The organism is Neobacillus sp. NRS-1170 (assembly GCF_050468025.1).
Genome location: NZ_JBITPF010000075.1, coordinates 1 through 57,218, shown reverse-complemented (window position 1 = coordinate 57,218; position 57,218 = coordinate 1). Strand labels below are relative to the sequence as shown.

53 protein-coding genes, 3 pseudogenes and 1 riboswitch are annotated in these 57,218 nt (G+C 42.9%); of the genes and pseudogenes, 18 read left to right on the top strand and 38 right to left on the bottom strand.

Annotation, left to right across the window (positions count from 1 at the left end; genetic code table 11):
• Window positions 1-366 precede the first annotated feature (366 nt).
• From ACIFOT_RS27205 to ACIFOT_RS27185, 5 genes and pseudogenes are all read right to left on the bottom strand, one after another.
• Window positions 367-967 (bottom strand): annotated as a pseudogene (locus ACIFOT_RS27205) (response regulator transcription factor).
• A pseudogene (locus ACIFOT_RS27200) lies at window positions 964-1,692 on the bottom strand (sensor histidine kinase); the annotation flags it as partial. The pseudogenes ACIFOT_RS27205 and ACIFOT_RS27200, both read right to left, overlap by 4 nt.
• 94 nt (window positions 1,693-1,786) lie before the next feature.
• Complete coding sequence (locus ACIFOT_RS27195; protein ID WP_430070501.1) at window positions 1,787-2,524, bottom strand: ABC transporter permease; 738 nt, start codon at window positions 2,522-2,524, stop codon at window positions 1,787-1,789.
• Window positions 2,499-3,428, bottom strand: a pseudogene (locus tag ACIFOT_RS27190) (ABC transporter ATP-binding protein). Before ACIFOT_RS27190 ends, ACIFOT_RS27195 begins: the two are co-directional and overlap by 26 nt.
• Before the next feature lie 449 nt (window positions 3,429-3,877).
• Window positions 3,878-4,024, bottom strand: coding sequence for a hypothetical protein (locus ACIFOT_RS27185; RefSeq protein ID WP_430070498.1), 147 nt, complete (start codon window positions 4,022-4,024; stop codon window positions 3,878-3,880).
• A gap of 251 nt (window positions 4,025-4,275) precedes the next feature.
• Here ACIFOT_RS27185 and ACIFOT_RS27180 point away from each other — a divergent pair, with 251 nt between their 5' ends.
• Both ACIFOT_RS27180 and ACIFOT_RS27175 read left to right on the top strand, forming a co-directional pair.
• Entirely contained in the window at window positions 4,276-5,283 is a 1,008-nt protein-coding gene (locus ACIFOT_RS27180; protein WP_430070507.1) for a multicopper oxidase domain-containing protein, read from the top strand.
• A 135-nt stretch (window positions 5,284-5,418) separates the two neighbouring features.
• Window positions 5,419-5,586, top strand: coding sequence for an acyltransferase (locus ACIFOT_RS27175; protein WP_430070496.1), 168 nt, complete (start codon window positions 5,419-5,421; stop codon window positions 5,584-5,586).
• A 48-nt stretch (window positions 5,587-5,634) separates the two neighbouring features.
• Here the strand turns inward: ACIFOT_RS27175 and ACIFOT_RS27170 are convergent, their stop codons facing one another.
• Window positions 5,635-5,799 carry a hypothetical protein gene (locus ACIFOT_RS27170; protein ID WP_335441842.1) on the bottom strand — a complete coding sequence of 55 codons (165 nt, stop codon included), beginning with the start codon at window positions 5,797-5,799 and terminating at the stop codon, window positions 5,635-5,637.
• A 49-nt stretch (window positions 5,800-5,848) separates the two neighbouring features.
• Window positions 5,849-5,933, bottom strand: a riboswitch (cyclic di-GMP riboswitch).
• A 188-nt stretch (window positions 5,934-6,121) separates the two neighbouring features.
• Here ACIFOT_RS27170 and ACIFOT_RS27165 point away from each other — a divergent pair.
• Entirely contained in the window at window positions 6,122-6,877 is a 756-nt protein-coding gene (locus ACIFOT_RS27165; protein ID WP_430070493.1) for a M15 family metallopeptidase, read from the top strand.
• Window positions 6,878-6,907: 30 nt separating this feature from the next.
• On the opposite strand, the gene ACIFOT_RS27160 is transcribed toward ACIFOT_RS27165, so the two are convergent.
• Both ACIFOT_RS27160 and ACIFOT_RS27155 read right to left on the bottom strand, forming a co-directional pair.
• On the bottom strand, window positions 6,908-8,086 hold the full coding sequence (locus ACIFOT_RS27160; protein ID WP_430070490.1) for a toxic anion resistance protein: 1,179 nt from the start codon (window positions 8,084-8,086) through the stop codon (window positions 6,908-6,910).
• Entirely contained in the window at window positions 8,083-8,739 is a 657-nt protein-coding gene (locus tag ACIFOT_RS27155) for a 5-bromo-4-chloroindolyl phosphate hydrolysis family protein (protein WP_430070487.1), read from the bottom strand. Before ACIFOT_RS27155 ends, ACIFOT_RS27160 begins: the two co-directional genes overlap by 4 nt.
• A gap of 297 nt (window positions 8,740-9,036) precedes the next feature.
• Here ACIFOT_RS27155 and ACIFOT_RS27150 point away from each other — a divergent pair, with 297 nt between their 5' ends.
• Entirely contained in the window at window positions 9,037-9,207 is a 171-nt protein-coding gene (locus ACIFOT_RS27150; protein ID WP_430070485.1) for a hypothetical protein, read from the top strand.
• Between the two features lie 341 nt (window positions 9,208-9,548).
• Here the strand turns inward: ACIFOT_RS27150 and gloA2 are convergent, their stop codons facing one another.
• Together gloA2 and wecB are read right to left on the bottom strand one after the other, a co-directional pair.
• Window positions 9,549-9,935, bottom strand: a complete 387-nt coding sequence (gene gloA2, locus ACIFOT_RS27145; protein WP_430070482.1) for an SMU1112c/YaeR family gloxylase I-like metalloprotein — start codon at window positions 9,933-9,935, stop codon at window positions 9,549-9,551.
• 107 nt (window positions 9,936-10,042) lie between these two features.
• Window positions 10,043-11,185, bottom strand: a complete 1,143-nt coding sequence (wecB, locus tag ACIFOT_RS27140) for a non-hydrolyzing UDP-N-acetylglucosamine 2-epimerase (protein WP_430070479.1) — start codon at window positions 11,183-11,185, stop codon at window positions 10,043-10,045.
• Window positions 11,186-11,416: 231 nt separating this feature from the next.
• Here wecB and ACIFOT_RS27135 point away from each other — a divergent pair, with 231 nt between their 5' ends.
• Both ACIFOT_RS27135 and ACIFOT_RS27130 read left to right on the top strand, forming a co-directional pair.
• Window positions 11,417-12,460 (top strand): N-acetylmuramoyl-L-alanine amidase, encoded by a 1,044-nt coding sequence (locus tag ACIFOT_RS27135; RefSeq protein ID WP_430070476.1) that lies wholly within the window; start codon window positions 11,417-11,419, stop codon window positions 12,458-12,460.
• Between the two features lie 363 nt (window positions 12,461-12,823).
• The gene (locus tag ACIFOT_RS27130; RefSeq protein ID WP_430070473.1) at window positions 12,824-13,756 is read left to right on the top strand and encodes a LytR family transcriptional regulator; all 933 of its coding nucleotides are present in this window, start codon (window positions 12,824-12,826) and stop codon (window positions 13,754-13,756) included.
• A gap of 74 nt (window positions 13,757-13,830) precedes the next feature.
• Here the strand turns inward: ACIFOT_RS27130 and rbsK are convergent, their stop codons facing one another.
• The gene (gene rbsK / locus ACIFOT_RS27125) at window positions 13,831-14,763 is read right to left on the bottom strand and encodes a ribokinase (protein ID WP_430070471.1); all 933 of its coding nucleotides are present in this window, start codon (window positions 14,761-14,763) and stop codon (window positions 13,831-13,833) included.
• A gap of 185 nt (window positions 14,764-14,948) precedes the next feature.
• Between rbsK and ACIFOT_RS27120 the strand changes: the two genes are divergently transcribed.
• Window positions 14,949-15,509, top strand: a complete 561-nt coding sequence (locus tag ACIFOT_RS27120; protein ID WP_430070469.1) for a glycerol-3-phosphate acyltransferase — start codon at window positions 14,949-14,951, stop codon at window positions 15,507-15,509.
• Window positions 15,510-15,516: 7 nt separating this feature from the next.
• Here the strand turns inward: ACIFOT_RS27120 and ACIFOT_RS27115 are convergent, their stop codons facing one another.
• Together ACIFOT_RS27115 and ACIFOT_RS27110 are read right to left on the bottom strand one after the other, a co-directional pair.
• Complete coding sequence (locus tag ACIFOT_RS27115) at window positions 15,517-15,705, bottom strand: hypothetical protein (protein WP_430070468.1); 189 nt, start codon at window positions 15,703-15,705, stop codon at window positions 15,517-15,519.
• Between the two features lies 1 nt (window position 15,706).
• A complete protein-coding gene (locus tag ACIFOT_RS27110; protein WP_430070466.1) occupies window positions 15,707-16,300 on the bottom strand; it encodes a transposase in 594 nt (197 codons plus the stop codon).
• A 177-nt stretch (window positions 16,301-16,477) separates the two neighbouring features.
• On the opposite strand from ACIFOT_RS27110, the gene ACIFOT_RS27105 reads away from it, so the two are divergent.
• On the top strand, window positions 16,478-16,732 hold the full coding sequence (locus ACIFOT_RS27105; RefSeq protein WP_430070465.1) for a hypothetical protein: 255 nt from the start codon (window positions 16,478-16,480) through the stop codon (window positions 16,730-16,732).
• A 43-nt stretch (window positions 16,733-16,775) separates the two neighbouring features.
• Here ACIFOT_RS27105 and ACIFOT_RS27100 read toward each other — a convergent pair whose 3' ends face one another.
• Window positions 16,776-17,213 (bottom strand): ferritin-like domain-containing protein, encoded by a 438-nt coding sequence (locus tag ACIFOT_RS27100; RefSeq protein WP_430070462.1) that lies wholly within the window; start codon window positions 17,211-17,213, stop codon window positions 16,776-16,778.
• A 353-nt stretch (window positions 17,214-17,566) separates the two neighbouring features.
• Between ACIFOT_RS27100 and ACIFOT_RS27095 the strand changes: the two genes are divergently transcribed.
• Together ACIFOT_RS27095 and ACIFOT_RS27090 are read left to right on the top strand one after the other, a co-directional pair.
• Entirely contained in the window at window positions 17,567-19,366 is a 1,800-nt protein-coding gene (locus tag ACIFOT_RS27095) for an N-acetylmuramoyl-L-alanine amidase (RefSeq protein WP_430070459.1), read from the top strand.
• Between the two features lie 254 nt (window positions 19,367-19,620).
• Window positions 19,621-20,067, top strand: coding sequence for a DUF6376 family protein (locus ACIFOT_RS27090; protein ID WP_430070455.1), 447 nt, complete (start codon window positions 19,621-19,623; stop codon window positions 20,065-20,067).
• A 91-nt stretch (window positions 20,068-20,158) separates the two neighbouring features.
• Here the strand turns inward: ACIFOT_RS27090 and ACIFOT_RS27085 are convergent, their stop codons facing one another.
• The 5 genes from ACIFOT_RS27085 to ACIFOT_RS27065 form a co-directional block, all read right to left on the bottom strand.
• Window positions 20,159-21,337: a sensor histidine kinase gene (locus ACIFOT_RS27085; RefSeq protein WP_430070452.1), complete on the bottom strand. Its 1,179-nt coding sequence runs from the start codon at window positions 21,335-21,337 to the stop codon at window positions 20,159-20,161.
• A 145-nt stretch (window positions 21,338-21,482) separates the two neighbouring features.
• Window positions 21,483-22,160 carry a response regulator transcription factor gene (locus tag ACIFOT_RS27080; protein ID WP_430070449.1) on the bottom strand — a complete coding sequence of 226 codons (678 nt, stop codon included), beginning with the start codon at window positions 22,158-22,160 and terminating at the stop codon, window positions 21,483-21,485.
• A gap of 69 nt (window positions 22,161-22,229) precedes the next feature.
• Window positions 22,230-22,742, bottom strand: a complete 513-nt coding sequence (locus tag ACIFOT_RS27075; RefSeq protein WP_430070446.1) for a hypothetical protein — start codon at window positions 22,740-22,742, stop codon at window positions 22,230-22,232.
• A 152-nt stretch (window positions 22,743-22,894) separates the two neighbouring features.
• The gene (locus ACIFOT_RS27070; protein ID WP_430070443.1) at window positions 22,895-24,379 is read right to left on the bottom strand and encodes a S8 family peptidase; all 1,485 of its coding nucleotides are present in this window, start codon (window positions 24,377-24,379) and stop codon (window positions 22,895-22,897) included.
• A 229-nt stretch (window positions 24,380-24,608) separates the two neighbouring features.
• Window positions 24,609-24,887 (bottom strand): SemiSWEET transporter, encoded by a 279-nt coding sequence (locus ACIFOT_RS27065; protein WP_430070440.1) that lies wholly within the window; start codon window positions 24,885-24,887, stop codon window positions 24,609-24,611.
• A 130-nt stretch (window positions 24,888-25,017) separates the two neighbouring features.
• Between ACIFOT_RS27065 and ACIFOT_RS27060 the strand changes: the two genes are divergently transcribed.
• Window positions 25,018-27,048, top strand: a complete 2,031-nt coding sequence (locus ACIFOT_RS27060) for a molybdopterin-containing oxidoreductase family protein (protein ID WP_430070437.1) — start codon at window positions 25,018-25,020, stop codon at window positions 27,046-27,048.
• 285 nt (window positions 27,049-27,333) lie between these two features.
• Here ACIFOT_RS27060 and ACIFOT_RS27055 read toward each other — a convergent pair whose 3' ends face one another.
• Both ACIFOT_RS27055 and galE read right to left on the bottom strand, forming a co-directional pair.
• Window positions 27,334-28,167, bottom strand: coding sequence for a YitT family protein (locus ACIFOT_RS27055; protein ID WP_430070434.1), 834 nt, complete (start codon window positions 28,165-28,167; stop codon window positions 27,334-27,336).
• Window positions 28,168-28,394: 227 nt separating this feature from the next.
• A complete protein-coding gene (galE, locus tag ACIFOT_RS27050; RefSeq protein WP_430070431.1) occupies window positions 28,395-29,366 on the bottom strand; it encodes a UDP-glucose 4-epimerase GalE in 972 nt (323 codons plus the stop codon).
• A gap of 191 nt (window positions 29,367-29,557) precedes the next feature.
• Here galE and ACIFOT_RS27045 point away from each other — a divergent pair, with 191 nt between their 5' ends.
• Window positions 29,558-30,061 carry an Lrp/AsnC family transcriptional regulator gene (locus tag ACIFOT_RS27045; protein ID WP_430070428.1) on the top strand — a complete coding sequence of 168 codons (504 nt, stop codon included), beginning with the start codon at window positions 29,558-29,560 and terminating at the stop codon, window positions 30,059-30,061.
• On the top strand, window positions 30,058-31,263 hold the full coding sequence (locus ACIFOT_RS27040; protein WP_430070425.1) for an aminotransferase: 1,206 nt from the start codon (window positions 30,058-30,060) through the stop codon (window positions 31,261-31,263). The genes ACIFOT_RS27045 and ACIFOT_RS27040 overlap by 4 nt, the downstream gene beginning before the upstream one ends.
• A gap of 101 nt (window positions 31,264-31,364) precedes the next feature.
• Here ACIFOT_RS27040 and ACIFOT_RS27035 read toward each other — a convergent pair whose 3' ends face one another.
• Window positions 31,365-31,673, bottom strand: a complete 309-nt coding sequence (locus tag ACIFOT_RS27035; RefSeq protein WP_430070422.1) for a hypothetical protein — start codon at window positions 31,671-31,673, stop codon at window positions 31,365-31,367.
• A gap of 286 nt (window positions 31,674-31,959) precedes the next feature.
• On the opposite strand from ACIFOT_RS27035, the gene ACIFOT_RS27030 reads away from it, so the two are divergent.
• A complete protein-coding gene (locus tag ACIFOT_RS27030; RefSeq protein ID WP_430070419.1) occupies window positions 31,960-33,261 on the top strand; it encodes an NCS2 family permease in 1,302 nt (433 codons plus the stop codon).
• 298 nt (window positions 33,262-33,559) lie between these two features.
• Complete coding sequence (locus ACIFOT_RS27025; RefSeq protein WP_430070416.1) at window positions 33,560-34,912, top strand: N-acetylmuramoyl-L-alanine amidase; 1,353 nt, start codon at window positions 33,560-33,562, stop codon at window positions 34,910-34,912.
• 181 nt (window positions 34,913-35,093) lie between these two features.
• Here the strand turns inward: ACIFOT_RS27025 and ACIFOT_RS27020 are convergent, their stop codons facing one another.
• The 10 genes from ACIFOT_RS27020 to ACIFOT_RS26975 form a co-directional block, all read right to left on the bottom strand.
• Complete coding sequence (locus tag ACIFOT_RS27020; RefSeq protein WP_430070413.1) at window positions 35,094-37,373, bottom strand: M30 family zinc metallopeptidase; 2,280 nt, start codon at window positions 37,371-37,373, stop codon at window positions 35,094-35,096.
• 203 nt (window positions 37,374-37,576) lie between these two features.
• Complete coding sequence (locus ACIFOT_RS27015) at window positions 37,577-38,587, bottom strand: SIS domain-containing protein (RefSeq protein ID WP_430070410.1); 1,011 nt, start codon at window positions 38,585-38,587, stop codon at window positions 37,577-37,579.
• 9 nt (window positions 38,588-38,596) lie between these two features.
• A complete protein-coding gene (locus ACIFOT_RS27010; protein ID WP_430070504.1) occupies window positions 38,597-39,610 on the bottom strand; it encodes an SIS domain-containing protein in 1,014 nt (337 codons plus the stop codon).
• 166 nt (window positions 39,611-39,776) lie between these two features.
• On the bottom strand, window positions 39,777-40,742 hold the full coding sequence (locus ACIFOT_RS27005) for an SIS domain-containing protein (protein WP_430070407.1): 966 nt from the start codon (window positions 40,740-40,742) through the stop codon (window positions 39,777-39,779).
• A 41-nt stretch (window positions 40,743-40,783) separates the two neighbouring features.
• A complete protein-coding gene (locus ACIFOT_RS27000) occupies window positions 40,784-41,644 on the bottom strand; it encodes a TIM barrel protein (protein WP_430070404.1) in 861 nt (286 codons plus the stop codon).
• A 73-nt stretch (window positions 41,645-41,717) separates the two neighbouring features.
• On the bottom strand, window positions 41,718-42,605 hold the full coding sequence (locus ACIFOT_RS26995; protein ID WP_430070401.1) for a carbohydrate ABC transporter permease: 888 nt from the start codon (window positions 42,603-42,605) through the stop codon (window positions 41,718-41,720).
• 5 nt (window positions 42,606-42,610) lie between these two features.
• A complete protein-coding gene (locus tag ACIFOT_RS26990; protein WP_430070398.1) occupies window positions 42,611-43,498 on the bottom strand; it encodes a carbohydrate ABC transporter permease in 888 nt (295 codons plus the stop codon).
• A 59-nt stretch (window positions 43,499-43,557) separates the two neighbouring features.
• Entirely contained in the window at window positions 43,558-44,847 is a 1,290-nt protein-coding gene (locus tag ACIFOT_RS26985) for an ABC transporter substrate-binding protein (protein ID WP_430070396.1), read from the bottom strand.
• Window positions 44,848-44,877: 30 nt separating this feature from the next.
• Entirely contained in the window at window positions 44,878-45,690 is an 813-nt protein-coding gene (locus ACIFOT_RS26980; protein WP_430070393.1) for a fructoselysine 6-kinase, read from the bottom strand.
• Window positions 45,691-45,743: 53 nt separating this feature from the next.
• Window positions 45,744-46,484, bottom strand: a complete 741-nt coding sequence (locus ACIFOT_RS26975; protein ID WP_430070390.1) for a GntR family transcriptional regulator — start codon at window positions 46,482-46,484, stop codon at window positions 45,744-45,746.
• Between the two features lie 448 nt (window positions 46,485-46,932).
• On the opposite strand from ACIFOT_RS26975, the gene ACIFOT_RS26970 reads away from it, so the two are divergent.
• The 3 genes from ACIFOT_RS26970 (at window position 46,933) to ACIFOT_RS26960 (ending at window position 50,792) form a co-directional block, all read left to right on the top strand.
• Window positions 46,933-47,427 (top strand): sigma-70 family RNA polymerase sigma factor, encoded by a 495-nt coding sequence (locus ACIFOT_RS26970; protein ID WP_430070387.1) that lies wholly within the window; start codon window positions 46,933-46,935, stop codon window positions 47,425-47,427.
• Window positions 47,428-47,786: 359 nt separating this feature from the next.
• Window positions 47,787-49,208, top strand: coding sequence for a diguanylate cyclase domain-containing protein (locus ACIFOT_RS26965; protein ID WP_430070384.1), 1,422 nt, complete (start codon window positions 47,787-47,789; stop codon window positions 49,206-49,208).
• A 78-nt stretch (window positions 49,209-49,286) separates the two neighbouring features.
• Entirely contained in the window at window positions 49,287-50,792 is a 1,506-nt protein-coding gene (locus ACIFOT_RS26960) for a diguanylate cyclase domain-containing protein (protein ID WP_430070381.1), read from the top strand.
• Between the two features lie 345 nt (window positions 50,793-51,137).
• Here the strand turns inward: ACIFOT_RS26960 and ACIFOT_RS26955 are convergent, their stop codons facing one another.
• The 6 genes from ACIFOT_RS26955 to ACIFOT_RS26930 all read right to left on the bottom strand — a co-directional run bounded on the left by ACIFOT_RS26955 (window position 51,138) and on the right by ACIFOT_RS26930 (window position 57,037).
• Window positions 51,138-52,454 carry an ammonium transporter gene (locus ACIFOT_RS26955; RefSeq protein WP_430070378.1) on the bottom strand — a complete coding sequence of 439 codons (1,317 nt, stop codon included), beginning with the start codon at window positions 52,452-52,454 and terminating at the stop codon, window positions 51,138-51,140.
• A complete protein-coding gene (locus ACIFOT_RS26950; RefSeq protein ID WP_430070375.1) occupies window positions 52,454-52,819 on the bottom strand; it encodes a P-II family nitrogen regulator in 366 nt (121 codons plus the stop codon). Before ACIFOT_RS26950 ends, ACIFOT_RS26955 begins: the two co-directional genes overlap by 1 nt.
• 171 nt (window positions 52,820-52,990) lie before the next feature.
• A complete protein-coding gene (locus tag ACIFOT_RS26945; protein ID WP_430070372.1) occupies window positions 52,991-53,215 on the bottom strand; it encodes a hypothetical protein in 225 nt (74 codons plus the stop codon).
• The gene (locus ACIFOT_RS26940; RefSeq protein ID WP_430070369.1) at window positions 53,212-54,426 is read right to left on the bottom strand and encodes a Ger(x)C family spore germination protein; all 1,215 of its coding nucleotides are present in this window, start codon (window positions 54,424-54,426) and stop codon (window positions 53,212-53,214) included. The genes ACIFOT_RS26945 and ACIFOT_RS26940 overlap by 4 nt, the downstream gene beginning before the upstream one ends.
• Window positions 54,423-55,538, bottom strand: a complete 1,116-nt coding sequence (locus ACIFOT_RS26935) for a GerAB/ArcD/ProY family transporter (RefSeq protein WP_430070366.1) — start codon at window positions 55,536-55,538, stop codon at window positions 54,423-54,425. Before ACIFOT_RS26935 ends, ACIFOT_RS26940 begins: the two co-directional genes overlap by 4 nt.
• An 8-nt stretch (window positions 55,539-55,546) precedes the next feature.
• Window positions 55,547-57,037 (bottom strand): spore germination protein, encoded by a 1,491-nt coding sequence (locus ACIFOT_RS26930; RefSeq protein ID WP_430070364.1) that lies wholly within the window; start codon window positions 57,035-57,037, stop codon window positions 55,547-55,549.
• Window positions 57,038-57,218: the final 181 nt, after the last annotated feature.

The window sequence follows — 57,218 nt, the reverse complement described above, 5'->3', positions numbered from 1 at the left end:
TTTAGTTTTCAAAGAACAATTTCATCATCGCTCAAAAGCGACTTTATTATCATAACAAGTTATTAACTCGAAGTCAACAACTTTTTTGTTTTTCTTTCATCGTCTCGCTGACGACTTTTCCTATATTACAGGAGATTAATAGATTGGTCAATACCTTTTTTAAAATAATTTATGATAATATGAAAAAGCGTAGTGAATACAACAGTTTTCCTATATTCAAGCGCGGTATTTTTTTTGAATAAATTTTGAATTGCAAAACTGCCAAAAAATCCGCCCCCTATAACGGAACCGGACTATAACCATCTGTCCACCTAGAATGGATAAATGGAGCATATTGTCCACGAACGGTGCCTGACACCGTTCATACTATAGCCACCCTTTTTTCTCAGCGATGGCGGCGGCTTCGGTGCGGTTTTTGGCTTCGAGTTTGTGGATGATTTCGGAGATGTAGTTACGGACGGTGCCGGATGATAAATAGAGCTCGGATGTGATTTCTTTTGTTGTTTTCCCTATGGCTGCTAATCTTAAAATCTCTTGTTCTTTAGGAGTAAGTGGATTTTCCTCGCGGATAACGTTAAAGGTGAGCTCTGGGCTAAACACCCGTTTTCCCGCCATCACTTTGCGAATCGCATCCGCAAGCTCTTCGATCTCCCCATCCTTAAGCAAATAGCCGTGAACACCAATTTTGACGGCGCGCTCAAAATATCCGGGACGGGCGAAGGTGGTGAGGATGATTACCTTACTTGGTTCGCTCCTTCGTGCAAGTTCTTCCGCGACCTAGCCCATTCATAACAGGCATCTCAATATCCATTAAACAGACATCCGGCTTAAGCTCAAGGATGGAAGCAAGTGCTTCTTCCCCATTCATTGCCTGGCCAACCACCTTCATGTCTAGTTCTAAATCTAGTAACGAGCCGAGTGCCCCAAGGAGCATTCGTTGATCTTCAGCGATAAATAAGCGAATCAGACCGCTGCCCCCCCTGCTTTTTTAATAATTGGAACGTTTATTTCTAAAACAGCGCCATTATGGTTCGATAGGCTAATCGAGCCGTCGATTAGGGCCAGCCGCTCCACCATCCCGTTCAATCCATTTCCGAACTGCTTGGTCTTCTCTATGACCCCCATCCCATCGTCATGAATCACAACCCTCATTTTTTCAAATGATAGATTGATGGAAACAGAGCAAGGGGTCTCTCGGCTGTGTTTTACTACATTAGTCGCGGCTTCCCGCACACACATCCCGACGATATTTTGTGTGAATGGGGGAATTTTTGAAAAGTCATGATCTCCATCATATTGATAGGTAATGCCCGCTGCCCGTAAAATTTTGATTTGGATGAGTTCTTCGGCAATGGTTGCTGCCCGCAAGTCCGTAACAAGTTCGCGCACCTGCTTAAGCGCTGCCCTTGACGTCGTTTCCATTTCCTTTGCTTCAAGTCTTGCCCTTTCTGGATCAACTGCGGTCAGCCGCTGGACAAGCTGACTTTTCAGGGTAAGCAGGGACAACGTATGGCCGAGCGTATCATGAAGGTCGCGGGCAATCCGCACCCGCTCCTCATGCTTCACCAATTCTTCGATTTGCTTATTGGCTTTATCAAGCTCCTTTTCAAGCTCCATCCTCCGGTTCATCGAACGGATGCCAAACGGCGAAATCAGCATGATGATGAGAAATGGAACAAAATAAATAAGCTCAGCAGGCATGAAAAAGGTTTTTGTCCTCATTACATGGAAGGCAAACGGGAATATTTCCACGCATGAACAGGCTAAACGACTTTTTCATCCATCATCACACCGCTTCTTGTTTTCTTCTAATATACTTCGATAGTAGCATGAACAAAACTAAATACGCGATCAAAATCAGAATATTTTTCCAATCCGGCATGTTGCCACGAACAATCTCCCAGGCACCATTGCCAAAATTATAGGATGGCAGCCACTTACCGATGGCCTGCATCATTTTCGGCATAATCTCAAGCGGCATCCACAGCCCGCCTGAAATTGCGAGCACCATATAAATCACGTTGCTGACCCCTGCTGCAATTTCTACTTTTTTCATCATTCCGACTAGAGTACCGATTGCAAGAAATGGCAGCGAACCGAGCAAAATCCAGACACCGCTAAGGATCCATTCGGCTGCGGTTAAGGACACATCATTGATTAAAGCTCCTGCGATAAAAATAATCGTAATTGAAAAGGCATGAATTACGCTTTGTCCGACCATTTGCGCGGCAAAATACACGCTGTCTGATAACGGTGTAATTCGAATAAACGTTGACAAGCCTTGCGAACGTTCCTGCACCATCCGGATTCCGAGCGTCATCATTGATGAGCCCATTACACTGAACACCGTCATCGACATAAGGTAATGTGCCTGCCACTCGGCCTGATCAGGCGCATTCGTATTGACAACATTCGTGAAAATATAATAGAAGAGAATCGGCATCACTAGCGACCAAAACACGAAATAGCGATTCCTTAACACGCGAATAATCTCTGTTTTACATTGCATTTGAAATACTTTCATCTTTTATGACCTCCTTGGCGTTACCCGGTAATTGTTCGAATGCTTCCTCTAGCTTGCCGCGTTCAATTTGAATATCTTTCGCACCGATTTTTTCTTAAAAAATCAATTCAAGAACTCGGTCCGTATTCGACGACTGCACATAAACCCTGTTATTTTTTCGATAAATATCATCGATTTCACTGTGAAGATATAACTTCTCTAAGGATAGTTCCGGATTGACAATAAAGGACCCTGACTGTTTAGAAATTCTCGCTTTGATTTGCTGCGGCGTTCCGTCCGCCACGATGTTGCCGTCTTTAAAAAGTAAAATCCGATCGGCCGCGTCATCGGCTTCCTGGAGGTAATGGGTAGAAAAAATAATTGTTTTGCCCTGTTCAGCCAGAGTGTGAACTGTCTGCCAGAATCGATTTCTTGAAGTAATATCCATCCCGACAGTCGGTTCATCGAAAATAATCAGTTCGGGATTTCCTGCCAGAGCAAGAGCAAAACTAAGACGGCGCTTTTGTCCGCCTGATAATTTTTCCGCTCGGGTTTTAAGGTCCTGTTCGGTAAGTCCTGTTAAATTGATGAGTTCTTGCAGGTCGAGCGGCCTTGGATAATAGCTTCTGATTAATTGAAGAATTTCCCGAACCTTTAGGCCCGTCATCACACTGACTTCCTGCAGCATCGTACCGATTTTTTCGCGGACCTGCTTTTCGTGAGGTTCGAGGTTAAACAGGCTTATCTCCCCTGCTGTAGGTTTTAGGAGCCCTAAAATCATCGAGATTGTCGTCGTTTTCCCGGCACCATTCGGACCGAGTATCGCTACGACTTCTCCTTTGCCAATTGAAAAAGATACATTATCTACAGCTGTTTTATGTTGAAAGGACTTTGTTACGTTTGTTAGGGTTAAAATTTCGTTCATGTTAAGAACACCTCCTGCTTTCTTGATTTCATTGTACGTTGGAGGGGTGGGGAATTTTAGTTAGCAGTGTCATGAAAATGAGGTGACAAATGTCATATTGTTTTAAGGGGTTTCGTATAAAGGAAATGATTCATCTTTTGGATGATCATGACTGAATAGGCTAAAAGTCATTACGTTTATACACAAGTTTTGCGGTAGTTACCAACAGTTTTAGGCACGCTATCCACACTCCACCGGAAAATATCCACACTTTTCAGACTTTTATACACAAATAATGTGCATAACTAAAATTATTCAATTATTACCCACTCATTTATCCACAATCCAGTTAGAGTTATCCACTTTTTCCAGTGGTTTATCCACAAAACACATTGAGGTATCCACATTATCACGTTGATTTGTCCACAAAATACATAAAAAAAACCTAGAACTGTATCTAGGTCTTTGGGCTAATCTGATGATGTGGTGGAAGGGTTAATTTCGCTGGAATCGTTTTCCTCGACAATTTCCCTGAGTTCGCCGGTGTCACCTTTGGCATTGATGATTTCAAAGATTTGATTCAAGCCTTCACTCGTTTTGTCATTTTTATTTTTCATAATTAACCTCCTATTCTCTTTCTAGAATAACCATTTTATTTATTACTTATTTAATATTGTTACAGTGCCAACAGAACTTTGCTCACCTTTTCACAAAACCTTCACATACCTAATAAGTTTGCGTGACCGCCATCACTTATGTGAATATTCTCACAAGTTAAAATGAAAGCGTAATCATATTAATGAGGGTAAATGGGGGAGTTTAAGTGAGTAAAATATCTAAGTTTGGAGCAATTTTGGTCACTTCTGTCATGGTGTTAGGTGGTTGTGGTATTTCTGATGTTTCAAAGGAAAAGAAAGTTAAGGCGGAAGAAAGCAAATCCACAGCTACAAAAGTATTAGGGCCGCATGAGCATTTGAATCAAAAACCGACTCCAGTTAAAATCAATCGAATTGGAGAGCATGAAGTGAATATCGAAATGACTGCTCAAATCACTGATATTGAAATTTCCAAAGGAGATGTTTATAAAGCCTGGACCTTTAACGGCGAAGTTCCCGGACCCGTCATTGTCGTCAATCAAGGGGATAAAATCAATTTTAAATTATCGAATATGGATCCATCGATTCCTCACAGCATGGATTTTCATGCCGTACACGCTTCACCCTCAGCGGATTTTGCCAATGTAATGCCTGACCAGACAGGTAATTTCAGTTATCCCGCTAATAATCCTGGTGTATTTATGTATCATTGTGGAACAAAACCAGTGCTGGCCCATATTGCCAATGGCATGCACGGAACAATTATCGTCAAACCGAAAGAAGGCTACCCAACCGACTCAGAGGTCGATCGTGAAATCGTTATTATCCAGAATGAATGGTATAAATACAACGATTTAGATGATTTCACGAATGGAGTACCGAAGTATGTTGTCTTTTCAACAAAAGCATTAAAAGAAGGCGATGCTAATACGAATGGGGCCGTTGGTGCTTTAGTTGACAAACCTCTGCTTGCCAAAGTAGGCGACAAGGTACGGTTTTACGTGATGAATGTTGGACCAAATGAAGTAAGCAGCTTCCATGTTGTCGGCACGGTTATGGATGATGTTTTTGTTGATGGAAATCCGTTTAACCATTTGAAAGGACTGCAAACCATCATGCTCCCAGCTAGTGGCGGAGCCGTAGTCGAATTTACTGTCACAAAAGAAGGAAGTTTTCCGTTTGTCACCCATCAATTCAATCATGTTACAAAAGGGGCTGTTGGTATTTTAAAGGTGACGAAAGACGGTCATGATGATGGAAGTGCAACGATGTCACATTAATTATACTATCATGGCGCAGGGCCCCTCTCCCCGCGCTTTTTTTGTCGAAAATAAACTTTTTTCAAATGACAAAATTCTTCTCTTTTCACAACAGGCTTTTGCTATCTTTAAAGAAAAATCATAGGGGGCAACAGGATGGACTTTGAGATATTGTTAGATGCCATTTTAGGAGAACGACGAATTTTTCACATAATTGAATGCCCTGTTTGCGGTTTTGAAGAAATTTATTATGAACATCATGTAACCAAAAGACTGCTTGGACGAGCCTGTTCCTGCTGTAATTTTGTACAAAAATTCGCATAAAAAAAAGCCTGGGATTCTAGGCTTTTTTTAGACAAGTTTTGTTAACGATTACATTTTTGCCCCTAGCTCCACGGCCTTGCTATTATGGTAGCTGGATTTCACCCTTAACTTCATTCTTAATTCCTCATCAAGGCAGTCCTGCTGCAGGATTTCGTTGTGGCGGTACTGGATTAAATGATAATAATATTTGCCTCGAATAAACATTTTCAACACATGATAACCCCCCAATTGTGGATTACATAAATCGCAGGAGTACGTCGTGTTCGGTAACTGGCTAGCATTGTCGTTAGACATTAGCCCCTGTAGTTTTGCGTCACCACTTTTCAATGGCTTTGCCGTTTCGTACGATTTATGTGTTTATCAAAACTATATCCAACAAATTTATAAATGAAAAGTGTCTTAGGACCCAACAGGTGGAAATTTTTCTATTTTCCGCAAGGATGATTGTCTCTAAATAGGACTTGAGAGGTTTTAAGTCTATTAATAGTGTCCATGATGATAACAGGATTTAATTTTAAAAAAAAGGAAGTTATTCATGTTAAAATTGTGGCCCCCTACTATTGGTCTTCTCCTAGCGGCAATCTTGTTAGCAGGCTGCATGGAAAAATTTCATTTTGCACAGGAAGAGGAAAAAATCGCACTGAACAAGCCAACATCACATACGAATAAGACGCGCTCCTCATCCGATGAAAGTATCGCTGTTGTAGCCAATCCCGAAAGTATCCCTGTTCTTGTCAATAAACTGCATAAATTGCCGGAAAATTATTCACCGGGGGATTTAGTGGATGCGAATATCCCATTTATTTTTAAAGAGAAATCCGAGAAGCGGAAAATGCGTACTCCAGCGGCGTCCGCGATTGAAAAACTTTTCACGAGTGCTAAAAAACAGGGTGTAAATCTTTTAGGTGTATCGGCTTATCGCTCACACGCTGCTCAAACGGTCTTATTTAATAGCTATGTACATCAAGATGGCTATGAAAAAGCAGCAACCTATAGTGCGGTTCCCGGAACGAGCGAGCATGAAACAGGGCTTGCCATTGATGTGACCGGTGGGGATGGCCGGTGCGCGGCTGAGGAATGCTTTGGAGGAACAAAAGAGGCAAAATGGCTTGAGAAGCATGCCGCTGATTACGGCTTTATTATCCGCTATCCGAAAGGAAAGAATGCCATAACCGGCTACACTTATGAGCCCTGGCATCTCCGCTACGTCGGCAAAACCATCGCCAAAAAAATCATGAAACGGGGCATCACTCTAGAGGAGTACTATAACACAGTCCCGGTTAATAATTAAAAGGGTCTCCCTTCTGGAGACCCTTTTTCGTTATTTCCCTTTTATCTCTAATAGTTTTATTCTTAGGTCGTTCTCCATCGTAGCGAGTTCTTGTTCAGCAGCACGACGTTTGTGGCGGCCTTCCTCTTGAATGCGCAATGTTTCTTCCAGTGTGGTGATAAGGTTTTCTTGAGTCTTCTTTAGCGTTTCAATGTCGACTAGGCCGCGCTCGTTTTCTTTCGCGGTTTCAATTGTATTTGTTTTTAACATTTCTGCATTTTTTAACAGCAGTTCATTGGTCGTTTTTGAAACCTGCTTTTGTGCCTCCACCGCATGACGTTGGCGGATTAACGTTAAGGCTATAGCCACTTGGTTTTTCCAAAGCGGAATCGCGGTCATAATCGACGATTGAATTTTTTCCACCAACGCTTGGTTCGTATTTTGAATCAGGCGGATTTGCGGTGCGCTTTGAATCGTAATTTCTCGGCTTAGCTTCAAATCATGAAGCCGTTTATCCAAGCGGTCGGCAAATTGAATCATATCGTTGACTTCTTGAAACTTCATCTGATCATTGGAGACCTGTGCCGCCTGTTTTAACTGCGGGATAATTTTTTCATTCATTTCCTCAAGCTTGATTTCCCCTGCCGCAATATAGACATTCAAGGCGTGGAAATACTCTTTATTCGTTTCATATAACTGCTCAAGAAGCTTGATATCAGACAAAAGGACATTTTTGCTGCGGTCCAGCTTCACACTGATTCGGTCAATTTGCGCCCCAGTTTTTTGATATTTGGAGAGAACCTCCTGGATGGAGCCGGAAATTTTTCCAAACATACGCGCAAACAAGGATGGCTTCCCATCCTTTAAATCATCCGGATTCACCTCATTCAGCCGCTTCATTAAGTCGCTGATAATGTCGCCGATTTCGCCGACATCCTTTTTCTGAACGTGCTCGAGCATGGTGTGAGAAAAGCTGAGGAGCTTGCCTTGGGCCTGGGTGCCGTATTGAATCATCGCCTGATGGTTGGCGGGATCAATTTGCTCGGCAATCTGATACGCTTTTGCCCGGTGTTCCTCAGGAATGACGTCAATTAACTTGACCGGCTTTGGTTCACCCGTCTGCGGGGCCCGACTTTTAGATGGCGCGAGTCCGTCGCCAAAGGGATTAGCAAGGATATCATCTAATAAGTTGCCAGATTTATTGGGTTCAATTGGGTTGTTTTCGCTCATTTTAGCCACCTATTCTCTTCAGGAAATTTAGAGTCCTTTTGTTTTTTGATTGTATGCTTTGCGACATCAATTTCAAAATTTAAGGTATCGATATCATCAGATATCACATGATATAAATCCTCTTCCAAGATCCGTGTCATTTCATTTAAGGTTCGGCGTGTTTCAATTAAGGACTGGTCCAGCTCCATGCTTTTTTTCGGCTGAGTGGATAGGAAGTTATATTTTTCGGTCAGTTCCACCACGGAATCCAGATGAGAAAAATAAAAGGGCTCCGCCTGGTAAAAACGCTTCGGCTCCTTTAGGGTCATCTTTTGTATTTTTTTGGTGATTCTTAGTATATCGATTCTCTGCTTTACAGACGAAATATCGCGGATTGTGAAAAGATTTTTATTCAAGCGATGGATTTTTCGCTTGGCTTCCTTTAAATTTTTCTTAATGTAGCGGTATTCCTTGCTTGAAAGCTGATGCTTTTTTAAAAAGTTCTTGTTCATGAACAGCCCAAGTATTAAGTGGGTTAAGATCCCGCCCGCAATCGCATAGCCCAGGGATGGCAGAAATTGCTGATCAAGCGCTAAAAAGCTGATTAACCCGGTTAAAACGGTGACAGGGACAGCCACAAATGAACGAATGATTAATGAAAGGATAGGGTTCATAATAATCGACTCCTGACTAGGTTTCCTTTATATTCATACGAATAAAATCAATAGAATGTTTCACATTCTTGCAATTTGTACCAAAAGAAATGATTTTATCCACTACTTCCACACTACACGAAAAAACTCCTGCTTGCCATGGACCTCAAACGGAAAGAAAACTAGGACTTGAGACGTATTTGGACATCTTTTCTGGGGAAGATGAATTCCTCAATTTCTAAAAATGTTGGCTCCAACCCAAGAAATATCTTAAAAGATACATAGGCTAATTACGACTATGAGGAGAAAGGAGATTGTATGTATCATCCTTTTAGAATGCCCGTAGAGAATTATCATGGAAGCTATCATCATGGCAATCATCTTCAGGGATACAACCATCATGGGGGCCATCACTATGGACATCATACCAATTCACATTTGGGTCTTGGTCAAGTTGGCGCTGGGCTCTTGGGTCTTGGCTTAGGCTAATTAGGCTCTGGACTGCTTGGAGGCATCGGAACTGGAGGATTCGGCAGCTATGGGGGCTACCCTAGTTATGGCTCTGGGTCGGGTGGTGGATTTTACGGCTATACTCCGGGAACTGGTGGCGGCTACCCTGGTCTAGGAAATGTCAGTTACCCAGGACATGGGCCGAATATAAACCCCTATACATTGAGCAGCTATGGCACCTGGCCCCACAAGAATACGGCCTTCCGAGATGGTGTCAGGCACCGCTCGTGGACAGTTAGGCTAAATTGTCCATTCCACGCGGACAAAAAAGAAGGGCATGACCGAATTGATATGGTCTCCTGCTCTTCTTTTTTGTTGCTCTATTTTTCATAGAGTTCGATCGGCAGTCCGTCCGGGTCGGGGAAGAAGGTGAATTTCTTTTTGGTTACAGGGTCGATTCGGATAGCCTCGACATTTATTTGGTGTTTTTCAAAGTAGGCTGCTGCCTCTTCTATATCGTCAACTTCAAAGGCAATATGTCTTAAACCGGCGGCTTCCGGATAGCCTGGCCGTGCTGGCGGGTTTGGGAATGAAAACAATTCAATCTGATACTGCCCATTTATTTCTAAATCTAGCTTATACGAATCTCTTTCCTCTCGATAGACCTCGCTAATAGGGTTCATCCCCAAAATCCGCACATAAAAATCCTTCGACTTTTCATAATTAGAACAAATGATCGCAATATGATGAATCTTATTAAACTTCATTTATAACCACATCTCTTCTTCTGGATTCAATTAATAAACAGCCCTCTTGTCTTCTAAACAAAACAAGAGGGCACATAAAACTTACATAAATTTATCACTTTCCCTGCTTACTCCATGTCGGCAGGTCGTTGCTCGTTTCTTCCGAAGTGATAAAGAATCGCTTCGACGATTCGTTTGGAGGCGAATCCGTCTCCGTATGGATTGGAGGCTTTCGCCATTTTGTCATGGGCGGACTTGTCCGACAAAAGTTCATCAGCCAAACCAAAGATGGTTTCTTCATCTGTACCTGCCAGTTTCAAGGTTCCCGCCTCAATCCCTTCCGGACGCTCGGTTGTATCGCGCAAAACAAGAACAGGGACACCCAAAGATGGCGCTTCTTCCTGAACCCCGCCAGAATCGGTTAGAATCAAATAGGCCCGTGAAGCAAAGTTATGGAAATCAATCACATCCAACGGCTCGATCAGCTGAATTCGATTGTTTTCTCCCAATACTCGATTAGCAATTTCACGAACCACTGGGTTCATGTGAACAGGATACACGACTTGAACATCCTCATGCTTTTCCACTACTCTGCGAATCGCACGGAACATGTTTTCCATCGGTTCACCTGTGTTTTCTCTTCGATGAGCTGTCATTAAAATTAAGCGATCGTCCCCAAGCTTATCCAGAACTGGATGGGAGTAATTTGCTCTAACGGTTGTTTTTAAAGCATCGATAGCTGTATTTCCTGTAATAAAAATGGCTTCTTCTTTTTTATTTTCTACTAACAGATTTTGCTTTGATTGTACTGTTGGCGAAAAATGAAGATCAGCGAGTACTCCTGTCAATTGACGGTTCATTTCCTCAGGGTATGGTGAATATTTATTATGTGTGCGAAGTCCTGCTTCCACATGACCTATCGGAATTTGATGATAAAAAGCCGCTAAACTCGCCACAAATGTTGTCGTCGTGTCACCATGAACGAGAACGATATCGGGTTTTACCTCTGCCATTACTTCATTTAGCCCCTCTAAGCTTCGTGTGGTCACATCAATTAAGGATTGGCGTTCCTTCATTACATTTAAGTCATAGTTAGGTGTAATTTCAAAAATATTTAAGACCTGATCCAGCATTTGGCGGTGCTGTGCTGTTACTGTAACGATCGATTGAATTTGATCAGGATATTTTTCTAATTCTTTGACAAGCGGAGCCATCTTGATAGCCTCCGGTCTTGTCCCAAACACAGTCATTACCTTTAATAGATTTGTCATAAAAACCTCCAAAGAATATATGTACCATCATTATACAATTCACTATCTATATTTAAAAATTGCCAGCCAAATATAGCCCAACTATCATGATATCAAATTACACTAGCAGGCAAAAGCAATAACAGATTTAAAGCGGTATTTAAGGTATTTTTATAAGAAACTCACTCCTGCTTAAGCCCTGTCCAAATTCTCTCTTTTTTCATAAATATATAATAAAGGAGAGGATAAGCCATGAATATTATTCAACGACTCATTCCTGCCTCCAATACCGAAACCCGTCCTGGGTTAAAAATGGATCCAAAATACATTACTATTCATGAAACTGATAATACGAGTACAGGGTCGGATGCGGAGGCACATGCAAGATTACAAGAACGCGGGAATACCCGTACCGCGTCCTGGCATTTGCAGGTTGATGACCATGAAATCATTCAGTCCATTCCCTTTGATGAAGTAGCTTGGGCAGCCGGAGATGGAAGGGATGGGCCTGGGAATCGAACATCCATCCATATCGAAATGTGTGTGAATGCGGACGGAAATTACGAACAAACCGTTACGAATACGGTCGAGGTTGTTAAATACTTAATGAACCTATTCAATATATCAATCGATCACGTGGTCCCACATAAGCATTGGACAGGTAAGAACTGCCCAAGAAATCTATTGCCTCGATGGGATAACTTTATTAAACGCTGCCAATTAGCTGATGGCTGGGTAAAACAAGGTGTACAGTGGTTTTTTTATAAAAATGGCCTCAAACAAACTGACTGGATAAAGGACAAGAGTAAATGGTATTTTCTCGATGCCAACGGTGTTATGCAAACCGGGTGGGTGAAAGTCGATACTAAGTGGTATTTTCTTGATGAAAATGGAGTTATGAAGACTAGCTGGGTGAAGGTGAACAATAAATGGTATTACTTGGACAAGGATGGTTCGATGCAAACCGGCTGGATCAAATTAGATTCTAAATGGTATTTCCTTATGCCAAACGGTGAAATGGCCATTGGCTGGATTCAGGATGATAATAAGTGGTATTACCTTGGTTATCCTAATGGGGTTATGATTACAGGTACCCATATAATTAGCGGTGTCGAATATACTTTTGGCACAGATGGAGCTTTAATTGAAAAGGAAGAAACCCCTGTGCCCCCAGCAACAGATGGGACTGCAGAAACATCTGGTACAATAACTCAAACTGGCGGAAACTCAAGCGAATCAGATATCACATCCGACAGTCAAAATACTAATACAGCGAATGAAGAGCCTGCTCCTTAAGAGTTTGGCTTTTTTAATTATCAAACTCATTGAATTTTAATTAAAGATCAATGGGAATTATGTACTATAGATGATAAAATAAATGATAACTTCATAATATAACTAGAATATAAGCTTTATAGCTCCTTCACTCGATTCCACCAGATTCTGTTTTATGACGAGACAAAAACAAAAATCACCTCTAAGACACGGCATATTTCACCAAGAACCATACCTTCAATCATCCATACATATCACCCATCACGAATGTCCACCCAGGGCGTACAAAATCACCAAAGTGTCCACGAACGGTGCCTGACACCAAAATGACAGCACAATGACACCATTAAAATGGCATCATTAAAATTATGGGGGTTTTATCATATGAGATCTCAGAAGAAGAGAAGTAAAAAGTGGTTAAAGGTGACGGGGATTATTTTGTTACTAATCTTTGTGGCTGTGGGTGTATATAGTTACACCGTCTATAAATCTTTTAAAAATGCGGTTGTAACGATGCACCAGCCTGTTGAACGAATCCAGCCGGAAAAACGTGAGCTGCCGGTAGTATTGGAAAAAAAGGTGCCCTTCTCTGTCTTAATGCTAGGTGTAGATGAACGAAAGGGTGATAAAGGACGCTCTGATACCATTATCGTGTTAGCCGTAAATCCCAATAATAATTCAGTGAAAATGCTAAGCATCCCGCGTGACACCCGCACTGAAATAATTGGGAAAGGGAAAGAGGATAAAATAAACCATGCATATGCATTTGGAGGGGTACCCATGTCCATGGCTACAGTGGAAAATTTCCTCGATATCCCAATTGACTATTATATGAAGATTAATATGGAAGGCTTTAAGGACCTTGTCGATGCCGTTGGCGGGGTAAATGTCCAAAATGATTTTGAATTCGATGAGTATGGTTTTCATTTTGGAAAAGGAGACATTACCCTAGACGGTGAACAGGCTTTAATATTTTCTAGAATGAGATACGAGGATCCGCGCGGGGACTTCGGCCGTCAATTAAGGCAGCGAGAGATAATTAAAGCGGTCATTAATGAGGGGGTAAGCGTATCAAGCTTAACGAATTTCTCCGATATATTTGCAACACTGGGAAAAAACATCAAAACAAATCTTACCTTTGATCAAATGGTTGATATCCAGAAAAACTATCGAGAAGCCGGAAAGAACATTCAGCAGATGGAAATTAAGGAAACAGGAAAAATGATCAACAAAATTTACTATGGCATAGTATCAGCAGAAGAAAAGCAAAGAATCCAAACCGAACTAAAGAAGCAATTAGAATTAGGTGACCACTAAAATTGGAAAGGGATGACGAAAAAACTGTTTAAAAACAATTTTTCTGGCATCCCTTATAGTTGCATTTTGTTCTATTACTTTACAATACCTTCTCGCTTTAATATTGCCTCGACTTCGTGCTTATTAGGCATTGCAGTTGCTGTGCCAATTTTAGTCACGGAGAGAGCGGCCACTGCATTGGCGAAAGTCATTGCTTCCCTTACGGTGTAACCCGTGCTAAGTGCATGAGCAAATCCCCCATTAAAAGCATCACCGGCCCCTGTTGTATCAACAGCCTCTACTGTAAATCCAGGAACCAATTCACCATTGTTACTGCCGGAATAAAGGAACGCTCCCTTAGCGCCTAGCGTGATAATGACCGTGCCAACACCCATTTCATAAATCTTCCTTGCAGCCATTAAAGCAGATTCTTCATCTTTTACTTCTATCCCGCTCAGCTCAAAAGCTTCAGTTTCATTTGGAGTAATATATGCTACATCTGAAAGAATCTCTTTTGGAAACTCCTGATATGGTGCTGGATTCAAAATAACATGCACACCATATTTATTCGCCAGTTTCACCGTAGTGACTACCGCTTTAATACTTGTTTCCAATTGGAGTAAAACGATATCTGCTGTTTTAAACCTTTCCTCCGCTTCTTTTACTTCCTCTTCGTTTATAGTCCCGCAGGCCCCCAGGGCAACAACAATGCTGTTTTCACTTTTCGCATCCACTGCGATCAATGCCGCTCCAGTAGATTGGCTCGGATCAACCTTAATATATTGGGTATTTATATGTTCTGCTTCAAAATGTTTCATTGCGTCTCTACCAAAAAGATCATCACCCACTTTGGTGACAAACGTAACCTCTGAGCCGCACCTCGCAGCAGCTGTTGCCTGATTCCCTCCCTTTCCTCCAGGCCCCATTTGAAACGGCCCGCCAAGAACCGTCTCCCCCGGCTTTGGAAGATGAGGTGCCCGGCTCATTAAATCCACTACATAACTGCCAACTACAAGAACATTAGACATAAATACCCTCCAAATAATGAACTAAATTCTCTCTAAACAATCAACACAAAATTGTAATTGAAGATTTTGGCATTCTACTTCAAAATAAAAAGAGGTGGATGAATTTCCCACCATACTTTTATTATATATAATTCAACTTGATACGGGCTACCAAAATTGCACACAACCAGAAAGGTGTGATTCGATTGATTTGGCTTTATTTTGCCTGTTCTTATTTCATTGGGTGCCTTATGTTTGGATTTCTGCTGGCGAAAGTGGTCTATCGCAAGGATATAAGACAGCATGGGAGCGGAAATGTCGGGGCGCGAAATGCCGGGCGCCTGTATGGCAAAAAGGCCTTTGTTATCACGTTTCTTGGGGATGCCTTAAAGGGAAGTCTGATCATTCTAATTGGCCGGTATCTCGGCTTTTCTGAACCGATTCAATTAATTGGTCTCTCCTTTGCCATCATTGGCCATTTAAAACCCGTTACTCTTAAATTTAAGGGCGGGAAAGGAATTTCAACGTTCATCGGCGGGATGGTTGCCTTTGAGCCGTTCCTTGCTCCGGTGATTGTCCTGGCCTTCCTCGTGACCTATCCATTCACAAAAAGCTTTACCTTTTCAGGGCTAGGAGCATTCCTTCTCATCCCTGTGTATTTGTTCATTAAGCATGATCATTGGGTGACCGGCGTGTTGGCAATCATCCTCCTTGCTTTAATATTGCTCGCACACTCTGAAAATATCAAAGAAAGATTAAAAAAATAATTTCCTATCAAGCTCCCCCATTCAACTTGACCCCTTCCCAAATGCTTAGGTCGGTGATGCGGGAGTTCCCATGCAAATCGGAAATCGTACGGGCGAGGCGGATGATTTTGATTTGGGTCCGATTGCTGAATCCATTGTTAAAAGATAATTCTTTTGTATATCCACTTTTAGACCAACGCTCGTCACGCGCGCCCACATTATAACATCACCTTCTCGCCCATATAGAGCTTGCCATCTTCCCAGAAAAATTTATCATTCCAGTGGGATTTCATATATTGCTTATAATGCTGTGTCTGTGGGTGAGGAAAATAGGAAAGAATCGGCTGGGGATCAATTAACGGAATTTCCTCCAAGTCGCTGTAAGCTCGATAGCTGCTCCAAGGATAATCCTCGGGCAGGTTCACCATGCCGGCGCTGACAGGATTTAAGTGAATATATTTACTGACATCGAGTTCATATTCAGGGGAATTAAGCAGTTCGGCGCCATAGCGCTTTTCAAATACATGCCCTGAATAATCGTACTTTTTATTAAAAAATTTCGCGTATTTCGTATTGAGGTTTTTCATAATGATGCTGAGCGGAGATTCAAGTGTTTCAATCTGGAGGTGGATATGATTCGTCATCAAGCAAAACGAGTGGAGGATGAATGGATATTGCTTTCTTGTTTCTTCTACTAAATTGAGGTACTTTTCATAATCTTCTTCATCATAAAAAAGCGTATTTCTTCTGATTCCCCTGCTGGTCACATGATATTTCGCACCGGCAAACCACAATCTTGGGCTGCGTACCAAAGTAAATCACTCCTTTTGCATTAACTACTTTTTATTATACTGGAATCAGCCTTTTCGATTAGCAATATTCGCAATATTTAACAAAATGTTCAAAGCTGAAAACGACCAAGCTGTCGAATGTATAAAAAGTCCTGCCAACTAATATTTATTTACTATAACATTTTACATCTAGGGGGTATGTCTCTGAAAACGATAAGAATCCTTCAATGGCTGATTGGTATTCTCCTATTGGTGTATGGGATTTATCTTATATTCGGAACGCAAGAATTTTTCGGGACCATTTTAATTATTGGGGCCTTTTTAATTTTTCCGACTGTAAAAAGAAAAGCTCATTCCAATGATTATAACGATAATAATGATGTTTCTAAAGATGACAATACCTATGCAGGCGGTGACAGTGACGGCGGTGGCGGAGATTCAGGGGGAGATTAACAAATTTATATAAAAAATGTCCCCGATTTTGGGGACATTTTTACTACATCTTTGAAAAAAAATACAAAAACCACACGGCATGATTTTGTTCGTCAGCCGCCGCTCTTCGAAAAATCCTTCTTATTACTGGGTCTGTCGCTTCATCAGCGATTTCTAGATAAAAATCAACGGTATGCTGTTCATCCTGCAAGGCAAATTCCAATCCTTTTTTATAAACATTTGGACAATCTTCCGTAATTTTTGGCTGGGGCTGTCTGCCTGTTAAACGGCTATAAAGCTGGACAAACTGCTGATAATGCTTAACTTCATCCTTACGAATTTCAAGGATTTGCTTCCGTTCCTTTTCATTCGACGCAAGTTGGGCTAATTTGTCATAGCAATTTATCGCACTATACTCACCATCAATAGCCTTTTCAAGATCAGTAATCATTTTATGGGGCTGCCTGTTTATCGCATCGTAGTAATTTGTGTAAGGATACATAACGCGACCTCCGTTTTCATTACTATTTGTATATCTTACGGTCACAGAAATATAAAGTGCAGATTATAAAAATTTGTCGTCCAATTCTTTTACACAAGATTACTCATTCCCCGGGAAACATTCATTATTCGACACTATCCCCCTCCTTATTTCCAAAATTGGTAGAAAAATGTCGAATTCCCCTTCACATAATAAAAAAATCAGTTTAATATAAAAAGGGAGCAAAAACGGAAACTTTTGGTAACATTTGCGATAAGGGAGCGTGAGAATCTAGTAGAGAAGCCATACAACCTTTCAACTAGGGGTTGTACCGACTCTTTAGAGTTAATAAAAGATTAAAGGGGTACTATGCTTTGAAACAAAAACTATTAATCTTCTCAATTTTTGTCCTGTTATTCGCAGGATTGGGGATCGGAACTAGCCATACGTATGCCGACAATTCGGGATGGAAGCTGGAAAGTGGCAAATGGTACTACTACAAAAATGATATGGTGGTAAAAGGCTGGTTATACATAGGAAATAAGTGGTATTACATGGATAAAACCGGGACAATGAAAACTGGATGGGTGTTGGATCAGAATAAATGGTATTACATGGCCCCATCGGGCGTGATGCAGACCGGTTGGATTAATGTTAATAACAAATGGTATTACCTCCAATCAAGCGGCGTGATGAAAACGGGCTGGCTGCAACTTGGGTCCAGCTGGTATTATCTTAAGTCCAGCGGGGAAAGAAGTACCGGACTTTTAGCTCTCGATTCAAAATTGTACTATTTTAATAGTTTAGGTGTCATGGGGTCGAATCTATGGCAAGAAATAGACCAAAAAAAATATTATTTTACTAGCGATGGTGCCGCAGCAAAAGGCATCACGGATATTCTGGGAAAAAGATTTCTTTTTAACACGGATGGTACGCTTGTCTGTGGATGGGGCAAGGTGGATGGAAAGTGGTATTTTTCTAATAATGAAGGTCTAATTCAAACCGGATGGATTATCTACTATGATAAAAAATATTTGTTAGACCAAAATGGCATGATGAAAACGGGCTGGTATCAAGAGCAAGGGAAAACCTACTTCTTCGATAATGGCGGAGCTTTAAAAACAGGCTTTGCCACCTTGGATGGGAAAGGATATTATTTCGATAAAGATGGTGCCCTATATAGCGGCGGCTGGTTTTCTGTCGATACGAAAAAATATTACGCAAATAAAGCGGGGCAGCTACAAAAGGGCTGGCTGCTTATGAATAACACTTGGTATTACCTTGGTGACGATTTCGCTATGAAGTCAGGGTGGATTTTTGACGGTGGAAAATGGTATTTTTTAAATGGCCAAGGCGAAATGCAAACAGGGTGGCTGGAGGATAACGGCAGCCGTTATTTCTTAAATTCAGGCGGGGCCAGGCAAACAGGCTGGTTGAATCTTAGCGGCAAATGGTTTTACTTTAGTCAGTCAGGGCTGTTGAAAACAGGGTGGTTCCAGGATAAAGGCAACTGGTATTACGCCGACAATAATGGCATCATGCAGACTGGCTGGATTACGGTTAATGGCGAGGATTACTTTTTAGAGTCCAGCGGAGTTTGGGTTCCTGCTTCGCGGGATTTAGAAGGGAAAGTGATTGTTCTCGATCCCGGTCATGGCGGTTATGACGGCGGGGCAAGTGCCGCAGGTGTTCTTGAAAAAACCATTAACCTGCAGGTTAGCTTAAAATTTGCAGACATGTTAAAACGGCACGGGGCTACAGTTTATTTGACTAGGAGCACGGACGAATTTATTTCATTGGATGGAAGGGTCGAATTTTCCAATTCTATTAAACCAGATGCGTTTATCAGTATTCACATCAATTCGGCAGGAAGCAGTTCTAGTGCCGCACAGGGGATTGAAACCTATTTTAATTCTGTCGACGGGGTGATGCCTGAGGAAAGCAAACAGCTTGCTACTTACCTTCAGAATGAAGTCATTAAAGCAACCGGCGCCGTCACAAGGGGCGTGAAGGACGAGAGCTTCCGGGTAATAAGAGAAAATAACGCACCGGCAGTCTTAGTGGAAATCGGCTTTATCACTAATACCGGGGAACGGGCCAACCTTATCAGCGACAGCTACCAAAACAAACTATGTAATGGATTAATAAACGGATTACTGAAGTTCTTCAATTAATAAAGAGAAATAAAGCATTGACAATATGGATGCAGAATCCGTATAGTCAATGCTTTTTTTGGTGAAACAGAAACTAACAAGATTAACAAACGTATAATAGTACAATTGGTGTAAAACACAATTGGTGTCAGGGTGTCAGGCACCACTTGTGGACACTTGTACGCTTTCAGTGGACAGTTGGAATTTCCAGCTGATCCGTGGTGGTCTTCTATTGCATGCACAATCCACTGTAATATAAAAAGGAGGGTTTTATAATGAAAAAATGGGTAATGGTTTTACTTGCCAGCTTTTTGCTGCTGCTTAGTGGTTGTTCTCTGCTGGATGATGCAAAGAATACGGTCACGTATATAAACGAGGCAACTGGTTATTTAGACAAGGCGACTGCTTTTGCTAATGAAGCACCTTCTCTTGCTCAACAAGCTGTAGGAAATCAGCAGGCGGCTAAAGAGCTTGAAAAAATGCTAAAGCAGATGAAACAAGAAATTCAATCATTTAATCAAGTGCAAGCACCGGATATAGCTGTTGATTTACACCAGCAAATTATTGATCAAAACAATAAGTTATTAGATGGAATTAACCTCTATTTAAATAAGTTTAAGAACGGCTTACTAGACCCATCGGCTTTACAAAACACCGAACTCTTTCAAACCGTTCAGGACATTACCAGCATCATTAATCAAATAAAACAGCTCGGACAGTAATGCCATTTCGAAGTTACACAAGGAGTGTCCACCATACGCGGACAAAACCCAGGAATTGTCCACGTTTGGTGCCTGACACCATTTACAGCATTTACACCTTCCTTAACCAAATTTGAAACACCGCTCCGCCCTGTACTCCGTTCAGCGCATTTATCGTTCCGCCATGTCCTTCAATGATGGCTTTGGTGATGGCAAGGCCGATTCCCGAGCCGCCCTCTTCCCCGCTATAGAACCGCTGGAACACCTTGTCCACTTCTCCTGGCGCGAACCCTGATCCATCGTCCTTTACTTCTATCAAAAACGTCTTCCCATCCCTTATGCTGCTTTTCACGATGACCACCGATTTTGAGTAGCGAATGGCATTCCCTAGCAAATTGATAAAAGCCCGCTTCATTTTTTCACGGTCGACCATAACCGGTTCGGATAGGGCACCTTTCACAACAATATCGATTTCCCGCTGTTCAGCCAATGCCAAAACACTATCCACAGCCTCCTGAATGATAGTCTCCATTGACTCACGCTTAAACACAAAGCTTTCCTCGACACTCTCTAGTCTTGCTAAATAAGTAATTCCTTCGACAATTCGCTTCAGCCGCTGGCTTTCGGCAATGATAACATTTAAGCTTTTATTCACATCTGCGCCGGTTACCACGCCATCTAAAATTCCTTCAGCGTTACCTTGAATCGCCATCAACGGCGTTTTCAATTCATGTGAGGCATTTTGAAAAAATACCTTTTGGTCCTCATCATACTGCTTCAGCCTCCGCGACAAAGCATTAAAGCTTTCGGCGAGTTCGCCAATTTCATCCTTTGTGGCAAGACGGATCTCTCTGTTCGCCCCTTTTAGCGAGTAATTTTTCATATGTTCGCTAAGGTTGCGAATGGGCCGTGTTATACCTTTTTTAAAAAATAAGCCTAAAACCACAGCGATCATTGCCGAGAGCACCAAACTAATCAGCTGCGACCTCCCCATCAAACGATTCAGTTCCTGCACTTCATCAAGTCTGGCTACTAGGGTTACATATCCTCGCGTCTTCCCATTCTTCGCTTGGATCGGCACCGTTTCTGAAACAAAATTTCTTCTAGGCCCCTGCCTAAATTCTTCTAAGGCAGCTTCTTTTAAATCCGTATAAATAATCTCCTGCTGTGCCGTCCAGATAATCATTTTAGAAGACAATAATCGTTCGGTGACTGCCAGCGCTTTCCGGTTCATGAGCTTCTCCTCAATCACCGGTCTGGAGAGCGCCGACTTTCCTAGCAACTGACTCATCACCGTGGCTTCCTTATGCATCTGCTGCTCGGTTTCGTGGATCAAATATCGCTGGGAGATAAAGCGAAAGGATACGCTTGTAATGATGAATATAATAATAATCAATAAAAAATAAGTGAATAAGAGCTTCGAGCCTAATTTCATCCTACTCATCCAATCTGTACCCATATCCCCAAATTGTCGATAACACCACCGTTGACTGCTGCTGCTCCAATTTTTTCCGAACCCGCTTCACCAAATCATCGATCAGCCGCCCATCGCCAGCAAACTCATAACCCCAAATAAACTCCAGCAGTTCTTCTCTTGTGAAGGGTTTCCCTTTGTTTTGCGCCAAAAAGTTGAACAAATCGTACTCCTTGGTCGTCAGTTTGATTTCCTGGCCGTCTTTTTCTATGTATCGCCGCTCCGTATCAATATTTACATCCCTTATGTTCAGGATTTGCGTCCCATTACCTGCCGTTTTCTCAAGCCGCTTAAAGATATTTTTGATTCGAACCATCAGTTCACGCGGGCTGAATGGCTTCGTCAGGTAATCGTCCCCGCCAAGCTCCAAGCCCAAAATCCGATCAAATTCACCGTCCCGGGCGGAAACAAAAATAATCGGAATATCGCTCACTCGGCGAATGTCTTTGCAAAGCTCAAGTCCATCGAGATGAGGCATCATGATGTCGATGATCAATAAATCCGGCCTAAGCCGCAACATTTCCTGAAAAACTTGTCTTCCGTCCGAAAAAAGTGTCACTTTGTAGCCTTCATTTTCGATATATTTTTGCAAAATATCTCTTATATTCTTCTCATCATCCACGACAAAAATATGCTTCATCAACGGTTCACCTCGCTTCCATTATATAATAAAGAAGAGATAGCACTGAATACTATCTCTTCCACAATGTTATTTTAAAATCTCAATCATCTTATCCAGTTCTGCCAGTTTCTCTTTCATTTTTTCATTAATCTTTTGCTGTGTCGCGGTCAGTTTGTCGAACTGTTCACTGCCCTCGCCATTTTTTAACGCTTCCTTCAGTGCCTTCCGCTCATCGCGTCCCTCTTGTATAAGTGTCTTCATATCGCTGTTTAGCGACTTTAGTTGCTGCTTTACTTCTTTTGCCTGCTTCATGTCCTCTTTATTGCCGCTTTGTTTGGCAGCAACTACTAAATCGAGCAGCTGGTCCCTTTTTTCAATCATTTGTTTCTTCAGATCAAGGCGATCTTCACGAAGCTGATTCACTTGATGAATTTGATCTTTAAATTGGCTAAGCACCTCAAGCCGTTTGCCTGCATGTCCTGCTTTTGCTTCTACTTTTGCCGGCTGATTTTCCGCAGCGGAAACACTTTGGATTTTAGAAACGCCGCCTAACAGCATCAAGGCCCCAACCCCTACAATCAATCCTTTTTTTAGATTCATTTTCATCACTCCTTTCATCTTCAGTATAGACAAAGAGTGTGGCAGAACTTCGGGATAAATGTGTGAAAAGTGTGTGAAAATGGGCCGGGAGGTGAGGCTGTAAAAATAAAAGCCTTGCCAGGAAGGGACTCATTCCAGCAAGGCTTTTAATATTATTTACCAGTTAATGCATTATAGGCATTGGCCTCGCCAGACCCGAACAGCTCATCATGGCCTTTTTTTCCATAATCTATGGCAGTCTTTTCGATTAAGGCCTTCACTTGTGCTGGAGTATAATTTGGGTGAGCCGCTTTGATAACACCGGCGATTCCAGCTACTTTTGGTGAAGCCATGGATGTTCCGTGAAGGTAGGCGTAGCCTTTATTATCGACCATAGTAACATATTTACCCATTTTTGTTGGCCATGTTGACAGGGCCCGATAAGTAAAATCTCGTTGTCCTAAATCACGTGACCTATCATAAACTGGACCGTTATCTCCACCAGGAGCTGCTACATCAATAAAACTATTTCCATAGTTGGAATAGAAGGCAAGTTTATCCGTCGACCATTTATTGGAAGATGATACAGTAATGACCCCTGGAAGTCCGCCAGGTGTTTCAATCGCGACCCCTTTGAAAAGGAACCCTGAACTAGAATATGTTGCATTCATATAGTCAGTTAAAGACTTTTTATCAGCATAGTTAAGTGACTCATTACCAGCCGCCGCAACCACAGTTACATTCTTATTAACTGCGTATTTGATGGCCCGCTTCCATAGAAGAACATCGGCAATATCGTTATATCGAGTGCCATCAAAATAATATTTTAAATTATCGAATCCGCCAATCGACATATTAATAACGTCAACACCATCGTTGGCAGCTTGGATGATTGCTTCTACGATTGGTGAAGTAGGAGCACTGCCGCTCCTGTCAAATATGCGATACGCACGGATTCCTAAATTAGGACCAACGCCTTTTACTAATCCATTTGCAGCGATGGAACCAGCGACATGTGTGCCATGCCCGTTTGTATCTGTTACGTTATTCGGATCACCTGTTTCTTCATCCACATCACCAAAATAACCATTTTCAAGAACAAAATTCTTTCCACCCAAATAGTTACTCTTTAAATCCGGATGTTCTGTATCAATACCGGAGTCGATCACGCCGACTACCGCTTTATGAGTGACGCCGCTCGCCGTTTTTGTCCCACCAGACTCTATTGCAAATGATTTCCCTTCGTTAGTTAAATAACGGATATCCCATTGGGAGCTCCAATATGTACCGTCAGCATCTGGAGTAATATCTACTCTCTTACCATCTGCTCCTTCAGGATTACCATCTTCTAATTTGTAAGCCCTTTCATTGTTTGCCGCCACAATAGTACCGCTCGACTTCAACTGGCTGAGGAAATTGGGATTTGAGGATCGAACCTCCAACCCGCCAACCTCTGGCATAGCCCTTAATACTTCACCGCCAGCATTCTTAATTTCAGCTAGATAGTTCTTCGGTAAAGACTGACTATAAGCAATCAGATAGTTTTTGCTTACAGTCTGCGTACTTGCAGATGTGTGAACACTAGTTGAAAAACCTAATAGAGACATTGCTAAAACACTGCTGGCGACAATCGCCATTCCTCTTTTTTTCTTTTTCACAAGCAAGACCTCCTCTATATTTGTCCCAACGTTCTTAATTTTAAAACTATTAATTCCCCTTTGAAAACAAATACTTCTCGATAAAGAATGACACCGGACGCAGAACTTGCCTAAGCTTGTCTTTATTTAAAATTTTCTAGTAAAACGGGAAAACTTCATTTCTAGTCATAATTCCTTCTTTTTCATCAAAAAGACCTCTCTGCACAGGCGGAGAGGTCCTACAAATCACTTATTTTATTTTTGTTTCGGTACTACTATATTTCACCTTCAACACTAGTATCGTTAACGCTAAAATCAACGTAATAAAATTGGCCACGATGATGGGGATATCTTTTATAAACAGTCCGTAAATCAGCCATAACAATACTCCCGCGGTGAACATGCCGTACATAATAAATGAAATGCCTTCCGTATTCTTTTCTCTGATCGTCTTAATCGCCTGCGGAAGAAATGAAAGCGTTGTTAAAATCGCCGCCAAATAACCGAAAATGGATACAATATCCTCCATCGACCTGCCCCCTAAACTAAAAAAACTCGTCTCTGGCACCAAAGCACCTCTTCCATTATACTATTATACAACACTACCTATCTATTAATGATGGTAAGATGGCAGCCAACCTTTTGGAAGGAGATTTTTCATGGAGCGAAACGGTATTTTTCATTCAGTTTGCCCGCTGGACTGCCCAGATCAGTGCGGATTGCTTTTACATAAAGAAGACGGGAAAATCGTCAAGATCGAGGGTGACCCCGGGCATCCGGTTACAAAAGGTCATATCTGCAACAAGGTACGGAATATGGCGGAACGAATTTATGACGAAAACCGGCTTAAATATCCAATGAAACGTACTGGTCCTAAAGGCGAGGGAAAGTTCACGCGAATTAGTTGGGAGGAAGCTCTAAGAACGATTACTTCGCGCTGGTCAGAGCTGCTTCAATCAGAAGGTCCGGAAAGCATCCTTCCCTACAGTTTTTACGGGAACATGGGAAGGCTCAGCGCGGAAGGAATGGACCGCCGCTTCTTCCACCGCCTCGGTGCTTCCAGGCTCGATCAAACGATTTGCTCCTCAGCCGGCTCTGTTGGCTATAAATATACGATGGGCGGAAGCCTAGGGATCGACCCAGAAGATACGATCCATTCCCAGCTGATCATTTTTTGGGGCATCAATGCTGCCAGCACCAATATGCATCAGGTGGCCCTTGCGCAGAAAGCCCGCAAGCAGAACGGCGCCAAAATCATCGTCATCGATGTTCATAAAAACCAAACTGGAAGATTAGCAGATTGGTTTATTCCAATTTTACCAGGCACTGACAGCGCCCTTGCCCTTGGGCTCATGCATATTTTGTTTGCCGAAAACATAGTGGACCAGGATTTTCTCCATACCTATACTGTTGGTCATGAAGAGCTCCGTGAACATGTTATTCAGTACGATCCAGAGACGGTTTCCGCCATCACTGGGGTTTCAGTTGCGGACATTTACAAACTCGCACGAATGTATGGAGAAACGTCTCCATCGTTTATTCGAATTGGAAACGGGCCGCAGCATCACGACAATGGCGGGATGTTCGTCCGTACCGTTGCTTGTCTGCCTGCCCTTACCGGCCAATGGCTTGTCAAAGGCGGAGGTGCGATTAAAGGAAATTCGGGGTTCCTTGCACCGAATACTGATTACCTGCAGCGCCCTGACCTTTTGAAAAATAAAAACACTCGTATCGTGAACATGAACTTGCTCGGAGAAGCATTGCTGACCCTTGACCCGCCTATTAAGTCCCTTTTTGTATACGGCTCAAACCCTGCAGTTGTCGCTCCGTCCAGTCATAAAGTAAGAGAAGGCCTTGCCCGAGAAGATTTATTTACCGTCGTTCACGATTTATTTTTAACTGAAACGGCCAAGTATGCCGATATTGTCTTGCCAGCAACGTCTTCCTTTGAAAATACAGATATTTATACTTCCTACTGGCATCACTTTGCCCAGCTTCAGCAGCCGGTTATTGAACCATCTGGTGAAGCTAAATCAAATGTCGAAGTTTTCCGCTTGCTGGCAAAGGGTATGGGCTTTGGTAATGAAGCATCCTTCAAAGAGAGCGAGGCAGAGATGATTGAAGGTGCGCTGAATAACCCGCGTAATCCATATTTGGCAGGAATTAATTTTGAAGGGTTAGCCGAGTCGAATTATCTGAAAGCAAAGGTGAAACCGTTGTTTCCTGGAAAACTTCCAACACCTAGCGGAAAAATAGAATTATATTCTAGTAGGATGAAGCAGGACGGACACCCGCCGTTGCCAACCTATATTCCTCTCGTGAACGACGGGAATCATCCTTATCAATTTGTTCCTGGACCAAATCATAATTTCTTAAATTCTACTTTTTCTAACAATCAGAAACATATTGAACTGGAAAAAGAACCGCGATTGCAAATGAATCAGAAGGATGCCCTGGAAGCTGGCATTCAAGATGGCGAAATGGTTCGTGCCTGGAATGGCCGCGGGGAATGTGTGCTGAAGGTTTCAATCGGCGAGAACGTTCTTCCTGGGGTCGTAGTCAGCCAGGGCCTCTGGGCCGACGCGAAGGGAACCAATCAATTAGTTAACGCCCTCACCCCCGATCGAATTGCCGACATGGGCGGCGGCGCCACCTTCTTTTCCGGACGTGTCAGCGTCGAAAAAATATAATTTTCACACAAAAGCTCCCTGGCTTAATGCGGCCAGGGAGCTGTTTTCTAAGGGACTAATTTTTTCAAGATGGGAATCTTACTTAAAACATAACTGCCAATACCACTGATGATGACAACGATTGTTACATTAAGTGGAATTGAAATGGCCGGGTGCTGGAAGTTCCTTTTGGTTCGTTGCCAACGACCGGCTGTCTCATTCTTCACTCATAACTTAAATTTTTGTTGTTAATGGTGTCAGGCACCACAAAAAGACATTTGTCCTCCACAAGCAGACACCTGTTGATTAGCTTGCTTTGTAGCCTTTGCCCATCATTTCGTGGACGTTATGGACGGTGACGTAGGCGTTTTCGTCAATTTCTTTAATAATATTTTTCAACTGGATGATTTCCTGTTTATTGATGACGATATAGAGGACTTCCTTGTTCTGTCCAGTGTAGCCGCCACGCCCGTCTAAAACGGTCAAACCGCGCGACATTTTATTCGTAATTCCTTCGAGCACCTGCTCTGGTGTGTTCGAAATAATCAAGACGGCGACCCGCTCATCAAGCCCTTCAACAATGAAATCAATTGCCTTCGCTCCTACATACACAATCAAAAGCGTATACATCGCCTTTTCTAACCCGATGATAGGAATCGATCCTGCCACCACGATAATATCAATAATGAGTACAGCTTTGCCAAGGCTCCAGCCGAAAAATTGCGTCGCCAGCCTAGCTAAAATAGTCGTTCCGCCTGACGTTCCGCCCGCACGAAAAATAAAGCCAATCCCGCCATTCACTAATAATCCGGCAAAAAGGGAAGCGAGCAGAGTATCCTCCGTTATCCGTTTGCCGACATCCTCAGTTAAAAATAAAAACCCTGAGCAGGCCGCAATCGAAATCAGCGTATAAACAAACGCTCTTTTTTCAAAAAATTTATAGCCGACCACGATCAGCACAGCATTTAGAACAAAGTTCACGACCCCTGGTGACCAATTCCACAAATAGTGCACAATGATGGTAATACCTAAAAGTCCGCCTTCGGAAAGGTGATTAGGAATCGTGAAAAAATTAACCCCGACAGCAAAAATAAACGCACCCAGTATAATGAAAAGCATATCTTTAAACAGTTTCCTCATTTAAATGCCATCCTTCTATTATGCTGCTCAATTCAGAGCTCACAAAATCATTTCTTCCAATAATGATACAACAAAATGACGTACTCTAGTAACTTAAATTTGGGCATAAAAAAGAGAAGTGGAAACCACTTCTCTCCAACGAATTCAATTAAAGCAGAAATACCGTCCACGATACAAGGACATTTGTCCACACGCGGTGCCTGACACCACACTGACACCACACCATTTTAGTATTTCTGCGCCTGATGCCATCTCCAAGCATCGCCAATGATTTGTTCCAGGTTTCGCTCGGCTTTCCAGCCTAGTTCTTCGAAAATTTTTGCTGAGGATGCTACTAGTCTCGCCGGGTCGCCGGCACGGCGGTCGGCCATTTCGACATTGGCTTTCACCCCAGTTACTCTTTCACAGGTCTCAATAACTTCCTTTACAGAATAACCAAGCCCGTTCCCCAAATTGTATACCTCAGCTGACTTCTTCCCGGAGAGCAGCGCCTCAAGGGCAAGAATATGAGCGGCAGCTAAATCGGTGACATGGATATAATCGCGGATGCATGTACCATCCGGAGTGTCATAGTCATCCCCAAACACGGACACCTTATCCCGCTGGCCTAATAATTGCTGAAGCACAATCGGGATTAAATGCGTTTCTGGATCATGACTTTCGCCAATCACCGCGGAGTCATGTGCTCCAGCTGCATTAAAGTAACGAAGCACCACATAATTTAATCCGTAGGCTTTTGAAAAATCAGCCAGAACCTGCTCAACCATCAGCTTAGAATGACCATATGGGTTAATCGGTGCAGTCACAGTCGATTCATCAATGATTTCTACCTTCGGGATGCCATAGGTTGCCGCTGTAGAAGAGAAAATAAAGTTTTTCACTTGAAATTTCATCATGACCTTCAGCAACGTTAAAGTAGAGGCCACATTATTTTGATAATATTTTAAAGGATCTACAACAGACTCTCCAACCAGGCTATTCGCCGCAAAGTGCATGACCGCCTTTATGGGATAGCTTCTAAAGATCATTTGCAGATCTTCTTCATTGCCAAGGTCTCCCTTAACAAAAATAGCCCGGCTATCAACGGCCGCGCGATGACCTGTAGACAGGTTATCCAATACAACGACCTCTTCTTTTTCGACTAATTCCTTCACAAGATGGCTGCCAATGTAACCAGCGCCGCCGACAACGAGAATCATAGTTCATTTCCCCTTATATTAAATTCTACACCGTAAGTATTATAGCACTTTTACCCAACGACTGCTTGTCAGGTGAATTTGCTAATAATTCCCTATTAAAAATCTCCTTGGCGTCAGGCATCTTTTTCATTGTTTTTTCATACTCCCACTATTAAAATCAACAATAAGATTTAATTTTTAGGAGGCACCATATGAAACTGAGCAGTGAAGAAATTGAGATATTAAAAATCATCGAGGAAGATCATAAGCTTTCCGTCGAGACGATTGCATCCATGGTACTTAGCAGCGAAGCAAAAGTTAAAGCGGCGATTGAAAAATTAGAACAGGAAAAAATCATTATCAGTTACCCGACCTTAATCGATTGGAGCAAAGTAGAGGGCCAGGAAAATATCATTGCGATGATTGATGTAAAAGTAACCCCGAAGCGCGGGGTCGGCTTTGATGAGGTAGCGGAGCGAATTTATCGTTTCCCGGAAGTCACTTCCCTTTATCTAATGAGCGGTGCCTACGATTTGTCGATAACCGTTGAAGGCAAAACGATGACCCAAATCGCCACCTTCGTATCGGAAAAATTATCAACGATTGATAATGTCATTTCCACCACCACCCATTTCATGCTGAAAAAATATAAGCATGACGGGGTCATCTTTGATGGCGGTGATGAGAAAGATAAACGAATGGTGGTTACACCATGAAACAGGATTATGCCCATTATCTTTCCAAAACAGCAAAAGAGCTTCAGCCGTCCGGCATAAGGAAATTTTTCGATTTGGCCGCCAGTATGAAGGATGTGATTTCTCTGGGAGTCGGTGAACCCGACTTTATTACACCCTGGAATATTCGTGAAGCAGCTATTTTATCGCTAGAACAGGGCGAAACCGCCTATACGGCGAATCCGGGATTGTTGGAACTGCGACAAGAAATCACCAACTATCTGGGAACCAGATTTGGGGTCGAGTACGATCCAAAAAATCAAATAATTGTGACAATCGGAGCCAGCCAGGCCATCGACCTCGCCTTCCGGGCGATTTTAAACCAAGGTGATGAAGTCTTGATTGTGGAACCAGCCTTTGTTTCCTATGCCCCTTTGGTATCAATTGCCGGCGGAACACCTGTTGCTCTTTCAACTTCTCCTGCGAATGGTTTTAAATTAACACCTGAGCAGCTCGAAAATGCCATCACGGAAAAAACAAAAGCAATTTTGCTTTGTTTTCCAAACAATCCAACTGGCACATCCTTAAACAAGGAGGAACTGACGGAAATCGCCAGAATTGTCGAGAAGCATGATTTGATTGTTGTGTCAGACGAAATATACGCAGAATTAACCTACGACGAAGTCTTTACGAGTTTCTCTGCTCTTGAGGGCATGTATGACCGAACCATTTTAATCAACGGTTTTTCGAAAGGCTTTGCGATGACCGGCTGGCGTTTAGGTTTCCTTGCGGCTCCAGCACCCTTTGTGGAAGTTATGCTGAAAATTTTCCAATATACGACGATGTGCGCCCCGACGATGCTGCAGCAAGGTGCGATTGAGGCGCTTCGCAACAGTTATCAAGAAGTGGAGACGATGAAACGAAGCTATCGCAGAAGGCGGAACTTTGTCGTGCAGACTTTGAATAAGATTGGTTTGGATTGCCATATTCCCGGCGGCGCCTTTTATGTGTTTCCATCGATTAAAGCAACCGGCCTGACCTCGGAACAGTTCGCGGAACAACTGCTTTTGCAGGAACGAGTCGCGGTCGTACCCGGCCATGTTTTTGGAGAAAGCGGAGAAGGCTATGTCCGCTGCTCCTACGCTACCTCGATGGCCCAGCTTCAAGAAGCGCTCAAAAGAATGCAGCGTTTTTTGGAATCGAAGGGTGTTTATGGGGAGAATGCTGTGGAAATATTGAAATAAACGTGGAAAGCCCAATTCTGTGTGAGGAATTGGGCTTTTCTAAATTATAATGGGAAATTTTTTTTTTGAAGTTCAATAGAAGCATTCATTTTGAAGTTGGATTATAACTGAAGGTGAAATTTAAGTTTAGCTAACTCTCTTTCATTTCTAGCTGATTTTTCCCAGATATGTTCCTGTTCTGCTCTAATGTCAGTCACCATATTAAGTATTTCAGTAAATTTCTCCTCATTTTTGCTATCCATGGCGGCTAGTTCCTGCCTCATTCCCTGCTGGTCATTCTTCATTTCATGCTGTTCCTTCTTCATTACCTGCTGTTCTATCTTCATATCCTGCAGTTGCTGATTAATGTTTCCTACTATCGAAATTATGCTTGATAACATTTCTTCCATTCTGTCTAGTTTCTTTTCCATGCATGTCACCTCCTTTTTTAACAATTATTATACACCAATTTTTTATCCTAACGACAGCATCCGATATATTTCCTTTTTTATTCAAAGGCTCTGTTAAACTTGGTTGTTGATTTGCGCTCCAGGGGCGTGCGGTTCGCGGGCGCGCCTTCCGCTCCAATCAACAGTGTTAAAATCAACATTGGTCTTTAACAGAGAATATTCAAAAAAAAATGATTGAAAATCTCACAGGAAACGAATAATATATAAAAGTATTTCAAAAATTGTTCGTGTTTTCGGAGGAACCTTCATGTTTAAACTAAATGAAAATCATACAAATGCAAAAACAGAGCTGCTCGCGGGAATTACAACATTCTTTACGATGGTGTATATCGTGGTGGTTAATCCTGTTATTCTTGCCGATGCTGGCGTACCGTTCCAACAGGTTTTCACGGCAACTATCATCGCTGCGGTTGTCGGGACTCTTTGGATGGGGCTTTTCGCCAACTATCCAATCGCCATCGCCCCGGGAATGGGTCTTAACGCGTATTTCGCCTATTCTGTCGTTGGCGGCCATCAGGGCATTACCTATCATACGGCCTTTGCCGCTGTCTTTATTGCCGGTCTTATTTTTATCATCTTATCTTTAACTCCCTTACGGGAAAAATTAATCGATGCGATTCCTGATAATCTCAAACATCGGATTACTGCCGGAATCGGCTTATTCATTGCTTTTATCGGACTTCGCCTGACAAAAATCATTACAGCGCATCCGTCAAACCTTGTTGGACTGGGCGATCTCCATGCCCCGTCAGCGGTATTGACACTGGTCGGACTCGCTGTGACCCTTGTGCTAATGATGCTGCGCGTAAATGGAGCATTATTTTTTGGAATGATTGTGACCGGTCTCATCGCTTTTTTCACGGGTCAGCTTTCTTTTAAAAGTGGATTTATGGCGCTGCCTTCCCTTCCAGAGGGACTTATGATTGGAAATCCAATTACAGCGCTTGGTGATGTGGCTCAGCACAGTCTTTATGCCGTTGTTTTTTCTTTCATTCTTGTAACCATTTTTGATACGACTGGAACGATGATCGGTGTCGCCAACCAAGCCGGCCTAATGAAAAATGGCAAATTTCCGCGGGCGCGCCAGGCATTGTTGTCTGATTCCATTGCGACGGCAATTGGCGCCATGTTTGGGACAAGCCCGACCACCGCTTATATTGAATCATCTTCAGGCGTTGCTGCCGGCGGTCGGACAGGTTTAACTTCACTTACTGTCGCTGCCCTGTTTATTCTATCAGCATTCTTTGGACCGCTCGTCAGCGCTGTTTCAGGGATTTCGGCCATTACAGCACCAGCGCTGATCATTGTCGGAAGCCTGATGATGGGAAGCATTGCGAAAATCCGCTGGGACGAGCTCGACGAAGCATTCCCAGCCTTCCTGACAATTCTCGCCATGCCGTTAACATCAAGTATTGCAACAGGAATCGCACTCGGTTTCATCAGTTATCCGCTATTAAAATTAGTCAAAGGCAAATGGCGCGAAGTACACCCGCTGCTATACGTGTTTGCCGTGTTGTTCTTTTATCAACTTGCATTTTTGCAGCATTAAGTAAGAAAAGCGCAAGCGCCTCGGTCAGCCCCAACAAGAAATAAGACACTCCCAAAAGGAAGGCGCCTTTTCCTTCATGAGTGGCTTATGACCTCGAGGGGCTAGGCGCTGAAGCTGGACAATTCTCAAAGTCGAATTTTCTTATCCTATTTAAAAAGTCCAATTCGCATAGGGATTGGACTTTTGTTTTACCTATAAAAAAAATTCCGCACATAAAACAGGACAAGCACCCTCACGCATACTATCGCTCCTCATACCATATAGATGTACCACTATTTGAAAAAAGTGAGGAGATTAAATGAAACTTTATTTAGATCCAGGACACGGCGGTACTGATCCAGGTGCCCAGGGAAATGGTCTAAACGAAAAAGATTTAACATTAGATATTGCGCTTAAAATCCGTACTATCTTACAAAATAATTATGAAAATATTGAAGTGATGATGAGCCGCACTGGCGATATTACAAAAAGCTTAAGCCAGCGGACGAATGAGGCAAATGCTTGGAAGGCCGATTTTTATATGTCTATCCACATCAATGCCTTTAATGGCAGTGCCCAAGGATACGAGGACTATATTCACAGCAGCTTATCCGACAATTCCAAGACAGCAAAATATCGGGATATTATCCATGCTGAAGTCATCAAACTTAATCAACTGATTGACCGCGGTAAGAAAAAGGCTAATTTCCACGTCCTTCGTGAATCGAAGATGCCAGCCATGCTATCCGAAAATGGCTTTATTGATAATGCACACGATGCCGACCTCATGAAGCAGGATTCTTGGCGTCAAAATGTCGCTCAGGGTCATGCCAACGGGATTGCCCTGGCATTTAATCTGCAGCCAAAATCCACTGCTCCTGCCGGAACGATCTACAGAGTCATTGCCGGTTCCTTCAAGCTGAGAGAAAATGCAGACAAGCGCGTTGCGTTCCTGCACTCTGTCGGCATTGAATCGTTTGTTGTTACCACAACGATTTCCGGTGAAACCAGATACCGTGTGCAAGCCGGCGCTTTTTCGAGCCGTCCAAATGCTGAAGCACGCCTGCAGGAGGTCAAAAATGCCGGCATTACAGATGCCTTCATCGAGGCCGAAGCCCCAAGTACAAGCCCGTCACCTGCAGCCCCAACAGGCTATTCGATCCTTGGTCCGACCTATCTGTCCCCAGAACACATGAATCTTTTTGTAAAATCAGTCAACCCGAACGCAATTGAGATTGGTAAATATTATTTAGCCTTCGGCGAATATTATGGAATCAGAGGCGATATCGCCTTCGCTCAAGCCTTGTACGAGACTGACTATTTCCGCTTTACAGGCCTCGTCCAGCCCGAACAAAACAACTATGCCGGCATTGGAGCAACAGGACCAGGTAATCCAGGCGCAAGCTTCTATACACCTGAAGAAGGGGTACTTGCCCACCTGCAGCATCTATTCGCCTATGCATCCACCGAACCATTGCCAAATCAGTATCCATTAGTTGATCCCCGCTTCAATCTTGTAACAAGAGGCTCTGCTCCAACTTGGACTTCCTTAAACGGGAAATGGGCGGTGCCAGGCACCAATTACGGACAATCCATTTTGGACCTATATAAACGAATGATCAATTTCGCCAAACTTAATCTAGATGCAGTCGTTAATGAAATTAACAAATAAGAAAGGCGATGTGAGCAGAGCTTACCCTAACTAATCCAAAAGGGTTAATGAATATTACATCAAAACTAGTTTGCAAATACACTATTGCCGCGCTCCGCCCCAATACCACAAAAAGCCGGATTCAATCAACATGAATCCGGCCTTTTTTTCAAAAATATTCGGATGGTGCGAGGCACTGCCTCTATCCTACCCAAACACCACTGCTATTGAATTTATACCATTTGCCGCTGATCAGCACCCAGCCCGTTTTCATCACACCGCTTCTGTCCAAATAGTACCATTTGCCGGCATCCTTCAGCCAGCCCGTCCGCATCGCGCCGCTCGCATCTAGGTAGTACCATTTTGCTCCATCCTTCAGCCAGCCCGTCCTCATGGCACCGCTGCCGTCAAGGTAGTACCACCTCGTGCCATCCTTCAGCCAGCCCGTCTTCATGGCTCCGCTGCCAGCCAAATAATACCATTTAGTCCCATCCTTCAACCAGCCCGTCTTCATCACGCCGCTCGCATCTAGGTAGTACCATTTGCCGCCGTCCTGCAGCCAGCCGGTCCGCATCGCACTGGTTTTCAAATCATAATAATACCACTTGCCATTTGCTAAAACCCAGCCGAATCGTAATGGAACCCCATTATTTTCCTGACCTCTTTTAAAAAATGTATAACTAACATTATTACCTTTAGTAACAGGCTGGACAAATCCATCCTTTGATTTATACGTAGTCACAACCGCGCCGCCGCCGCGTAAATTCACAGAACTGCCGGTAAAAATTTTCTCGTTCAGCGTATCAAAGAACGGATCACCCTTAAATCCGTACGGACCGGACCCTTCTTTTAATAAAAGAGCAATCCGGAAATTGGTCATTAATTTTCCAAACGTCATATCCGGACTGATATACTTTTTCGCTACATCCTCAATCGCCTTATAATTATTATTCGGATTGGCTAAAATTTCTTTAAAAATCCGATTCCCCTGCCCGGTTTGAATTTTTATATACTGCCCGAACAAATAAGACAACGAATAATTAGCAAGTGTATCACCGTATTGATCCCAATACAACAGAGAATGTCCATTACTAATGGACGAAGAAAGGTTATAATACTCAATTCTGTCGGAAAGGCCGTGACCCGTATAAATTTGCTCGGCCGCCATCGATAAAGCCTCATCCAGCCATGTATCCATGCCCTCACTATTTCCTTCAATCAATGCATTTTGGTTGAAGTTCACCATATGCTGAAACTCGTGGGCAAGTGTCTCATAAGCGCCAGTGACATCCTTCACCGAACCTATGCCCATGGTTGGGTACGTATCCATATAAAAAATCTCTGACTGATTGGAATGTTCGACATTGTATAAATCCCCGGAATAAAAATACCCGGCGGTATAGCCGTCGCCACTCGTATCCGAATAGCCATCTTGAATGTCATAGCATAAAATATTTACTTTTCCATCATGGTCCACATCCGATTCCTGCCCAAAATTAGTGGTCACAGCTGAATAAATCTTATTATCAAATTCCGTCCCTAATTTTTCTGCATCTGAATCAGTAATTTGGTTATCATAAACCCATACATTCGCTTTTGCTCCGCTGTAAGCTAAGCGGGCATTAATTTGCGAATCCGTATTCGTCGTCAAATCTGACACCCAAAATAACTTTTGATCGCCGATTTTGTATGCCGGCATCAAAGACCGTGCGCTTTTTCGAACTAGCTTGCCTTTATAAGCCGCATGGTCAAATGGTTTATTATAGTCGACCTTATAAGCATCACGAGCCAAACTTGCATCGTTCGTGATCTTCATATTTTTCTCGTTAAAAGCCCCGGAGGCCTGAGTTGCCTCTCCATCAACGGACTCATTACTAATCACCGCATATCGATCGTCCGGTACAATGGCACTTGGAGCGGCATTAAATGGATTTGCCACCTTAAACGTAAGCACATCAGCATAGGAAGGATCATCACTAGCTTTCGAAATTCCTATTCTCATATAAATATAAGGAGAATCGCTGACATCACTTTTGGCCAATTCCGTATTTAAATAAACGCCATTATACCCAGCCATATCAAAATCTGCGCTGCCTAAGAATTCCAAAGAACCCGCCGCTTCTTTATAAAGTTCGAGGGTCAAAAGACTATCTTTTTCCGCAGTTGAATCTGACTCGTAGGTCAACTTCACATTCATCAATTCCGAACTAACAGAAGTCACATCATCAAAATAGATATAATGATAACTGCCAACGCTATCATATAAATCATCAACAAAATTGCCATTCGCAATCAAAGGATAATCCTGAGGATTCATAAAATCCGCTTTCTTTAATGACTGCTTCGGCGCTTTTTCCGAAGATAATTTCTGGCTCATCGTCTTCTCAGGCGTTTGCACCGCCGAATCCATCCCCTCGGCAAACCCCACCGCAGGCACCAGCACCAGCTGAAGCGCAAGAAATACCGCTGCAAATCTCCGCAATACCCTAAACCCCATTTCCTCTAAAAGTCTACTAGTATTCTACTATTAAACTCTAACAATTTCATTCCCATTTTTCTTCCAAAAAGCAACCCTACGTAGTGACTTAACCAGTCCAGCGCTAAAATCTAGTAATGCAGGTTTCTGCCAAATTTTAGAACGGCCGCAAAGAAAGAAGCCTCCACAATATGTGAAGACTTCGATCATTAAAACGGAACTTTTTTGTAATACCGTCTCGTCGTCAGCGGATGGTTCCTTTGTGCTTCTAAATGGCAGCTGACCCTCTCGAGAAGACTCGCCAACACGATTGGTGAGATTATACTCCTTAATTCCTCCGAAATCCCTTCTAACGGATAATCCTTCGTATCAAAAACAGTTACCTCTCTGGAGTAATGCTCAGCAAACCGCTCCACTCTCTCTGTTAGCGGGCGGGTGTGATTCTCGCTTTTAAGCAGAATGATACTTGTATCCTCCTCCACCAGCTCTAACGTGCCGTGAAAGAAATCGGAGGCATGGACCGGACGAGTTTTGATCCATTGCATTTCTTCTAATATACACATCCCGTAGTAATAGGCTTGCCCCCAATCCACGCCTGCACCGGAGAGAATATGGTAAGACGTTCTCTTATGGTTTTGGGCAAATGCGGACGCCCGCTGCTCGGCTGCTTCCTTTACTCTTAAAAGTGCGTTTGGCAGCAGTTCCATTTCCTCAATGTACTGATGGTACTGCGGGAATTCCTTTCGTTTATACATGAGGCGAAACGCTATCAAATAGGACTGGATGTAAAACGACTCACAAGAGGTATCGTCCTCCGCAAAATTAACGAAGGTGTAATCCGTTAATTTTGCTAACGGGGTATCGGCATGGCCAACCAGGCTGATGGTCGTCGCCCCTTTTTCACGGGCAAATTGCGCCGCTTCCACCGTTTCTTTGGTTGTACCGGATAAAGAAGGCAAAATCACTAAGGAATGTTGGTCTAGGTGTTGATGATCCATCAACATTAATTCCGATGAGATTTCCGTAAAAACAGGCAGGGTGGAATACGTTTTTAAGATGTATTCAGCAGGGTACATGAGAATCGCGGCGCCTCCTGTACCTACAAAAAATACATTCTTTATTTCTGACATGGAATCAATGGCCGCATCCAGTTCACCCTTAAGAGACAACGCTCCCTTTTGAATTCTTAAATACCGTTCCGGGTCGAAATTGAACATCATGTTCCTCCCTTAATACTCCATTTTTCGGTAATAGCGTCTTAGCTCCAACGGATGATTTCTTTCCCGCTCCAGGTACACACTGATGCGGCCGGTTAAGGCCCAGTTCACGTTAATCGCAAAATGTTTCCTGAACTCTTCACTGATCCCATCCAAGGCATAATCCTTTGTATCCAGAATGAATAGCTCTTTTGTGATTTTTTCAGCAAATCGCTCGACCCGCTCCACCAACGGACGGGTTTCATCTTCTCCTTTAAAGAGGATAACGCTTGTATCTTCCTCGACAAGCTCGAGCGTCCCGTGGAAAAACTCCGCCGCATGAATCGATTTAGACTTGATCCACTGCATTTCCTCTAATATGCACATCGCATAGGAATAAGTGTTGCCCCAAAGATTGCCCGCCCCGACCAGCATTTGGTACCCGGTATCCTTGTGCTTGATGGCGAATTGCTCTGCTCGTTCGTCAAAGGCTTCGAGTGCCTGGACAATGCCTTGCGGGAGAAGGTCCAATTCTTTTGCAAATTGATCATATTGCGGGAACTCGTCGTTGTTATGGATGAGACGGAAGGTCAAGAGCTGCAAATATAGAAAGAAGGTATCAAATGAATGCTTTTCATCAGGGGCCAAAATGCAAAAATCCACCGCTTCGGCGAGCGGGGTGCCTGCCTTCGACACCAGCCCAATCGTCGTCGCCCCTTTATCCTTGCAGAACTGGGCGGCAGCTACCGTTTCTTTCGTAGTACCAGTGACAGACGCAAATACACAAACAGAGTCTTTTGTCAGATGACGGTTGTTCATGACTAGCAGCTCCGCTGCAATCTCCGCATGAACTTCTAAAGAAGAATTCGATTTCAAGATATATTCAAATGGGTACATCATTGCAATCGTCCCGCCGGATCCGATGAGGAAAATATTCTTAAACTCCTTCGCGGCGATTTCATCCACCACACGCTCAATCTCCGGTCTTTGTGCAAGCGCTTCTTGCCCGACAATCTTTAAAAATAACTCAGCATCAAATTTTAACATTGGCTTACCTCCAAAATTTATTTTAATTGGTTGGTCCCAGGCACCATCAACGGACATTTATACGCCTACAGTGGACACCCTTACTCAAAAGAGAAGTGTCCTCCCACCGCGGACAAAATAGTAAAAATGTCTTTCTTTGGTGCCTGACACCAATTTAACTTTCCTTTTAATACGGGACCTTCCACATGTATCGTCTGGTGCTTAGCGGGTGGTTGCGGGCTTCGGCCAGCTTTTCAGCGTATTGGCGGAGCACGGCTTGTAATATAAGTGGGGCAATATAGCCTTTTACGCTGTCAGCCACGCCCGTTAAGTCGAATTCCTTTGCATCAAGAACAACGACTCTTTCACCGTAACGTTGCGTAAATTCTAAAGAGCGCTCTTCTAGGGGACGAGTTTCATCTAAGCCTAATAGCTGAATAACTGGAACGTCTTTATCCAGCACTTCAAATGGTCCATGGAAGTATTCGCCGGCATGGAGGGCATGGGAATGAATCCACTGCATTTCCATCAGCAGGCATATCGCAAACCAGTAGGCAATCCCGTAGTTAGCGCCGCTGCCCATTGTGTAAATCACCTTGTCATCCTTATAGGACTCCGCAAACGCCTTTGCCCGTGATAAAAATTTTGCCTTTTCTTTTTCTAAAATGGGTCCTAGGTTATCTAATGAAGAAACGACATCATTGAATTTTTCATTACCTTCTTTAGCGGCAAGGAGTCCGAAAACAAGCTCGAGCATAATCGCGGGTGATTCGTTCAGGTAATTTGCTCCTTTGCCATCTTCATAAACAATGACATATTCAGACTCATGGGCCAGCGGTGCATCAGCATCAAAAGTTAATGAAACGGTTAACGCCCCTTTTTCGCGTGCAAAGCGGGCCGCTTCTACGGTTTCTGGTGTTTTTCCGTAGTGTGAGCACAAAATCACCAGTGATTTTTCATCGAGCTTTCGCGGGTTACGGTGAATGAATTCATTGGAGCTGTATAAATCAGAATCGATTTTTGCACTCTCACGGTCTAATACATATTTACTGGCATACATCAGGGAGGAAGATCCACCGCATGCGACAAAATAAACTCGGTCAATTTCGCGTTTTTGGAAAACCTCTAAGGCATTTTTAACGGCTGCTAACAATTTTTGTCCTCCTTTTTTATCTGTTTGGCATAAAAAGAACCCTAATAATGGTTCGTTATTCGGTGATCGGCGAAAAATGGGGCCAGAGTCCGCAAAGACTTTTCAATCGCTGCGTTCGGATCCAGCAAATACTGTGAAGAAGTAAACTCCAGCGTCAAAGCACCCTCATAATTGTACTCAGCTAACGTATTTAAATATTTTGCAAGCGGCAGATTCCCGTCGCCCCAGGCTAAATGCCCGCCTGGTTTCCCATCAATAAAATGGATATGAACAAAATCCTCCCCCAGCCTCTCAAAATAGGAAGACAACTCTTCTCCCTCCACCGACAACGGAATAGTATCGACCATTCCTTTTAAATAAGGAGAAGGAATCGATTCGAGCATCTCCACCAAGTCAGACAGCGTACAAATCAAATTCGACTCAATTTTTTGCAAAGGCTCAAGCGCCAAAACCACACCTTGATTCGAAGCAAAAGCCGTCAGCTGCTCCAGCGAATCCCGGCTCCGCTTCAACGCCTCCTCCCTGTTTTCATTCCGGTAGCCCCAGCCGGCCGTGACCAACACCATTGGCGCCGCTAATTCAACAGCCGTCTCAACCGATTTCTTAAAATAGGCAATACTTCTTTCGCGAATCACCGGCTCCTTGGCAGCCAGATTGATTGGGTACATACATTGCTCTGGAGTGAAGCAGACAACCTTCAGTCCCCGCTGATCCACCTCTCCCTTAATCCGGCGAACTTCAGCGAGCGACAAATCCTCAACATACAAGTGCGGCGACGCGCCCCATAACTCAATTTGTTCAAACTCATACTTCACCATTGCGTCAAAAAAATACTCCAGCGGATAATGCAGATAGTGAAAATTCATGCCCGTAAGCTGCGAACGTTTCAATTTTCCCATCATTCCATCCCTCCTGCATCCATTTGGTATATACCATTTAAACCAATCAGGCTGAAATAGGGAAGCATTCCCCTAATCAACCCTTCACACTGCCAGCCGACAGCCCGCGTACGAATTGTTTTTGAAAGAGAATATAGGCAATAATCATCGGCAGCGCCGAAATCGCTAAGCCGGCCAATTGGATTCCAAAATTAGTATTCAATTGACTCCGCAAATTCATTAGACCAACTGGAATCGTTCGAAGTGCAGAATCCTCGACGAATACCAGCGCAAACATAAATTCATTCCAGACATTCATCCCCGCCAGCAACGCACAGGAAGCAATAATCGGCTTCCCCATCGGGATGATAATGTGCCAATACACCTTCCAGCTATTACAGCCATCGATAATTGCAGACTCCTCAAGCTCCCGCGGGATCGATAAAAAGTAAGATCTCATTAAGAAAATCGCAAACGGCAATTGAAACGCCACATACGGAAGGATTAACGCCCAATACGTATTGTAAAGCCCCAGCCCCTGCAGTAATTTAAACAAAGGAATCAAGCTGACTTGTGGTGCCAGCATTAAACCGCTTAAAATCAGGACAAGCACCAGATTCTGGCCTTTAAAATGGAAACGGCTCAAGCCAAATGCCGCCATCGACCCGAGCAGCAGCACTGACAGCACTGAAACAAGCGTCACAAGCACACTATTTAAAAAGAATTGGCCGATACCCGTGTCCCAGGCAGCTTTATAATTGCTCCACAGCCATTCCTTTGGCAGCGACCACGTATTCAGGAAAAAATCACTATTCGATTTCAGTCCGCTTAAGGCAAGCCAGATAATCGGGTAAATAATCAATAAAGCAAAGACACTAAACCAGACGAGCACCACAGATTGAAACAATCTATTTTTGACCAAGGTCCAGTTAACCCGTGAACTGTGAACCTCCGCCACTTTTTCCGTATTCACCAAAGGTTCCATACCCGCTACACCTCCTGTCCCGATTTCCCTAATTTCATCTGAGCCAAAGACAGGGTCAGCGTTATCACAAAAATCACAGTTCCGATTGTTGAGGCATAGCCCATTTCATCATTTCGGAATGCAGCCCGGTACAGCATCGTCCCCAGCACTTCCGTCGAGCGGCCAGGTCCACCGTTTGTCATAATGTACACTTCATCAAACACCTTAAACGCGCCAATCACGGTGATCACCGTGCCAACTAGAATCATTTCTTTGATCTGCGGCAAGGTAATAAACAGGAACGTTTTAATTTTAGAAGCGCCATCAATCATCGCCGCTTCATAGTATTCATACGGAATTTTTTGCATCGCTAAAATGAACAGCATCGCCATATAGCCGGTATACTGCCACTGTGACACCGCAACGACCGCGTAAATGGCCACTTCACTATCACCAAGCCAGGACCGTGCCCATTCCGCCTGCCCAATCGCCTTCAAGGCACCGTTAACCAAGCCGACTTCCGGATTATAAAGGAGCTGCCAGAGCAATCCGACAACCGCAATTGATATAACAGAAGGAATAAAAAACACCGTCCGGAAAAAGGGCTGGAACCTTCGAATCAATTTATCTTCTAAAATAGCAGCAATAACCAAACCGCCGCCGACTTGAAACACTAACGAAACGACCGCGTACAAGGAATTATTTTTCAAAGCCGTAAAAAAGATCGAATCTTTAAATAGCCTCCCGTAATACTCTAAGCCGACAAACGCTCTCCCCGCCTCGAACGAGTTCCACCTAAATAAGCTATTGTAGAGATTTAAGACAATCGGCAGAAACACAAACATGAGAATGAGAAGGAGTGCTGGCAAAATAAATAGTAAGGCTGTACGGCTATTGCGAAAGGTTCTTGTCATATCTTCTCCCTCCTGGAAGGGGCAGGCAAATCGCAAGCAACTGCCTGCCCTTCTCATTCTTATTCCACTTCACTTTGGACTTGCTTCGCTACCTTCTGAACTTCCTTAATAATTTGTTCCGGTGTTTTCGAGCCATCCAGCAGGAGCTGGATATTGGATAAATACACATCCGCCACTTTTGCGTGAACATCGGTATCAAGCCACTCCGCCATGCCTTCTGCTTTCTTCATCGCCTCAACGCCTTCTGCCACTTCCTTCAAAGCCGTGTCTGGATTTGTGGCGCCGTCAATCGGGCTAGGCCAGCCAATTTGTTTGACCAACTTTAGAGAATTTTCTTTGCTGGTTAAGAATTTTAGGAACTGGATCGCTTCTTTAGGATGCTTGGTTTTCGAAGAAACGATAAAGCCATCTGGTGCGCCGGTGATGAAATTCTGATTTCCTTTTCCATCGGTAATCGACGGCATCGGGAAGAAGCCCCAATTGCCCTTCATGTTTTTATCCATATCGGCAAATTCTTCTAATTCCACATACATAATTGCGCCCTTGCCGGCGAAGAACAATTGCTTCGCCATATCATGCGAGCTGGAGTTAACATTTTTCATAAAATAACCCTTTTTATTCAAATCGGCTAACAGCTGCATCGCTTTGACATAGCCTGGGTCGGTGAATTCGCCGGAACCTGGATTATAGTCTTTCATTCTTACATCCTGGGAAACTTCTTTTTGGTTTAAGCCTGTTAAGTAATGAATCGCGGCCCATGGATCTTGGTTTCCAAGAATGAGCGGAGTCTCGCCGCCCTTTTTCAACGTATCGAGAGTCTGTAAAAATTCATCCCAGGTCGCAGGCTCCTGCAGATTATACTTTTCAAAAATTTTCTTGTTGTAAACAAAGAATTTACCATTGAATCGAAGTGGGATACCGTAGTTTTTTCCGTCAGAGGTGAAAGGCTGCAGGGATGCTGGAATAAAGCTGTTCTTCCAAGCTGTATCTTCATTTAGATACGGAGTTAAATCTAGGGCTGCATTGGCACGGACGAACTTGCGGGCAAATTCGCCGGACCAGGAGAACATGATGTCCGGAACCTCGTTGCCGCCGAGGATGACACGAAGTTTGTCCTTGATCGGTTCATCGGCAATAGCTTCCATTTTAATCTTGATGTTAGGATTCTGCTTTTCAAAATCTTTGACGACTTCTTCAAAATAGGGAGCGTATTCTGGCTGCGGCCACTTATGCAAAAACTTTAACACTACTTTTCCCGACTCATCTTCCTTTGTGGATGAAGAGCTCGAGCACCCCGCGAGCAACAGGGCGAACACCAACATGAATGTTAAGACCAGCTTTGTTTTCATAGCAATAGACCCTCCTTATTTTTATAAAAATTAAAACGGAATTCCATAGCCAAAAGCGCCATCGACCAGGCAGGTTTTGGCTGCGAATTTCGCGCCTTCTTCCAAACTTCTTTCCAATCGATTTCCAGCTAAATGATGCAGGATAAACGCTGTAAAAAAGGAGTCGCCGGCACCTAGTGTATCTACCGGCTGAACAAAATGCGGCTCTTGACGGTAAAAATTCTCGCCATCAAAAACCAGCGCGCCCCGCGCGCCCATCGTGCCAATCGCCAGCTTACTGCCAAAGGCATAAACTCGTTTTAATAAATTCTCAGCATCTTCAACCGCCAGCTGTCCGCATGAAAGAAGACTAATATCAATATGAGGGCAATTTCGTTGTAGCAATGAATCAGTGTAGTCACTCGAAAAATCATAGGATACGAGAATACCCGCTTCCTTCAATTTCGGCAGCTCTGTATCCATATCGCTGTAGATGCTGCTATGAGCTAGATTGAAAGATTTAACATAGTCGAGGTCTTCGTTGTTGAGGACAATTGGATGATCCTTCTGGACACCTCCGCCATTCCCGCCAATAAATACCCGGTCGCCATCAACTAAATCGACCGCGGCAAAGCCGTTTTCTCCTTTATGCTGGCGGCATTTCGAAATATCCACATCCAAGCTTTTTAATGTTTCAATAATATGTGCTGCCGCTAGATCATTCCCGAAAACGCCCAGATAGGCGGATTCAATCCCTAATTGCTTGGCATAGACGGCGAAATTCAGGGCGTTCCCGCCGGGATACATCGTTTTTTTATACATATATTTATCAACGACATTATCGCCAACACCAATTACTTTCATCTCGGTTCCCTCCTTTAATGGTATATACCATTTCATGTAAATCTGAAACAAAATCATTTCAGATTAAGTTCAGAATAAAACCTTACGATATCGCTTCTAGTTAAAGAAATGGAAAATTCTATTTCTTGGTCATGGTGGTCGTAGGCGACGGACTCCTGATATATACACGGACTTTCGGAGCGGATTTTTAATAGCTTACTATCACTTTCCTCCGAAAAAGTAACCTGCATTTGCTCCTTTGCCTTGACTAGAACAATCCCGTACTGATCCTCTAAGATTTGATAGAGAGATGCATTATCGAAGATAAACTGTTCGAGATTTGGACATAGTTTTTCAGAAATAAACGATTCTTCGATCGCTACCGGCATTTCATTGACTGAGCGCAATCGTTTTAAGGTAATAAGTGTTTCTCCGATTGGCACATTCAATTTCCTGGCGATATGGGGCTTGGCCTCGGTCTTCCCGATGGAAAGCACCTTTGTACTGGGAATAAACCCCTTGTTCAGCATATTTTTCGTAAAACTATTAAAGGTAATAAAGTCCATTACAATTTTATTGTTGGTGATGAACGTTCCCGCGCCTACCCGCCGCTCGACCACACCTTCTCTTTCCAGGACGGAGAGTGTATGCCTTGCCGTCATCCGGCTGATTTGAAATTGCTCGGCCAGCTCCCTTTCAGACGGAAGCTTATCTCCGTGCTTCAGCTTCCCACTCTCAATATCATCCAGAATCTTTCCCTTTAGCTGCTTATAAAAAGGAACCTGATCTTCTTCGTCTCGTATCCTTCTGCTCATTGATAATTTCCCCTATTTTAGTTGATATTCACTCCTAAAACTAATTGTTGAGGTTCCTATAAAATTTGTCAATTTTGATAATGGTATATACCATTTAAAGTAATTTTTAAAAAGTAAGGACCATTAAAACGCTTTCAATTTTTCCGGTAGAGTAAATGGTAAATTGCTTGCGGGTTGAGTTTAGAATAGTCCAAATTTTTTGTGCCGTCAATGATGTTTCAATAAACAAATATCGACGAATCTCGCAAAAGATTTTTTTATGTTAATAATCTAACAAATGAGCAAAAATGAGCTCCAAAAATCACTTTTGTGCATAAAAATCGACTGTTTCAGGCGAAAATGCGCTCCAAAAGTGATTTTGTGACATTCGATATGCTGAGACATTCCCGCTATGGTAGAGGTACCCGGGAATACCAAGTAAAGCGCGCTTTCTGAAAGGAATTTACCATTGGAAAGCTTCGAACAATTATTAGAACAGTACCAGCCGATGATCCAAAAGATTATCAACTCACTCCATCTTTACAAAAACAAAGACGAATTTTACCAGCAGGCGCTCATCGCCCTGTGGGAGGCTAGCAGGCGCTTCAATCCTGATAAAGGGAGCTTTACCAACTACGCCTACTCCTATATTCGCGGACACCTTCTCATGGCATTACGCAAATCGCATCGGGACAGCGAACGAAACCTTTATCCTGGTGAAGAGTTCTGGGCTGCGTTTGAAGATGATTATTCTGTCTGTCCATTAGAAAAAGAAACTCTATTAACCTATTGTTCCACCCTGACGCCAAGTCAAAGAAAATGGGTACTCGATTTTGTCCTCTACGGTTTTTCGATTAGAGAGATTGCCGAACGGGAGAAAGTATCAATCTCAGCTGTCAAACAATGGCGCTTGGGTGCGAGGGAAAAGATAAAGGACTTGATGCTTTCTGTCGAAAACATTTAAATCCACCTGACACGCTTCTCCATTTTTCCGCTGTTCTGTTTGCTATTTTTAGTAATAGATATCCACGAACTTGACCATACTGATGAAGGAATTCTTTCAGGTAGGAGTGGTTTTTATGGAAGAGCGGGAAAGTTTTTTCACAGGGTTGCTATGGGGTACAGCACTAAGCATCCCGTTATGGCTGGCTTTTTTTGGATGGGTAAAAATAATCCTCCATCATTTATAAATTTCAATTCGCTGATAAAGGGGATGAGGTCCCCGTTATCGGCTTTTTTATTTTAAAATAAACCGGAATACCCTTTCCTTTCCCTAAAAATGTGCTAAAATACCGAAGATAAATAGAAAAAAGGATGATCAACTTGAAATCCTTCGCTACGAATCTATTAACAACACAAGAATTTAATCAATTTAATGACGAGCAGATATTTGAAAGAATAAAACTCGTTTCTTATATGCTGATTTTCACCTATCCAGGTTTTTTCATCGTCGACTTTGTTTTTTTTAAAAATCTCGACAAGCCCCTTTTTAAATGGGTGCTCGAAAGCGTGCATATTGCTGGACTGGTGATATCACTTATATTTCTTATGATCTATCGGAACAAGAAAGCTCCTAAAAGTTTCATCGTAAATGGCTATATTCTCCTCTATTTGGTGATCGGGGCCGTTTCCTCTATCAACAGCCAGCTATTCACCGGAAACATTTACGCCTATATCATAATATTACTGGGAGTCGCGGCCATCTTCCCGATTCGGCCTAGAAACCTATTATTCCAGTATGTCACAGTCCATATTTTTTTCTTAATCGGCTTATATCTGATTGAATCCAATCATTATTCGTTCCTTTCAAAGTTAATTAACTCGACAGGTACTGCCGTCATTTCATTTACAATAGCACTGGCCTTCTATTCTTTGCGAAAAAATGATTATTTAAATAAGCAGAAGCTTAGCCGGAATGAAGAAAGTTTTCGGAGACTATTTAATTTGAATCCAAACCCGTTAATTTTGACAAAGCTCGACAGTGATGAGATTGTCCTCATGAATAAACAAGCAGTCGAATACTACCCGGAACATATGAATGCAAGCTTCTTGTTCAGCAGTCCTAATGAGAAGCAGGAAATTTCAAATAGACTATTAAAGGAAAAAAGCATTAAAAATTATGTAACAGAGCTGCAAATTACATCCCACATACGGAATTGGTCGCTGCTTAATTTCGAATTGGTTGATTACCTCGATGACACCTGCATTTTAATCGATTCGACCGATATTACCGAAATGAAAAAGAACGAGGCCGAGCTCCTTCAGCATGCATCGATTGATATGCTGACTGGCATTCGCAATCGGCGCAGCGGCATTGAGCTCCTCCGACAGTTGCTTAAAGAGAATTCGCAGGAATTTATTATTTGCTATATTGATATAAACAATTTGAAAATCGTCAATGATCGTTTTGGTCATTCAAACGGCGACGACTTGATTAAAACTTGCTGTGAGACAATTAGCGAAAACCTTGATCACCAAGACGTGTTATTCCGCCTTGGCGGGGACGAATTCATCGTAATCCTATTTAATAAGAAAAGGGAAGACGTTGAAGAAGTGTGGACTGACATTCAGAGTGCCTTCCATGAGATTAACGTTTCCAATCAGAAACCCTACGAAATCTCAGCTAGCCACGGATATTACCATTATAAACCTGGGACAGGGGTAACGCTCGAGGAAATACTAGAGTTGGCGGACCAGGAGATGTACAAGAAAAAGGCGATTTATAAGGCGTTGGAAAATGTTTAAATGTTGTTATTGTGATGTTTCGGATAATAGGATACGATAGATTGGGTAATATTTACTATTTAATGGGGTAGTGTACATATGTATAAAAATTTAATTATGGACCTCATCGCTAACCTTGCCATTTTAACTTCATCCATCGTCCTTATCCATTACTTTTTTAAAAATAAAGGCAACTTTTTCGATATTTATCACCTGAATACAAGAACCTTTAAGGCCAAGTCCAAACTATTCATTGGTTTGTTTTTCGGCATAATCGGGACACTCCTTATGTTTTATGGATTGCGGCTTGGCACGGGAACTCTTGTCGATTTCCGGCATTTTCCCATTATCATCAGTTCCCTTTTTGGCGGAATTCCTTCTGCATTCATAACGGGAAGTATCATCGCGATTTCGCGAATCTTTTTTAACAGAGAAACAGATTTGCCGTCCATCATCGGAGCCTTTAATGCTATTCAAATGGCCATTGCCTGCGGTCTCCTTTCCACCTATGCCAACCAATGGAGGAAATGGGTATTTTTAAATATCTATTGTTTAATTTCTATTAATCTCATCGCAATTTATTTAATTAAAGACCTAAGTACTCTGCTGCTTATTACGGTTTCTTTTTGGACGACCTCCATGATTAGTGCAATATGTATATTCTATTTGATTAATTATCTATTAAAAACTAGTTTTCTTCAAAATCGAATAAAAGAGAATGAGGAACAATTCCGCTTAATAAGTGAGAATATGTCGGACGTTGTCATGGTGCTGGACACGACAGGGATGGCGCTTTATGCTTCTCCTTCTATCGAACTTTTTGGCGGGAAGCCGATGGAGTATATCGGAAAGTATCCTCGTGAATACATTCACCCGGAGGATGTCGATCGTGTCCGAGAGATGTTCCGTAAAGTGGTCATCGATAGAAGCATTTTAGTAACGGAATACCGCTGGCGGCATTCAACTGGGGATTGGATCGATGTCGATATGCGCGGAACACCAATCATTGAAAACGGAGAAGTGACAAAAGTGGTGGCCGTTTCGAGAGATATTTCTGAGCGGAAAAGGATGGAGCTGCAATTGCACTATTTGTCGAATATCGATGGCTTAACCGGAGTATCCAACCGGCGCTTTTTTGATAGACAGCTTGAAAAGGTATGGATCAAGTCTGTGCAAGCGGAAACGCCGCTGTCGCTGCTTTTTTTTGATATAGATTATTTTAAACCTTATAACGATACATATGGTCACCCAGCAGGTGATCGGTGTTTGCAAAAAATTGGTGTTCTTGTCCAAGAGCTTCTTGTTCCTCCACAGATTTCGGCCCGCTATGGCGGGGAGGAATTCGCCATCATTCTTCCGGAAACCGATTCAGCCGAAGCGGTTATCATTGCTGAGAAAGTGCGCAAGGCGGTTGAGGTATTAAACATTCCTCATCAAGCTTCACAGGAATATGGGGTATTAACCGTAAGTATCGGCATTGCCACTTATCAGGCCGGATCGGCTCGATCCACCAGCGAATTGATTGAACAAGCGGACAAAGCATTGTACCAAGCAAAAAATACTGGGCGGAACCGAGTATGTAGCTGGGGAGTTTTGGTTCAATAATGAAGGCGGCTTAATTAGCCGCCTATTTATTTTAGCTCGGGATGAATTGAGGGTCGGAATGAAGACCATCGGGGCTCTTCTTTGGCACTGTTTGATAGTTTTTTGCCACGTTTTGTCCCATAGAGCTCTTCTATGGGACAGTTTGATCGTTTTTTTGCCATGTTTTGTCCCATAGAGCTCTTCTATGGGACAGTTTGATTGTTTTTCTACTAAGTTTTTCCTATAGAGCTCTTCTATAGGACAGTTTAATAGTTTTGTAACAAAGTTTTGTCCCATAGAGCTCATCCATTGGACTGATCGATCACATTTTTACTTGGTTTTTGTCCCAGTGCAAAAAGCTTCCCATTAAACTGGTTTCTCCGCCTTTACTTTACTCGTAACAGGAGCCGAAACCGTGACACCTGTGGTTTCTTCAAAATTAAATAAACTTGTCGGCAGATCCGTGAAACGCTCCAATTCGTTGTATGCCGGAATACCGTGGTAGGACATGTCGAGACCCTCTTCTTCCTCCCGCTCTGATGCCCGGAAGCCGACCGTTTTTTCGCAAACCTTCGCCATAAACGTTCCGCCAAGCAGCCCCCATACAATCACCACCGCTGCCCCTAAAAGCTGTACCTTTAAAAGCGAGAAATCACCCGTATTCAACAATCCTGACGAACGATCAAACAACCCAACCGCGATCGTTCCAAACACACCGCTAAAGCCATGGACAGCCACAGCGCCGACAGGATCATCCACCCTTAAATAATCCACAAATAGCGTTGAATAAATTACCAGCAAACCGCTAACCGCCCCAATTAAAACTGCACTCCATTCGGAAACAAATGCACATCCTGCCGTAATCGCCACTAATCCCGCTAAAACACCATTGATCGTCATACTTGGATCAGCTTTGCCAAACTTCTTCATCGTTAAAAATAAAGCAGCCGAACCGCCGCTTGCTCCAGCTAACATCGTGTTAATTGCAATCGGGGCTAGGCTTGAGCTCGAGGCATCCAAAGTGCTTCCGGCATTAAAAGCAAACCAGCCAAACCACAGAATAAACGCACCAGCTGAAGCCAATGGAATATTACTAGGGGCAAAAACGTTCACGCTGCCGTCAGAATTGAATCTGCCCTTCCGTGGCCCTAACCATTTCGCCATCGCAAAAGCGGCAAAGCCGCCAACCGCATGAATCGCCGCCGAACCAGCGAAATCCTTCATGCCTAATTTCGCCAGCCAGCCATCACTATTCCAAATCCAGTGACCGGACAAAGGATAAATAATAATAGAAATAAGGGCAGCTGTGACCACATAGGCTTTAAAATTCATCCGCTCTGCCAGTGCACCCGAAATAATCGAAATACAAGCAACCGCAAATCCCATCTGAAAAAGCACAAACGCCACACTGGGCAATTCAATCGAAAGGGAAATTTTTTCCGGGCTGCCAATCAGGCTTGTGCCAACGAAGCCAAAGGCATCCTTGCCAAACATAATCCCAAAGCCAATCAGCCAAAACGCTAAGGCGCCAACCGTTAGATCGACAAAAATCTTCATCGTGACATTGACGGCATTTTTTGTCCGGACAAACCCTGCCTCCAATAAACTGAAGCCGCCTTCCATAAATAACACCATGGCCGCAGCCAGGACCACCCAAATGGTATTGACATACATAAGTTCCATTATGATCCCCCTTCTCGATTTGCTAAATCATCGATATCATAATCAATCGTTCCCGTCCGAATATTGTACGCTTCCAAAATCGGATAGACGTATATTTTCCCGTCTCCGTCTTCGCCTGTCTGGGCTGCCTGGACAACGGTGCGGATGGTCGACTCCACCAAATAATCGGAAAGCACAATTTCCAGCTTTACCTTTGGATGCAAGGTCACTTGATAATTTTTTCCGCGGTACACACCTTGGGTATCTTTTTGCTTCCCGCGGCCAACCACCTGGGATACGGTAAAACCGGTAATGCCTATCTTTTTCAAGCCCTTAATGGTATCTGTAAGCCTTTCAGGCCGAATAATCGCCTCAATCTTTTTCATGGAAACACCCCACATGTTACTTTTCCTAACATCAATATGTAAAAATATATAACACTGACCAACCCTTCGTCAATGGAATTTTTCCACCAGTGAATCAATTCTGAATATTTAAATAATTATGTAAGCCCTTACATAAAAAAATATCCCTTCAGCAGGGATATCGAAAGCTATTTATTCAAGTAGTTTTCCTAGAGGTTTGTACAACAAATCAATTAATTCTGTAGGACCAGGCACATCCGGGAAAAAGATTAACAGGTTAGCAACAACCCATCCAAGGGCCGAAAAAACAATTAAAACCACTCTATCTTTTTTTTGATTTTTGTTTATTTTTGTGATCTGGGAAAGGACCATAAATAAAACAAGCAGAGTCGTTCCCAATAAGGAAGCTATTTTCATTCTCCATTCCCCTTCTTACTAGAAATGAGCGGATGACCGGATTGCATTCCTTGCCTTTTAATTTTGATTTTCGGTACTATTGTTACTTTTACGTTTGGAAAAATTTCATTCCAACGATCTTTTTCTTTTTTCCATATCTCAGGATACTCGCGGTGAAAGGCGTCAGCAAACCCAAAAACATCTGCTTTCATATCCTTTTGAACTTCCTTTAATGTTTCGTTTACTCTTTTAGCCAGCTGGCTCTTTAATTGTTGCTCTAAGGCTTTAACTACTATAGGATTCGTAACGTCTAAGTCAGTTGTATTTTGCATGATATCATCGTCCGCTTCAGCCTTGAGTACAACTTCCCATTTGCCATTTTTTATTTTCGGAAGGATTTTTGTATTAGCCCGCAGTAATTTCATAGAAACATAACCTTTTGCACCTCTAGGTGTAACGGTGATGGTAGAATACTTCACTTCGTCCCTAAGCCACAAAAGCCCCCTAGTAACGGAATCATTTATTTTACCAACCATTTTGTCCCTCTTAAATATCGCTGTTCCTGTAATATAAGCGATGGTTCGCTTTTCCTCCTGACCTTCGATTGGAGGAAGAATCTTGATCCACGGAATGGCCGTATCGCCAGCCTCACTTACCAACATTTCCGCGAAATCTTTGGTGGTAACCGTCATTCCTATTTTTTCTTCCCCCAATTCTCGAACCACTTCTGCAAGATCACGTTCCAGCGGCGGAAGAAGACTTAATATTTTTCGAGCTCTCTCTTTGCTGATAAATAATTGAGATCGTTCTCGAAGCTCTGGCATACGAATAAAAAAATCGACATCCTCTGCAATTCCCTCTTTAGCGATCGCCTCATTGAAGATAAACACTTCGCAATGGCTCCAGAAAATTTGGCGCGGCAGTTTTTCTTGAAGAATCGACATCGCTTCAGCAATGGTATTTCCTTGCGCAGAGCGTATCACCGTCTGCATGATTCCGCCGCCGCCTGAGCCCTCCATACCCTGCTCACTGCCGCTTCCGCCTTTCGGTATATACAAAAGAACCGTAAGCTCCATTTTTCCATTTTGTTTTTTATCAATACCAGCACCTCTTATCAATGCCAGATCATTTACTTCCCTTCTATCCCAACAGCCCGCTAATAAAAAAACAAAAAGAATAAGAAAAAGAAAAAAGATTTTCTTAAGGGAGGCCTTCCCATAATGCCGTCTCATCCTGTTATTGACCCTTTCATTTGCTGTCTTTTCTTTTTAATTAATGCAATGATAAGAAGGAAAACCGGAATGCCAACCTGGATTGATAGTAAATAAAAGGCAGCAGAAGTACTAAGGAAATGTGATAGTACCTGCAAATTTGGCGCAGACCATACCCCAAATAAAATTAATAAAAAGCCTATTGGGAGCACAATCGGACGAAAATCAGAAATCTTAAGCCACTGGGCAGTCCCCAAAACAAGCGCATAATAAAAAACCGTAATTTTAATAAAAGTACCGGCAACCCAAAGGGCCATCACGATCGATTCCAAATGGGCCAAAAAATCAGCAATACTAATATACCGAGCCGCTACCATAACAGGATAAGTCAAGGAAGCTGTCAATTTTCCAAATAACAAAAGGGACATGACATTGGTCAGCACCATATAAAACATAACACTAAAAACCGATATCATTCCCCATTTCATCCCTTTATCCTGATCCCTTAGATAGGGAAAGAAAAAAGAAACAAGGATAAATTCACTAAACCAGCTTTGCAGGACAATCGAACCCTTCAGGGATGGCCCTAAGCCTTTTTCCAACATTGGAAAAAAATTTTTGGTATCTAAATCCTTTAACAGCATGACAAATATAACCAAATAAAGGACTAACAAAATAGGGACAATCATCTCAGAGCATCTCCCTATCACTTCAAGGCCGCCATAGACAGCCATGGAGGAAACAATAATCATGGTCGAAAACATAACGAGCATGGGTGTCTGATGGAGGAAGGTGCCAGAAACAAATTCTCCATACTCACGGACGATAATGCCTGTTACATGAAAATAATAAAACACCAAAATCATGCCAACAATTTTCCCTGGAATTTTTCCGAGAATTTTCTCGCTGTATTCAAACATTGTTTCTTTCGGATAGAGCTTATTAAGTCGAAAAGCAACAAATACAATTAAAAAACCAATGAAAGATGCCCAAATCGGCGATAACCACAAATCTTGTTTGGCTGTTTTCGCCGTGATCGCGGGGACGAGCAGTAAACCGGTGGCTAAAATGGTCGGATTCATCATAAAGGCCATTTGTAATGCCGATATCTTGCCTCGTTCAAGCATATCCATTTCAACTCCTATTCAGTTCCCTTAAGCGGGTTAGGTTTCTGCCCCTCCGGCTGCCTATTTGTATTAGAATATCCTGTGAAGCGGGGGCGCTTTTTTAGGGACCACCATGGTGCTCTAATCAATACATCTTTCATCTCCGCTCCCTTCATCGGTGCCATTGGGGATAAATACGGAACGCCAAAGGAACGGATCGTGTTTAAATGAACGATGATGGCAAGAATCCCTAGCATAATCCCGAGTAACCCCAGTGTCCCAGCAGCTACCATCATAGGGAAACGGAGCATTCTAATAGCGGTGGAGGCGTTGTACCGGGGGATGGCAAAAGAAGCGATCCCTGTGAAGGCTACAACCATGACCATTGGTGCCGATACAAGTCCCGAAGAGACAGCTGCCTGGCCAATGACCAAAGCCCCAACAATACTGACAGCGGAACCGACTTGTTTGGGCAGACGGATCCCCGCCTCCCTTATGGCCTCAAACGTAATCTCCATTATAACCGCTTCAATCAGAGCAGGAAACGGAACTTGCTCTCTTGACTTTGCCATACTTAACAATAAAGTTGTTGGAAGCATCTCCTGATGATAGGTAAGAATCGCCACATAGGTAGACGGAAGCAGTAAGGCTATGAGCAATAAAATATAACGCAGCCAGCGGATGAGTGTTCCAATCATAAACCGTTGATAATAATCCTCAGAAGCCTGTAACAAAGAATAAAGTGTGGCTGGTGCAATCAAAACAATTGGTGTGCCATCAACTAAAATAACTACGCGGCCTTCCAGCAAGCTTGATGCCGCAACATCCGGCCGCTCTGTATTTAATATTTGCGGGAATGGTGAATAAGGATAATCCTCGATGAATTCTTCGATATAGCCGCTTTCCAATACACCATCAATATCAATGCGGTTCAGCCTGTTATGGACTTCATCAAGCAGATGAGGATCAACAATCCCCTCGATATACATATAAACGATTTGCGTTTGGCTGTAGCGCCCCACGACTAATGATTTCATTTTTAAATTCGGGCTCTTTATTTTTCTTCGTAACAGCGATATGTTAACACTGTTTGTTTCCGTAAAGCCCTCCCTGGGACCTCGAACGACGGATTCAGCTATCGGTTCTTCAATGGCACGTTTTTCCCATTTCGCCAAACCAATTGTAATGCCATGTAGTTGTTGATCTATCAACATAACCGGATTCCCTGAAGAAATTTCCTGAATGGCCTGCTTGATGTCCGAAACAGGTTTCACCTTAGAAACGGACAGTTTCTGCTCAAGTATCGCCTGAATGTCTGGGAGTCTCGTTATTTCTTGCTGCATCAGCGGGGAAAGCACATTTTTATCGATTTCTTCAATATTGGCCAAACCTTCTGTATAAATGAGAAGGGCTTTTGTTTTATTACTGATTAAAAAACTGCGAAAAATAACATCGGGACAATCTGTGAAAGTAGATTTCAGGACTGTTTCATTTTCGAATAAATGACGTGAAAGTAAATCCATCATGAATGCCTCATTTTATTTGTTCAGTCTAATTTCCTTTTTCTAAAATATAATTCTATGTTTTAGTATGCTTTCAAATGGTTTTATTATCCAAACACAAATACAAAATATGGATGGATTTATCTCAAACAATGGAGAATGCCTGTTAGTAAAATCCGATTACAACAAATAGAGTAGGCGCATG

Coding starts and splice junctions, on each gene's coding strand:
- ACIFOT_RS26990 (WP_430070398.1), bottom strand. CDS start 43,498: ATGACAAGAACCTTTCGCAATAGCCGTACAGCCTTACTATTTATTTTG.
- ACIFOT_RS26995 (WP_430070401.1), bottom strand. CDS start 42,605: ATGGAACCTTTGGTGAATACGGAAAAAGTGGCGGAGGTTCACAGTTCA.
- ACIFOT_RS27155 (WP_430070487.1), bottom strand. CDS start 8,739: ATGAACCCTATCCTTTCATTAATCATTCGTTCATTTGTGGCTGTCCCT.
- ACIFOT_RS27105 (WP_430070465.1), top strand. CDS start 16,478: ATGTCTCTGAAAACGATAAGAATCCTTCAATGGCTGATTGGTATTCTC.
- ACIFOT_RS27035 (WP_430070422.1), bottom strand. CDS start 31,673: ATGGAAAAGAAACTAGACAGAATGGAAGAAATGTTATCAAGCATAATT.
- ACIFOT_RS27130 (WP_430070473.1), top strand. CDS start 12,824: ATGAGATCTCAGAAGAAGAGAAGTAAAAAGTGGTTAAAGGTGACGGGG.
- ACIFOT_RS26935 (WP_430070366.1), bottom strand. CDS start 55,538: ATGGATATGCTTGAACGAGGCAAGATATCGGCATTACAAATGGCCTTT.
- ACIFOT_RS27165 (WP_430070493.1), top strand. CDS start 6,122: ATGTTAAAATTGTGGCCCCCTACTATTGGTCTTCTCCTAGCGGCAATC.
- ACIFOT_RS27085 (WP_430070452.1), bottom strand. CDS start 21,337: ATGAGTCAGTTGCTAGGAAAGTCGGCGCTCTCCAGACCGGTGATTGAG.
- ACIFOT_RS27090 (WP_430070455.1), top strand. CDS start 19,621: ATGAAAAAATGGGTAATGGTTTTACTTGCCAGCTTTTTGCTGCTGCTT.
- ACIFOT_RS26985 (WP_430070396.1), bottom strand. CDS start 44,847: ATGAAAACAAAGCTGGTCTTAACATTCATGTTGGTGTTCGCCCTGTTG.
- ACIFOT_RS26955 (WP_430070378.1), bottom strand. CDS start 52,454: ATGGAACTTATGTATGTCAATACCATTTGGGTGGTCCTGGCTGCGGCC.
- ACIFOT_RS27010 (WP_430070504.1), bottom strand. CDS start 39,610: ATGTTAAAATTTGATGCTGAGTTATTTTTAAAGATTGTCGGGCAAGAA.
- ACIFOT_RS26945 (WP_430070372.1), bottom strand. CDS start 53,215: ATGAAAATAGCTTCCTTATTGGGAACGACTCTGCTTGTTTTATTTATG.
- ACIFOT_RS27150 (WP_430070485.1), top strand. CDS start 9,037: ATGTATCATCCTTTTAGAATGCCCGTAGAGAATTATCATGGAAGCTAT.
- ACIFOT_RS27065 (WP_430070440.1), bottom strand. CDS start 24,887: ATGGAGGATATTGTATCCATTTTCGGTTATTTGGCGGCGATTTTAACA.
- ACIFOT_RS27100 (WP_430070462.1), bottom strand. CDS start 17,213: ATGTATCCTTACACAAATTACTACGATGCGATAAACAGGCAGCCCCAT.
- ACIFOT_RS27000 (WP_430070404.1), bottom strand. CDS start 41,644: ATGATGGGAAAATTGAAACGTTCGCAGCTTACGGGCATGAATTTTCAC.
- ACIFOT_RS27015 (WP_430070410.1), bottom strand. CDS start 38,587: ATGATGTTCAATTTCGACCCGGAACGGTATTTAAGAATTCAAAAGGGA.
- rbsK (WP_430070471.1), bottom strand. CDS start 14,763: ATGTCTAATGTTCTTGTAGTTGGCAGTTATGTAGTGGATTTAATGAGC.
- ACIFOT_RS27060 (WP_430070437.1), top strand. CDS start 25,018: ATGGAGCGAAACGGTATTTTTCATTCAGTTTGCCCGCTGGACTGCCCA.
- ACIFOT_RS27040 (WP_430070425.1), top strand. CDS start 30,058: ATGAAACAGGATTATGCCCATTATCTTTCCAAAACAGCAAAAGAGCTT.
- ACIFOT_RS27030 (WP_430070419.1), top strand. CDS start 31,960: ATGTTTAAACTAAATGAAAATCATACAAATGCAAAAACAGAGCTGCTC.
- ACIFOT_RS27055 (WP_430070434.1), bottom strand. CDS start 28,167: ATGAGGAAACTGTTTAAAGATATGCTTTTCATTATACTGGGTGCGTTT.
- ACIFOT_RS26940 (WP_430070369.1), bottom strand. CDS start 54,426: ATGAGACGGCATTATGGGAAGGCCTCCCTTAAGAAAATCTTTTTTCTT.
- galE (WP_430070431.1), bottom strand. CDS start 29,366: ATGATTCTCGTTGTCGGCGGCGCTGGTTACATTGGCAGCCATCTTGTG.
- ACIFOT_RS27175 (WP_430070496.1), top strand. CDS start 5,419: ATGGACTTTGAGATATTGTTAGATGCCATTTTAGGAGAACGACGAATT.
- ACIFOT_RS27160 (WP_430070490.1), bottom strand. CDS start 8,086: ATGAGCGAAAACAACCCAATTGAACCCAATAAATCTGGCAACTTATTA.
- ACIFOT_RS27080 (WP_430070449.1), bottom strand. CDS start 22,160: ATGAAGCATATTTTTGTCGTGGATGATGAGAAGAATATAAGAGATATT.
- ACIFOT_RS26980 (WP_430070393.1), bottom strand. CDS start 45,690: ATGAAAGTAATTGGTGTTGGCGATAATGTCGTTGATAAATATATGTAT.
- ACIFOT_RS26930 (WP_430070364.1), bottom strand. CDS start 57,037: ATGATGGATTTACTTTCACGTCATTTATTCGAAAATGAAACAGTCCTG.
- ACIFOT_RS27180 (WP_430070507.1), top strand. CDS start 4,276: ATGGTGTTAGGTGGTTGTGGTATTTCTGATGTTTCAAAGGAAAAGAAA.
- ACIFOT_RS27045 (WP_430070428.1), top strand. CDS start 29,558: ATGAAACTGAGCAGTGAAGAAATTGAGATATTAAAAATCATCGAGGAA.
- wecB (WP_430070479.1), bottom strand. CDS start 11,185: ATGACAAATCTATTAAAGGTAATGACTGTGTTTGGGACAAGACCGGAG.
- ACIFOT_RS27195 (WP_430070501.1), bottom strand. CDS start 2,524: ATGAAAGTATTTCAAATGCAATGTAAAACAGAGATTATTCGCGTGTTA.
- ACIFOT_RS27135 (WP_430070476.1), top strand. CDS start 11,417: ATGAATATTATTCAACGACTCATTCCTGCCTCCAATACCGAAACCCGT.
- gloA2 (WP_430070482.1), bottom strand. CDS start 9,935: ATGAAGTTTAATAAGATTCATCATATTGCGATCATTTGTTCTAATTAT.
- ACIFOT_RS27075 (WP_430070446.1), bottom strand. CDS start 22,742: ATGAATCTAAAAAAAGGATTGATTGTAGGGGTTGGGGCCTTGATGCTG.
- ACIFOT_RS26975 (WP_430070390.1), bottom strand. CDS start 46,484: ATGAGCAGAAGGATACGAGACGAAGAAGATCAGGTTCCTTTTTATAAG.
- ACIFOT_RS26950 (WP_430070375.1), bottom strand. CDS start 52,819: ATGAAAAAGATTGAGGCGATTATTCGGCCTGAAAGGCTTACAGATACC.
- ACIFOT_RS27185 (WP_430070498.1), bottom strand. CDS start 4,024: ATGAAAAATAAAAATGACAAAACGAGTGAAGGCTTGAATCAAATCTTT.
- ACIFOT_RS26960 (WP_430070381.1), top strand. CDS start 49,287: ATGTATAAAAATTTAATTATGGACCTCATCGCTAACCTTGCCATTTTA.
- ACIFOT_RS27025 (WP_430070416.1), top strand. CDS start 33,560: ATGAAACTTTATTTAGATCCAGGACACGGCGGTACTGATCCAGGTGCC.